This is a genomic window from Kitasatospora sp. NPDC050543 (assembly GCF_044457565.1).
In the GTDB taxonomy this organism is placed as follows: Bacteria; Actinomycetota; Actinomycetes; order Streptomycetales; family Streptomycetaceae; genus Kitasatospora.
Window position 1 is genome coordinate 1 of record NZ_JBITGZ010000032.1, and the last position, 55,397, is coordinate 55,397.

A 55,397-nucleotide genomic window follows, 5' to 3' on the forward strand; every position below is an offset into this window, starting at 1 on the left:
TCGAACCCCCTCTGACCTGCGAGTACGCCGTGGGGCGCCGGGATGCTCCGGTTACGGAGCTCCGGGTGCGGCTCCCACCCGGGGCCGGGCGCGGGGGGGGGGCCCCCGGGCCCCGCCCGGGGGGGGGCCCGGGGGGCGCCCCCCCGGCCCCCCCCCCGCCCGCGCCGCCCCGCGCGGCGCCGCCCCGCCCCCCCCGCCCCCGCGCCCCGCCGCCCCCCCCCGTGGGCGGGGGGGCCGGGGGGGGGGCCCCCGCTTCCGTTATCCGGTGGCTGGTGCAGGGTTCGAACCTGCGTAGCTTGCGCGACAGATTTACAGTCTGCTCCCTTTGGCCGCTCGGGCAACCAGCCAGGGATTGTGTCTCGCGGGGCTCGCCCCGTTCGACGTCGTAAACGATACCCGATGACAGGGGGTGGTCCGCCACTCGATTGGTCACGCGATGATCAAGGGCGGCGCGTGGCTGTCGGGGGCGGGCGCGGGGCGGCGCTGGATAGGCTTGGGCGGCGGCCGTCCCGTGGGGGCGGGTCGTGTCAGTGAAGCCAGAGCATCAAGGAGACCAACACCCATGGCCGACTCCAGTTTCGACATCGTCTCGAAGGTCGAGTGGCAGGAGGTCGACAACGCGATCAACCAGACCTCGCGCGAGATCGCCACCCGCTTCGACTTCAAGAACGTCGGCGCCGAGATCAAGCGCTCGGGCGAGAAGATCGAGATGAAGGCCAACGGCGAGGAGCGCGTGAAGGCGATCCTGGACGTGCTGAAGGACAAGTTCATCAAGCGCGGCCTGTCGCTGAAGGCGATGGACGCGGGCGACCCCCAGCTGTCCGGCAAGGAGTACAAGATCTTTGCGGACATCAAGGAGGGCATCTCCCAGGACGACGCCAAGAAGGTCGCGAAGATCATCCGCGACGAGGGCCCCAAGGGCGTGAAGGCCCAGGTCCAGGGCGACGAGCTGCGCGTCAGCTCGAAGAGCCGCGACGACCTGCAGACCGTGCAGGCACTGCTCAAGGGCAAGGACCTGGAGTTCGCGATCCAGTACGTGAACTACCGCTGAGCCACGCCGGAGCAGTCCGGCGCCGATGACCGGAGTCCCGGCCCTGAGTCAGTTCAGGGCCGGGACTCCGGTCATCGGTGCGAGTACCGAGCCGCGCCCGGCGGCACGGCGGACCGGCGGACCGGGAAGTCGTCACCGGCCGCCCTTGTGCCGGATGGCGGTCGCGCGGGACGGCGCCGGGCCTGCGCTCCGCCAGGAGCCGCGCGGCGGCCTGGGCGGCACTCTGGGCGGTGGCCCGGGGCCCGGCTTGGGCAGCGGTCCGAGCCGCCTTCTGGGTGGTGGTGCGATCGGCGGTCCGAGCCGTGGCGTCGGTGGGGCCGGCGGCGGTGGCGGACACCCCGGCGACCGTGGTCGGGCCTAGGGCCGCAGTCAGCGCGGCGACCGTCCAGATGGCACGCGAGTAGGAAGCGGTTCTTTCGGCGTGAGTCAGGCGAGGCACCAGCTCCACACGTTGAGCCACCCGGTTGACCCAGCCGCCCCTCGTGCGTCGAATGGTTCTGCGCACGGCGAGCCACGCCGCGGCGCACCGGAGCCGGCCCCGAGGCCGTGGCTCCTGCGGCCGCGAACGCAGCCCGCCGGGCGGAAGCGGGTGCGGCGGGGCCGGCCCCGCCGACGACCCGTCAGCCCGCCCAGTCCTCCGTACGCCGCTGCCTGAGCAGGCCGACGGAGTCGAACTCGTCGCAGTGGCCGTGCGCTTGGGCGCCGAGGCGGCGCAGGGCCTGGGAGATCGGGCTGCCCTGCGGCGGGAAGGGCTCGTGGAGCACCGTCTCCAGCGGGCCGAGGGTGAGCAGGCCGTCCGCCCAGACGGCGGCGTACTGCGAGCCGTGGCCGCCGAAGTAGTCGGCCTCGACGCAGGCGATCGGGCCGGCCTTGGACCAGGCGGCCAGTCGGCGTTCGAAGCCGCCGGGGAACCACCAGAAGCCGTGCCGCTCCTCGTCGTAGCCCAGGGACACCGCGTCCAGGAACTCGTTCGTCGCCGGTATCAGGGCCAGGCCCTGGCCCAGCGGGGCGGGCCGGGCGGCGGGGACCTCGGCGGCCACCACGGTGATCAGCTCCAGTTGACCGATCAGCGCCTGCAGTTGATAGGACATTGGACCATCCTCGCCTGCGCCTGTGACAGCTCAGTCACCGGCTGGGGTCTGGGGCACCGCGTAGAGCAGGCTGAGCAGGGTGACGTCGACCGCCTCCTCGCCCGCGTGGGCACCCTCGGCCGCCACCTCTTCGAGGAGCGCGCCCAGCTGCTCGCGCAGCCGGACCAGCCGGTGCGGGCTGAGCCGCAGGGCGAAGTCGGCGAACACGACGGGCGGGCCGGCCGAACCGTCGCCGGGCGCGCTGAAGTCGACCCGGCCCTTGAGCAGCTGACTGCGGAAGTCCGCGCGGACCCGGTCCATCGCGGCGAACACGGCCTCCAGCGCGCTGGAGCGGGTGGCGGAGTCCTGCGCGAAGAGCTCCCGCGAGAGTCGCAGCGAGTCCTGGGCGGCGGCGTAGCGGCTCTCGACGATGCCGGAGACGAGCCGGGTGCCCGCGACGACGATCAGGCCCGCGCTCTCCAGCTGCTTGACGTGCCGGTAGAGCTTGGTCTGCGGCTCCTCCAGCGCGGCCGCGATCTCCTTGACCGTCAGCTCCCTGCTCTCGCCGCCCATCAGCGCGCCGAGGATGGCCAGCCTGACCGGATCGGCCAGCGCCTTCATCGTCGCTACGTCGTCCACCTGGCGTTCTTTGACTCTCTCGACCACGGGCCCACCTTCGCAGATCATCCACCCTTGCGCAATCAATCACTGTCGGGCCATCATTTACGAATACGTGAACGGTTGCGCGAACGCAAGGGGTGGGCGGGGATGGCGATGACGGGGGCTCCGGTGGACAGGGCGCGGGAGAGGTCTCAGCAGGAGCAGGGCACGGGAGGCGGGCCGGAACTCGGCGGGGCGCAGCAGACCGGGGGCGCGGCGGTGGCACCCCCGGAACCGGTGGCACAGGTGGCGCGGGTGGCATCCCCGGAGCAGGTGGGGAAGGCGGAGCAGGTGGTCCCGCTGTGGCGCAACCTCCGCTTCCAGGCGCTCTGGGGCGGCGCGGCCACCTCGATGCTCGGCACCCAGATCGCCGACACCGCGTACCCACTGCTGCTGCTCGCGATGACGGGCTCCTCCACCCTCGCCGGGGCCTTCGGCGCGCTACAGATCGGCGCGAGCCTGGTCTTCGGCATCCACGGCGGCGCCGCGGCCGACCGGTACGACCGCCGCCGGGTCCTGATGATCGTCGACAGCGTCCGGCTGCTGGCCACCGTGAGCGTGCCGCTCGCGCTCTGGCTGGGCCGGCTCACCGTGGTGCACACCTTGCTGGTCGCCGTGGTGATCGGCGGGAGCATCGCGTACGGCGGCCCGTCCCGGATGCTGGCCCTCCGTTCGGTCGTACCGCCGCAGCAGCTGCGCCAGGCCCTCGCCCAGGAGGAGGCGCGGATGAGCGCGGCTGGGCTCATCGGGCCTCCGCTGGCCGGGCTGCTGTTCGGCCTCGGCCGGGCCGTTCCCTTCGTGGGCACCGCGCTGGCCTCGCTGCTCTCGCTCGCCGCCGCCTGCGCCGTCCGGCTCCCGGCCCGCTCCGACGCCGGGTCCGGCGACGGGCCGGCCCGGGGCGGCGCGCTGGCCGGTTTCCGTCACCTCGCGGGCGACCGGACGCTGCGCTCCACGCTCGCGGTGGTGTTCGGCATCAACCTGACCGGATCGGCGATGCTGCTGCCGATGATCGTGCTGCTGCGCGGGCACGGCACGTCCAGCGGCGGGATCGGCCTGGCGCTGGCGGGCGAGGCCGTGGGCGCCATCGCCGGGGCGTTCCTGGTGGGCCGGCTGCACCGGCTGGCCGGGCCGGGCCGGCTGCTGCTGGGCGTGGCCTGGCTCTGCGTCCCGCTCCTGCTCGCCCCGCTGCTGCCCGGCGGCGCGGTGACCGTCTTCGCCGCACTGGCGGCCGTCGGCCTCGGCGTGCCGGCGCTGCGGGTGATGATCGACCTCCTGGTCTTCCAGCAGGTCGCCGAGGACCTGCGCGGCCGGGTGGTCGCGGCGACGATGACCGTGCTGATGCTCGGGATGCCCGCCGGGCTGCTCGGCAGCGGCCTGCTGCTCGACCACCTGGCGCCCGCCGCCACACTGACGGTCCTCGCCGCTCTGCTGGTCGCCGGGCTGCTCCCCGCCACCCACAACCGGGCGCTGCGCAACGCCGCGTGGCCCGCCTGAAGGCCCAGGGCCGGGCGCGGGGCCCCGCCCGCCTCACCCGTGCGGGCGCGCGCCGCATGCGGCGATGGGTGCGAACGGGTGAACTGGCCAGGCGCGGTCGGTGTACGCCGGGCTCGGAGATGCCGCCGCGCCGGGATCGCCACCGGGCCCCGGTGGGCCCCGCCGACCGCACCGGTCGCACGGGCCACACGGGCCACACGGGCCACGGATGCACGCAGCCCCGCAGCCCCACCCGGCCGCCAGGCCACAGCCCGACAGCCCCGCAGGAGGAGCCATGACGACCGACGACCTGGCCCAGCGGATCGCCGCCCTGATGCCCCGGGCCGAGCGGGACCTGGCCGAACTGGTCGCCATCCCGTCCGTCGCCGACCCCCGGCTGTACCCGCCGCAGAAGTGCCGCGAGGCCGCCGAGTGGGTCGCCGGGGCCTTCGCCGAGGCCGGGCTGCGCGATGTCCACCTGGAGGAGACACCGGACGGCAGCCACGCCGTGCTCGGCCACCGTCCGCCCCCGCCGGGTGCCCCGACCGTCCTGCTCTACTGCCACTACGACGTACAGCCGCCGCTCTACGACGAGGCCTGGACGTCCCCGCCGTTCGTGCTCACCGAGCGCGAAGGCCGCTGGTACGGGCGCGGGGCCGCCGACTGCAAGGGCAATGTCGTCATGCATCTGACGGCCCTGCGGGCGCTCGGCGACGACGTCCCGGTGGGCCTGAAGTTCGTCGCCGAGGGCTCGGAGGAGCAGGGCACCGGCGGCCTGGAGCAGTTCGTGCTGCGCAACGCCGGCGAGCTGCACGCCGACGCGCTGGTGATCGCCGACACCGGCAACGCCGCGGTCGGCCTGCCCACCGCCACCGTCACGCTGCGGGGTCTGGCCAACGTGCTGGTCACCGTCGACACCCTGCGCGGGGACCTGCACTCCGGGATGTTCGGCGGGCCCGCCCCCGACGCGCTGGCCGCCCTGATCCGCGTGCTCGACTCGCTGCGCGACGCCGACGGCGGCACCCGCGTCGAGGGGCTGGACTGCACAGGCAGCTGGAGCGGCGTCGGGTACGACGAGCAGCGGTTCCGCGCCGATGCCGGGGTGCTCGACGGGGTGTCCCTCACCGGCTCGGGGACGGTCGGGGACCGGCTCTGGGCCCGGCCCGCCGTCACGGTGCTCGGCATCGACTGCCCGCCGGTGGTCGGCTCCGCGTCCGCCGTCCCGGCCACCGCGCGGGCCCGGGTCAGCCTGCGGGTGCCGCCGGGGACCGACCCGGACGCGGCCCTGGCGGCGCTCACCGAGCATCTGACGGCCGCCGCGCCGTGGGGCGCCCGGCTGACCGTCGAGCCGGAGGGCACGGGCGCGCCGTTCCGGGCCGCCACCGGCGGGCCCGCCTACACCGCGCTCGACGAGGCGATGCGGGAGGTCTACGGGAAGCCGATGTCCTTCCTCGGCCAGGGTGGCTCGATCCCGCTCTGCAGCGTCCTCGCGCGGACGTACCCGGAGGCCGAGATCATCCTCATGGGTGTCGAGGAGCCCGGCTGCCTCATCCACGCCCCCGACGAGAGCGTCGACCCGGGGGAGATCGAGCACATGGCCCACGTCGAGGCCCTGTTCCTGCGGAACTACGCCCGCACCGCCCGATCCTGACGGTGACCGGCCGTGCCGGACGGCTCCCCGGCGACACCCCGCCCGCGCTCGGTTCCGGCACCTGAGGGGTTCCTGGGCGAGGCGTGGTTCGTCCAGAGAATTCTTAAAGAATCTCTTGCTAACTTCATCCGGTATGACCGACTTGCGTGCCGCTCCCGCACGGCCCGGCCCGGGCGACGCCCCCACCGGCAGTCACGCGTCCGGCCTGGCCAGAGCCCGCAACGCGCCCACCGGCGCAGGTCGACTGCGGCTGCTGGCCTGGCCGGGCTACCTGCTGGCACTCGGCTGGTACCTGCTGACGTACGGGCTGCCGTACTCCAACGACATGGTGTTCGTCTGGCTGATCGGCGCGCTGATCGCGGGCGCGGCGCACGGTGGGGGCGGGTGGCGCGGCTGGCTGCTGGTGCTGCGGGACTGGGTGCCGGTGATGGCCGTGATCTGGACGTACTCGCTGCTGCGGGGGTACGGGGCGCACACCCCGTGGCCGGTGCGGTACCAGCCGCAGCTGGACATCGACACCTTCCTCGGCGGCGGTGAGACCTGGACGGTACGGCTCCAGCACTGGCTGTACACGCCCGGGCTGCCGCACTGGTACGACTACGCCGCCGTCGCGGTCTACATGTCGCACTTCTTCGTCGTCTTCATCGTGCTGGCGGTGCTGTGGCGCCGGCACCACACGCGCTTCCGGCAGCTGCTGGCGCTGTACCTCACGTTGACCTTCGTCGGCTTCGCCACGTACATCCTGTACCCCGCCGACCCGCCGTGGCTGACCGCCCAGGAGGGTCACATGCCCGTCCACACCCGGGTGGTGTGGGACGTGCTGAACGGCAGCGGCCTGCCCCGGGCCGCCTCGGTGTTCGAGAACGGCAGCGAGTTCGCCAACGACGTGGCGGCGATGCCCTCGCTGCACGCCGCGTACCCGATGATGCTGGCGCTGTACTTCTGGCCCCGTGCCTCACGGCCGGTCCGGGTGCTGCTGGCCGCCTACCCCGCCGCGATGGCCTTCACCCTGGTGTACGGCGGCGAGCACTTCATCGTGGACATCGTGGTCGGCTGGGCGTACGCGGCGCTGATCTGCTGGGGCGTGCCGCGGCTGTTCGGACGGCGGGCGGCCCGGACGGCGCCGACATCAGCAGCAGAGCCGGCGCCGACGCCGACGGACCCTCGGCGCTGAGGGCGGCCGCGCACCGAGCACCGCCGGGCAGGGCGGGCTGCAGCCGGCCGCCGTCGCCCGGGATGTCGGGCGCCGGGCGATCGGCGAAGATGGGAGGACCCGTCGCGGGAGGTGGCGATGCGTCCGATGCGGGCCAGGGGCGAGGCCCTCGGGGAGTACCTGCGGGGCGCGCTCTGGGTGCTCCCGGGCATCGCCGTGGTGCTCTCGCTCGCCGCGGGCAGCGCGCTGTCGCGCGTCCGGGTCCCCACGGACTCCTGGCTGCACCCGCTGGCCTTCGCCGGGACGGCGGACGACGCCCGCCAGGTACTGATCGCCATCGCGTCCACCATGGTCACGGTCATCGCGCTGGTGCTGGGCCTGACCATCGTCGCGCTGCAGGTCGCCTCCACCCAGTTCTCACCGAGGCTGCTGCGCAACTTCCTGCGGGACCGGCCGAACCAGGTCGTCCTCGCCGTCTTCGTCGCGACCTTCGCGTACAGCACCGCCGGGCTGTACACGGTCGGCGTGGCCGCGGACAAGAACGACCCCGAGTTCCCCCGGATCGCCGTCACCGGGGCGATCGTGCTGGTCTTCGTCAGCCTGGGGATGCTGGTGTACTTCATCCACCATGTCGCGCACTCGATCCAGATCGACACCGTGATGACCACCGTCGCACGCAACACGACGCGAGGGCTGCCCACGACGGCGTCGGCACCGGCACCGAACAAGGCACCGGACATGGCACCGGAGGAGGCCTTCGACCGGCGCGGGCCCGCCCCGCCGCCCGGCGCGGTCGAGCTCACCGCCTGGCGCTCGGGCTACGTCCAGACCGTCCACCCCGCCTGGCTGCTGGAGGCGGTGGCGGAGCAGGACGCGGTGATCGCCGTCGTGGCCCGGGTCGGCGACCACGTGGTCGCCGGTGTGGGGCCGCTGGCTCTGGCCTGGTCCAGGGGCGGAGGGGCGCCCCGGGATGGGCACGCGCTGGCCCGCGCGCTCCACCACGCCGTACAGATCGGCCCCGAGCGGACCCTCCAGCAGGACACCGCCTTCGGCATGCGCCAGCTGGTGGACATCGCACTGCGCACCCTGTCGCCCGCCATCAACGACCCGTACAGCGCCGTCCAGGTGCTGGACCGGCTGACCGGCCTGGTCTGCGCCCTGGGCGTGCTCCCGCTCGGCGACACCCGCTGCCCGGACCGGACCGGCGTGCTCCGGGTGAGCTCCGCCGGGCCCGGGTTCGCCGAGTACCTGGATCTCGCCTGCGGTCAGATCCGCCGCTACGGCTGCTCGGAGCCGGCCGTCTGCCTGGCGCTGCTGAAGCTGCTGGGCGCCGCCGCCTCGGTCGTCGCCGAGCCCGGCCGGCGGGCGGCGATCACGGGGCAGGTCCGGCTGGTGCTCCTGGACGCCGAGGCGCGCGTGCGCCAGCCGGCCGACCTGGTGCCCGTCCGCGAGCTGGCGACCCGGCTGGGTCTGGCCTGACGGCAGACTTCCCGGCGGTCCAGCCCCGGCCGCCTCCCGCCCGGGGCAGACTGGGCGGGTGCAGACCCCACCGCGGCCCACCACCGCAGCCCGGCCCACCGCCGAACAGCTGGCCGCCGCCCGCGACACGACCATCCCCGACGTCTCGGCACCCGGCCTGCGGGTGCTCTTCTGCGGCATCAACCCCGGCCTCTGGTCCGGCGCGACCGGGCACCACTTCGCCCGCCCCGGCAACCGTTTCTGGCCCGCACTGCACCGCTCCGGCTTCACCCCGCGCCAACTGCGCCCCGACGAGCAGCAGGAGCTGCTGACCCTGGGCCTGGGCATCACCAATGTCGCGCCACGCGCCACCGCCAAGGCCGACGATCTCACGGCGGAGGAGCTGCGCGCGGGCGGCGCCGCCCTGACCGAACGCGTCACCCGGCTGCGTCCCCGGGCGCTGGCCGTGCTCGGCATCGGCGCGTACCGGACGGCCTTCGGCAGGCCGCGCACCACGGTGGGACGCCAGCCGGACGGGCTCGGCGAGACCGAGGTGTGGGTGTTGCCCAACCCCAGCGGCCTGAACGCCCACTACACGCTGGACTCCCTCGCCGCCGAGTTCCGCAAGCTGCGCGAAGCCCTCGACCCAGCCCTGGACTAGTCCAGGCCGGACGGGGACAGGCCGGACGGGGACAGGCCGGACGGGGACAGGCGGCGCTCCCGTTCAAGCGCCCGCGCCGCAACCCCCATCGCGACCACCCTCCCCGCCACAACCGCCACAACCGTCGCCCCCGTCACCCACCCTCACTCGGCGCCGCCCGGCGCGCCACCGGTGTCAGGCCGGCCGGCAGCCGCACCGAGCGCAGCTCGCGGATCACCGCCCGCACCGCGGCGGTACGAGCGAGCTCAGGGGTGGTGACGTACCCCACCTGACGGGTCGGCGGCCGAGGACCGAGGTCCTGCACGGCCAGCCCCACCGGCGCACCGATCAGGGTGAGCCTGGGCATGATCGCCATGCCGATGCCCTTCTCGACCAGGGACAGCACCACCGTGTCGTCCGCGACGTTGATCGTGGCGGGCGGGATCCAGTCCTGCTCGGCCCACCACTGCCGGGTGTAGGAGCTGCAGTTCTCGTCCCAGTCGACCAGCGGCAGGGCGCGCGGCCCCGGATGCCCCTGCGGGTGGGCGAGCGCGTAGGACTCCTCGAACAGCGCGGCGGTGACCAGCCCGGGGACGGCCGCTCCGGCGTCGCCGAGGGTCGCGATACCGAGGTCCGCGTGGCCGTCGGCCACCTCCCCGGCCGTTCCCCGGCCCAGCTCCCGCACGATCCGTACCTGCGGGGAGAGCTCCGGGTGGCGGACGGCCAGCCGGGCCAGCACGGCCGGCAGCAGGTGGGCGGCGGCGCTGCGGAACGCGGCGATCCGCAACGTCCCGCCGACCGTGCCACTCTCGGCTCCGCGGACGTCGGCGGCCATCGCCTCCAGCAGTCGCAGGATCCGTCGGGCATGCCCGACGGCCCGCACACCGGCGGGCGTGGGGCGCGCGCCGTACCGGCCCCGCTCGAAGAGCACCGCGCCGAGCTTGCGCTCGCAGCTGCGCACCGCGTGCGAGACGGCGGACTGGGTCAGGTCCAGGTGCGCCGCCGCGGCCGTGAACCCCTGCTCACGCTCCACGGCGACCAGGATGCGCAGCTCGTGCGGCGCGAGATCGATCACGGGTGCGAATCTACCCCGCTCCATGAACCGGATTCATGGAACACCGGCATCCATCGACGGCGCCCCCTGCCCGGGCCCGCGCGGGCTTCCTACGGTGGTGGCATTCCCCCCGGCACCTCGTCAGGAGCTCACGATGACCGGTACGTCCATAGCCATCCACCAGGTGTCGCGCCCGCACGGCATGCCCGGCGCCGAGCACTTCGCCTTCGTCGAGGAGAGCCGCCCGGTGCCGGCCGAGGGCACCGCCCTGGTCGAGAACATCTACCTCTCGGTCGATCCCTACATGCGCGAGGAGATGGACGGCGGCTGGGAGTTGAACAGACCGCTGGAGGGGCGCTCGATCGGCCGGGTGATCGAGTCCCGGACCTCCGCGCTGGCGGTCGGGGACCTCGTCTGGCACGGCCACTCCTGGCGGACCCACGCCGTGGTGGACCCGTCGACGACCCGCCTGCTGCCGGTGCTGCCCGGCGTGCCGCTCAGCGCCCACCTGAGCGTGCTCGGCGGCACGGGCCTGAGCGCGTACGTCGGCCTGACCAGGATCGCCCGGCTGCAGCCTGGCGAGGACCTCTTCATCTCGGCCGCGGCGGGCGGCGTTGGCAGTGCGGCCGGGCAGATCGCACGGCTGCTGGGCGTGGGCCGGCTGGTCGGCAGCGCCGGTTCCCCGGCCAAGGTGAAGCACCTGACGGAGCGGCTGGGATTCGACGCCGCCTTCGACTACCACGACGGCCCGGTCGGCGAGTTGCTGCACCGCGCCGCACCGCAGGGCATCGACGTCTACCTCGACAACGTCGGCGGCGAACACCTGGAAGGCGCGATCAGCGCGCTGCGCGACCACGGCCGGATCGCCTGGTGCGGCGCCGTCGGCCAGTACAACAGCACCGAGCCGCCCGTCGCCCCGCGCAACCTGTACGACGTGGTGGGCAAGAGCCTGCGACTGGAGGGGTTCCTGGTGCGCAACCACATGAACGTGCGGGACGAACTGTACGAATTCCTGGTGCCGCACATCCGCTCGGGCCGGGTGGTGCCCGACGAGACCGTGGTCGAGGGCTTCGAGCACATGGTCGACGCGTTCCTCGGCATGCTGCGCGGAGCGAACACCGGAAAGATGATCGTCCAGGTTTCCGAGGCGACCTGAGCCCCGCCCCGATCGGGTACCCCGTGCCCCCGGAGGCGGAAAACAGCCGTGGGGCCCGCAGAAGACTGCGGGCCCCACGGCCAAGCGGTTCACACCGCGTACTTCGGCACAACCATCAGAGGATGGTGATGTTCTCCGCCTGCGGGCCCTTCTGGCCCTGCGTGACGTCGAACTGCACCTTCTGGCCCTCGATGAGCTCGCGGAAGCCCTGGGCGCTGATGTTGGAGTAGTGGGCGAAGACGTCGGCGCCGCCGCCGTCCTGCTCAATGAAGCCGAAGCCCTTCTCGGCGTTGAACCACTTCACGGTACCGGTAGCCATATTGATCTCCCTCGGGGGCAGAGCCAGTGACCCACACCTCGCGGGCCACCCTGTCGTCGCACTGATTTGCCCCATCCGGAAAACACCGGGCAAAAAACAAAAAGTGCGCCCCACCAGCAGGCGCACACATAAGTTCATGGGAACCAAAACTGCAACTGGTATCGACAGTAGCACGGTCCGGACCGAAAGCGATGGGACGTCGAGCAAAAATCCAGGTCTCGCGCCGCGAGGCCCCGATGTGCGACGCTCGACTACTAGAGGACCACTCCAACACCACCCCCGTGAGGCATCATGCGCTCCACCATCGCCGGCCGCTCGTTCTACCTCCAGGCGAACGAGGTGGAGGCGGCCATGAGCGGGATCAAGCCCGAGCCCGCCCTCGCGGAGGCCGTCCGGATCGGCCGCCGCTGGTACCCCGTCAAGCAGGTGGGCGCGATCATCACCCGCCAGGACCGCCGCGACTTCAGCGCCGCCGAGGTCTACCGGGCGATGCAGCGGCTCGGCTTCACCTGCCGCACCGCGCCCCCGGCCGCCGAGCCCGAGCTCCCAACCGACTTCCTGAACGCCCCCGAGGCCGATCAGTCCTGATCCGCCGCCCGGGCCACCCGGGACGGCCCGCCACCGGGCCGACTCGGGCATTCGGCGTGCGGCGGGACCGGCCCGCGGCGGGCGCACCGCCCGGCCGGCGGTGAGAGCAGCGCTCAGGCGAGCCGCCCGCCCCCGTCGACGTGCAGCACCGTGCCGGTGACGTACGGGTTGCCGAGAGCGAACAGCACGGCCTGGACGAGGTCGTCCGTGCTGCCCACACGCCGGGCCGGGTTGCGTTCGGCGACCGAGCGCAGGAACGCCTCCTTGTCGGCGCCCAGCCCGTCCCAGGACCCGGTGTCCACGATGCCGGGCGAGACGGCGTTCACCCGGACCGGTGCGATCTCCACCGCGAGCGCCTGGACCAGGAACGCCAGCGCGCCGTTGGCCGCGGCCATCACCGTCCGCCCGGGGGCGGGCCGCCAGGCCGCCACGCCGGAGAAGAACGTGAGCGAGCCGCCCTCCGCCACCTGCCCGGCGAGGTGCTTGGCGAGCAGCAACGGGCCGAACACCTTGGCCGCGAACGCCCGCTGTACGGCGGCGAGTTCGAGCTCGGCCAGCGGCCCGTTCGCGGGCATCGCGGCGGTCGACACCAGGTGGTCGAAGCGGCCCGAACGGGCGGCGAGCCCGGCGATCGAGGCCTCGTCCGCGAGGTCGAGCGACACCACCTGCGCGGGCGCCGCGAGCTCGCCCGCCGTCCACTCCAGCTTGCGGGGATCGGGCCCGGCCAGGACGAGGTCGGCGCCCGCCGCGGCCGCCGCCAGGGCGAGCCGCCGCCCGGTGTGCGAGCCGGCGCCGACGATGACGAGCCGTTGCCCCTCCAGGCTCCCGACGCCGGAGAAGGCGGGGGCAGCGAGGCGGACGGGCTCACCGGGGTCGACGGCGGGGGTGACGGAGGTGACGGGAACGGTCGCAGCGGTGGCGGACATGGCGGGGCTCCTCGGCCGATCGAGTGGGGACGCCGCGCCGGGGACTGCCCCCGGCGGGCCTACCCCCGACCCTCCACCGGCGGCAACCGATGAGTCCAAGTCTTCTTCTCTCTCGCTGCCATAAACTATGTGCATGGCTACGTTGCGGCAGATGGAGTACCTGGTGACCGTCGTCGACACGGGCTCCTTCACCCGCGCCGCCGAACTGCTGCACGTCACCCAGCCCGCGCTCTCGCACCAGATCCGGGCCCTGGAGAAGTCCGTCGGCGGCCGCCTGCTCGAACGCCTCCCCCGCTCCGTCCGGCTCACCCCCGCCGGCCGCGCCGTGCTCCCGCACGCCCGCGCGGCCCTCGCCGACGCCGGACGGCTGCACTCCGCGGCCCGCCTGACGGCCGGACTCGACGGCGGCGGGCTGGAGATCGCGACGGTCTTCTCGGTCAGCCTCGGCATCCTGCCGCCGGTGCTGCGCACCTGGCGCCGGCAGCACCCCGGCGTCCAGATCAGCCTGCGCGAGTACCCGCACACCGACCAGCTCCAGGCCGCGATGGCCGCCGGGCAGGCCGACCTCGCCATCGGCCCGCCGCCCACCGGCTGGGACGGGCCGATGCGGGAGCTCGGCGTCGAGGAGTTCGTCCTCGCGCTGCCCGCGGACGATCCCGCGGCGGCCACCGGCGGCGACACGGTGGCCCTGGCCTCCCTCGCCGACCGCGCCTGGGTGCACTACGCCGCCGGCCACGGCCTCGCCGACGTGCTCGACCAGGCCTGCGCCGGCGAGGGGTTCCAGCCGCGCGCCGCCGTCCGTGTCCAGCAGACCGCCGCCGCGCCGCTGCTCGCCGCCGCGGGCCTGGGCCCGGCCCTGCTCCCGGCCAACGTCCTCCCGCCCGGCTTCGACGGCCGGGTGCTGCGCCCCGACCCACCGGTACGCCGCCCGTTGATCGCCTACACTCGCACCCGCCCCGACCCGCTCACCACGGCGTTCGCGGACCTGCTCGGCCAGCAGGCCTGTCTGCTGCCGCCGCACGTCCGGGATCTGCTCACCGACCGGCAGTCACACGACAAGTGAGTACCCGTACTCATGTGCGACGCACCTCGGCGCAGCAGGCTTGAGCCGTACGACGCACCCGACCCCGCACGCACCGAAGGAGAAGCGCATGCCGACGAGGAGCCCGGACGCGGCCGCGCGACGTCGCGTGGCCGGCGCCCTGGCCACGGCGAGCGCCGCCCTGTGGGCAGTCGCGCCGTTCTACCTCCTGCTGGTGCGCACTCCGCCCGGCAGCAGGTTGCCGCCGCGCGAGCAGTGGGGCGCGGCGGAGGAGGAGACCGCCCAGCTCAACGACCTGGAGACGGGCATCACCGCGGTGCTGCTCATCGCGGTGGCGGCCCTCGCCGCCTGGCTCTGGTCGTTCGCGGCCCGCACGGTGCGCAGGGTGGACCAGGACGCGACGCTGATCGTCGGCGGCACGACCGTGCTCACCGGCCTGCTCGCGACCGTCGCCACCGGCAAGACCCTGAACAGCCTGACCGGCGCCGCCGCGCTGGGGGTGCTCACCCCGCTCGTGGCCGTCGGCCTGGGCGCCGCGCTGTTCGCGATCTCCGCGCCCGCGCCGCCGGGCTCGCCGGCCTCCTCGCCCGTACGACCCGAAGCCACCGCGCTGCCGGGCGGCGACTGACCGCCGCCGGCCCCACCGCCCGGCCGGCGCCGCCGCCCTGGCGGTACGTCACTTCAGCCGGACGTCGATCGGCCGCATCATCTCGTTGTCCTCGTGATCCAGGTTGTGGCAGTGCCAGGCGAACCGGCCGACGAGGTCGAAGCTGACCTTGATCCGGGTGATCTCGCGCGGGTAGGCGAGCACGGTGTCCTTGCGCCCGCTCTCCCAGGCCTCCGGCGGGCGCGGTGTACCGCCCCGGAAGGACTCCCGGTTGACGACCTGGAAGGCCGTCTGGTGGATGTGCACGGGGTGCGCGTCCCCGGTGAAGTTGTGCACCTCCCACAGCTCGACGGCGTGCTGGACGAGGTTCTCGGTCACCTCGGCCCCCCAGCCCAGCGGGTTGGGCTGGAGGCGCTGCTGCGCGTCACGCCGGATCGTCCCGAGCATCGCCATCACCGGCGCGCGGCGGTTGGACTGCGCCCGCATCTCACTCAGTGACAGCTCGCGGGTGACGGTGTGCTCGCCCAGCGGCGGCAGGGCGGGCAGGGTGAGGCTGCCCGGCGCGACGCTGGTGTCGGCCGAGACCGCCGGCGTGAGCCGGAACTTCATCACCTGGCCGGTGCCGTTCGGGTCCGCCGGCGTGTAGTCGGCGCCCGGCTCGCCCCCGGCGAAGGACTCGTCCGGGCCCTCGTTGATCAGGTACAGCTCCGTGCCGTCCGGGAGCGAGCCGAAGTCGACGATGACGTCGGCGCGTTCGCCCATGCCCAGCACCAGCCGCTCCAGCTGGACGGGCACGGGCAGGAAGCCCGCGTCGGCGCCGATCAGCCAGAACGGGAGGGCGGGGCGGACGGGGCGCTCGGCGAGCGGATCGGCGGCGATCTTGAGCACCAGCGTGCGGGCGTTGCTGCCGTTCAGCAGCCGGAGCCGGTAGCGGCGCGGCTCGACGTCCAGCACCGGCCAGGTGCGGCCGTTGACCACCATGGTGTCGCCGAAGGTCTCCGGGTTCCAGATCGGCGGGATGTCGCTGGCCGGCACGAACGGGCCGTCCTTCGGCACGTCACCGCAGTAGGCCCGACTGTCTGGGTAGAAGAGCGAGCCGTCACGGTTGAAGGAGCGGTCGTGGATCATGATCGGGATCTCGTAGTACCGCATCCCCGCGGGGTCCCCGGGGGCGGGCGCCGGGCCCGGCAGCACCCCCGGGGGGAGGTCCAGCTTCCCGCCGCGCAGCAGGTAGAACCCGCACAGCCCGGCGTAGACGTTGAGCCGGGTCAGCCCCAGGGCGTGGTCGTGGAACCAGAGTGTGGACGCCGCCTGGTCGTTCGCGTGTTCCAGCACCGCCGTGCCGGGCTGCCACCGCGCCCCGCGGGAGGCCGCGAGGTCGGCGAAGGCACCGTAGAAGGTGCCCGTCCGCGCGTACCCGTCGGGGATGTCCAGGGCGTCGGGCAGGTACCAGGCCTCGGGGTAGCCGTCCGCCTCGGCGCGACTGTGCCCGCCGTGCAGGTGCGCGACGATGGGCACCGGTCCCCGGTACGGGCCCGGCGTGGCCGTGAAGGTGGTACGCGAGTCCCGTCCGGACGCGCCGCCCGGCGGGTTGGCCCAGTGCAGGGTCGGATCGACGGGGAGCAGGTGCGGCAGGAAGTTCCGCTGCTCGTCGTAGAGCTGATTGGCCAACAGGATGCGCACCGGCCGGTCCGCCCGCGCCTCCAGCGTGAACGCCGGGCAGTGGAACGAGGCGGGCTGGTCGGTGGCGCCGTAGCCCCAGACGGTGGTGGCGGGCATCCCCGGCGGCAGGATCTGCTGGGTGAACTGCCGCACCGCGATCTCGTACTCGTCGCGGTCGCCCGCCGCGCTGCGGTACGGCATGGCGGGCAGCACGACCAGCGGGGTGAGGTACTTGGGGACTTGCGCGGGGTCCAGCGCGTCCTGCGCCCGCTGCGCGGACCGGGCGGAGTGGCCCGCGTGGCCCGGCAGGGGCAGCGCCGGATCGGCCGCGGGCGGCCGGGCACTCCCGGACAGTCGCACCCCCGCCGCGGCTGCCCCGACCCCGACGGCTGCGGTGGCGGCCCAGAGCAGCTGACGTCGGCTCATCGGGCCGTTCGAGCGTTGTGGTTCGGACGTCTCAGCCGACGTATCGTCATTGGTGGGCACAAGAAGATGCTATGCACCAAGAAGTGCATTCTGCCCCATTTGCACCCTTTTGAATGGCCCGCCGCGCCGCCGGACGCAAGCGGTGCGCCACCACCGGGGGACGGGCGTGCACACCCCGACCCAGCGGCACCTGAGCTTCATGGAGCGTGGAGAGGGCCTTCATCACCGAGCTGGAGGCGCAGCTCCCGCCGGACCGGCCGGACGCGCCGTACGAGATCACGGCCTCGGCCCTGCGCGCCCGGGTAGACGAGCCTGCCGCCCGTCAGAGCCGGCTCCGCACCGCCGGACCCGCTCACCAGCCGGCGAACCTCTGGTCCGTGGGGACGACCTCGCGGCCCAGCGGCATCAGCGAGATCGGGATCATCTTCAGGTTCGCCCAGCCGAACGGGATCCCGATGATCGAGACGAACAGCGGGATGCTGGTGGCGATGTGAGCCAGCGCGATCCACCAGCCGGCGAAGACCAGCCAGATCACATTGCCGACGCAGGACGCCGCCCCGGCGTCCGCCCGCTCCACCGTCGTCCGCCCGAACGGCCACAGGACATACCCGGCGATCCGGAAGCTGGCGATGCCGAACGGAATGGTGATGATCAAGATGAAGCAGATGATGCCGGCGACGGCGTAGGCGATCGCCATCCAGATGCCGCAGAAGATCAGCCAGAGCACGTTCAGAACGAGTTCCATCACCTTCATGGGACCAGCCTCCCACGCCTGGCGGCCGCTCGCCCGCGAGCGCCGGCCTGCCATCGCGCGGGGGCGAGGTCTCGTACTGCTTCCACCCCCGGCCGGGCCCGATGACCGCGCCGGCCGGGCCCGCCGGGCGTGGCGCCGCCCGCCGGCTCACGCCCGGTAGGGCTCGCGGGCGTTCTGCCGGCGGTCCAGCTCGGCGATGTCGGGGTGGTGCAGGTCGAACGCCGGGGATTCGGAGCGCACGCGCGGCAGGGTGACGAAGTTGTGCCGGGGCGGCGGGCAGCCGGTCGCCCACTCCAGCGAGCGGCCGTAACCCCAGGGGTCGTCCTCCGTGACCCGCGTGCCGTACTTGGCGGTCTTCCACACGTTGTAGAGGAACGGCAGCGTGGAAAGGCCGAGCAGGAAGGAGCCGATGGTCGAGAACGAGTTCAGGGCGGTGAAGCCGTCCGAGGCGAGGTAGTCGGCGTAGCGGCGGGGCATGCCCTCGGCGCCGAGCCAGTGCTGGACCAGGAAGGTGGTGTGGAAGCCGACGAAGAGCGTCCAGAAGTGGATCTTCCCGATACGCTCGTCGAGCATCTTGCCGGTCATCTTCGGCCACCAGAAGTGGAAGCCGGCGAACATCGCGAAGACGACGGTGCCGAACACGACGTAGTGGAAGTGGGCGACCACGAAGTACGAGTCCGAGACCTGGAAGTCGATCGGCGGGGAGGCGAGCAGAACACCCGTCAGACCGCCGAACAGGAAGGTGACCAGGAAGCCGATCGTCCAGAGCATCGGCGTCTCGAAGCTGAGGCTCCCCCGCCACATGGTGCCGATCCAGTTGAAGAACTTCACGCCCGTCGGCACCGCGATCAGCAGGGTCATGATCGAGAAGAACGGCAGCAGCACCTGCCCGGTGACGAACATGTGGTGCGCCCAGACGGTGATCGACAGCCCGGTGATGGCCACCGTGGCCGCCACCAGGCCGCTGTAGCCGAAGATCGGCTTTCGGCTGAAGACCGGGATGATCTCGGTGACGATACCGAAGAACGGCAGCGCGATGATGTACACCTCCGGATGGCCGAAGAACCAGAACAGGTGCTGCCACAGCAGCGCCCCGCCGTTGGCCGGGTCGAAGACGTGGGCGCCGAACTTGCGGTCCGCCTCCAGCGCGAGCAGCGCTGCGGCGAGGACGGGAAAGGCGAACAGCACCAGCACCGCGGTGAGCAGGATGTTCCAGACGAAGATCGGCATCCGGAACAGCGTCATGCCCGGCGCGCGCAGGCAGACGATCGTGGCGATGAAGTTGACCGAGCCGAGGATGGTGCCGAAGCCGGAGAAGGCCAGCCCCATGATCCACATGTCGGCGCCGATGCCCGGGGTGTGCACCGCGCTGTTCAGCGGCGCGTAGGCGAACCAGCCGAAGTCGGCCGCGCCGTCCGGGGTGAGGAACGCGCCGACCACGATCAGCGAGCCGAACAGATAGAGCCAGTACGCGAGCATGTTCAGCCGGGGGAAGGCCACGTCCGGGGCGCCGATCTGCAGCGGCATGATCCAGTTGGCGAAGCCGGCGAACAGCGGAGTGGCGAACATCAGCAGCATGATCGTGCCGTGCATCGTGAACAGCTGGTTGAACTGCTCGTTCGTCACCAACTGGTTGCCCGGCCTGGCCAGTTCGGCCCGCATCACCATCGCCATCACCCCGCCGACCAGGAAGAACCCGAACGCGGTGGTCATGTAGAGGGTGCCGATCCGCTTGTGGTCGGTGGTCGTCAGCCACCCCACCAGCGCCCGGCCGCGGCGCGCCCCGCGAGCCCGACGAGCCTTGCCCCGGTCCGGTCCGCGCCGGCGCTGCGGCGTTCGCCGCGCGAGCTCGGTTCTCGGCAGAAGAGTCAATGGACCGCGCCTTCCATGCCGGACGTCCCCCCGGGTGGACCTTCAACCAGTACCAGCCCCGGCCTGCGGGAGGACGCGGCGCGCCGGGCGGCGGGCGGGGGCGGCGGCCGTTCACCCGAACAGGGGCCCGCCGGTTGCGGGCGGCGCGGACCCGGCGGACGGTCGAGATCTCACGTCTCCTCAGGAGGATTCCGATGACCGACACACCGCCGCCCGCCTCGGGCCAGCCCTGGCGCGCCAGCTCCAGCTCATCGACCGGCGCCGGGGGCAACAGCGGCTGGGTGACCGGCCTGGTGCTGTTCGCAGGTGTCCTGATGCTGATCGGCGGCATCATGGACGTGTTCCGCGGGATCATGGCCATCGCCAAGGACGACATCTTCGTCACCACACCCAACTACGTCTTCCACTGGAGCCTGAACGGGTGGGGCTGGATCCACGTGATCATCGGCGCACTGGTCGCGCTCGTGGGTGTCTGCGTCATCCTGGGTATGGCCTGGGCGCGCTACGTGGGCATCTTCGTCGTCGCGCTGAGCGGGCTGGGGAACTTCCTGGCGCTGCCCTACTACCCGTTCTGGTCGCTGATCGTGATCGCCATTGACATCTTCGTGATCTGGGCGCTCTGCGCCTACCGACCGGACGACTCGCTCTGACCTGCTCGCCGGCGGGTGCCCGAGGGCCCTCGCCGGCGACGGTCCCACGACCGATCGGACAACGGGCCCGGACGGCTGGTCCTCCCGACGTTCTCGGACGGCCGGCTCCGGCCACCGGCGCCGGCCCGCTCCCCCGGGCGGGTCAGCCCCGGTGGCCGGCCATCCGCTCCAGCCGGGCGATGCGCTCGGCCATCGGCGGGTGGGTGGAGAACAGCCGGGCGCCGGCCTCGCCTGGCCGGAACGGGCTCGCGATCATCATGTGGCTCGCGGTCTGCAGCTGGGGCTCGGGTGGGAGCGGGAGCTGCCTGGTCCCGACGTCGAGCTTGCGCAGGGCGCTCGCCAGGGCGAGCGGGTCGCCGGTGATCCGGGCACCGTCCGCGTCCGCCTGGTACTCCCGGGAGCGGCTGACGGCCAGCTGGATCAGGCTCGCCGCGAGCGGACCGAGGATCATGATGGCGAGCATGCCGAACAGGCCCGGTCCTTCGTCGTCCTCGCTACGGCCGAAGGGGATCAGCCAGGCGAAGTTCACCAGGAACATGATCACCGAGGCGAGCGCGCCGGCCACCGAGGAGATCAGGATGTCCCGGTTGTAGACATGGCTGAGCTCGTGCCCGAGCACACCCCGCAGCTCGCGCTCGTTCAGCAGCTGGAGGATGCCGTCGGTGCAGCAGACGGCGGCGTTGCGGGGGTTGCGGCCGGTGGCGAAGGCGTTCGGGGCCGGGGTCGGGGAGATGTAGAGGCGGGGCATCGGCTGCCGGGCGGAGGTGGAGAGCTCGCGCACGATCCGGTACAGACCGGGTGCCTCGATCTCGCTCACCGGGCGGGCCCGCATGGCGCGCAGCGCGAGCTTGTCGCTGTTCCAGTACGCGTAGGCGTTGGTGGCGAGGGCGACCAGCAGGGCGATCACGAAGCCCGTGCGGCCGAAGAAGCTGCCGATCACCAGGATCAGCGCCGAGAGGCCGCCGAGCAGCGCGGCGGTCCTCAGTCCGTTGTGCCGGCGGTGCACGGCAGGCCCTCCAGGGTGGTGCGGTGGGAAGCCTTGTCGGTGTCTCCCTGTGCCCGGTCAACGGACGGACGGCGGGGCCTTGTTCCCTTGTGCGCACCCTGGCGCGCCGGCGCCGACGTGCAGGAGGGCACGCCGGCGTGCGCCCGGAGCGCCTGCCCCGAGGTCCGCGCCCCGGGGTGGAGCCACGACGCCCGGCTCAGAACAGGCTGCCGCCGACCACCTGGAGGACGAGCTGCGGCGCGAGCGAGAGGACCACCGCGGCGCTCGCGGTGAGGCCGAGGGTGGCGGCCAGCGGCGCGGGCATGCCGCGCCCGGCGGCCTGCGGCGCCCCCTCCGGCGCGGGCGCGAACAGCTTCGCCGTCCACACCAGGTAGTAGTACAGCGCGATGACCACGTTCACGGCCATCACCACGGCGAGCCAGCCCAGGCCCGCGTCCACGGCCGCGCGGAAGACCACCACCTTGCCGAAGAGGCCGACCACGCCCGGCGGCAGACCGGCCAGGCAGAGCAGGAAGAACGCCAGCGCGAGGGCCGTCCAGCGGCGGCGGGCGAACAGACCGCGGTAGTCCTCCAGCCGGGTGCCGTCCGTGCGGCTGACGGCCGCGACCACGCCGAACGCGCCGAGGTTGACCACCCCGTAGATCAGCGCGTACGCGGCGGTGGCGCCCAGCGGGTTCTGGCCCCGGCCGTAGCCGGCGGCGGCGATCGGCACCAGCAGGTAGCCCGCCTGGCCGATGGAGGACCAGGCCATCAGGCGGACCGCGCTGTGCGCGGTGTCCGCGCGCTGGCGCAGGGCGCCGACGTTGCCGACGGTCATGGTGACGGCGGCGAGCACCGCCAGCGTCAGGCCCCAGGTGTGGCCGTACGGGCGGAAGGCGATGGAGGTGACCAGGGCCAGGCCGGCCAGGCCGACCGCCTTGCCGACCACCGAGAGATAGCCCGCGACCGGGACCGGGGCGCCGATGTACGTGTCCGGCACCCAGAAGTGGAACGGGACTGCGGCGACCTTGAAGGCGAAGCCCACCAGCGTCAGAACGGCGCCGGCCTCGGCCAGCGGGCGCAGCTGGCCGGGCGCGTGGGCCAGGCCGTCGGCGATCGCGGCCAGGTGCAGGGTGCCGGTGGCCGCGTAGACGAAGCCGACACCGAGCAGCATCACGGCGGTCGCGGTGACGGAGGAGAGGAAGAACTTCAGCGCGGCCTCGGCGCCGCGGCCGTCGCGGCGCAGGGCCACCAGCGCGAAGGCGGGCAGCGAGGCCACCTCCAGTGCGATGACCAGGGTGGCCAGGTCGCGGGAGGCGGGCAGCAGGGCGGCGCCGGTGGCGCTGCTGAGCAGCAGGAACCAGTACTCGCCGCCGGGCAGCTTCTCCTCGTCCACGGTGTGCACGGACAGCAGTGCCGCGATCAGCGCGCCGCCGAGGGCGAGCAGCTGGAAGACCAGGGCGAAGTGGTCGGCGACGTACGAGCAGCCCGCGTTGTCAGCGCCGGCTGTTACGTTCTGCACGCAGAAGGTGACGCGGGGTGAGCCACCGGTGAGCGGGAGGAGTGCGATGAGTGCGAGGGCGAGTCCGGTGACGGAGAGCCAGCCGAGCAGCTTCTTGCCGCGCTGGGGCAGGAAGAGGTCGGTGACCAGGACGCCGAGGGCGGCCAGGGCGGCGATCAGCGGGGGCGCGATGGCCACCCAGTCGACGGACTGGATGAGGGCGCCCGGATCGGCGACGGCGAGGGAGGTCATGGCGGGCTGCCCCGTGGAGTGAGGTCCGAGTTCGGCGGCGAGCTGGGTGCCGACGCTCTGGCTGCTTGCGAGCTGGCTGCTGAGCATCGGTCAGCCACCCCCGAGGAGGTGCTTGACGGCCGGCTCGGAGAGGCCGAGCAGGAGGGCGGGCCAGAGGCCGGCGAGCAGGGTGAGCGCCGCGAGCGGGGTCCAGGAGACGGCCTCGTAGCGGCGCAGGTCCGGGATGTCCGGGGCGGTGGCGGGCTGCTTCGGGTCTCCCATGCAGACGCGCTTGACGACGATCAGGAGGTAGGCGGCGGTGAGCAGCGTGCCGAGACCGGCGAGCACCATGTAGGTCAGGAAGGCGGGGCGGGACAGGGCGGCGGCCGGGCCGAAGGCGCCGAACATCGCGAGCAGCTCGCCCCAGAAGCCGGCCAGGCCGGGCAGGCCGAGGCTGGCGACGGCGGCGAAGGCGAGCAGCGCGCCGATGCGCGGTGCCCGGCCGTAGAGGGCTGCCCCGGTGGCGCCGGACAGGGTGTCGAGGTCCGCCGTGCCGTAGCGGTCCTTGAGCGCTCCGACCAGGAAGAACAGCAGACCGGTGATCAGGCCGTGGGCGATGTTGGCGAACAGGGCGCCGTTGACGCCCGCCTGCGAGAGCGAGGCGATGCCCAGCAGGACGAAGCCCATGTGGCCGACGGAGGAGAAGGCGATCAGGCGCTTCAGGTCGCCCTTGGCACCCGGGCGGGCGAGCGCCAGGCAGGCGAGCGAGCCGTAGACGATGCCGACGGCGGCGAAGGCCCCGAGGTAGGGGGCGAGGGTGGCGGTGCCGTCCGGCACCACGGGGAGGAGGACGCGGACCATGCCGTAGGTGCCCATCTTCAGCAGCACACCGGCGAGCAGCACGGAGCCGACGGTGGGGGCCGCCGTGTGCGCGTCCGGGAGCCAGCTGTGCAGCGGCCAGGCGGGGGCCTTGACGGCCAGCCCGATCAGGATCGCGAGTGCGGCGGCCACCTGGGTGGTGTGACTGAGGCCGTTGCCGTGTGCATCGGCCAGAGCCTGCATGTCGAAGGTGCCGGCCTTGGTACCGACCAGCAGGAAGCCGAGCAGCATCACGGCGGAGCCGAGCAGCGTGTACAGGATGAAGCGGTTGGCGGCCGGGACCTTCTGGCCGCTGCCCCAGCGGGCGATCAGGAAGTACATCGGGATCAGCACGATCTCGAAGGCCAGGAAGAAGACGATCAGGTCCAGCACCGCGAAGGTGGCGAGCATGCCGACCTCCAGCAGGAGGAAGAGCCCGACGAAGGCCTTGGCCGAGGGCACTCCCGGGCCGCCGGGCAGCCGCCTGGTGGAGTACAGCGCGCAGAGGAAGGTGAGCAGGGCGGTGAGCACGATCAGCGGCAGCGAGATGCCGTCCACCCCGAGGTGCAGGCGTACCCCGATCGCCGGGATCCAGGACACGTCGGTGGTGGCCTGCATCCGGCCGGGCTCGTCCTGGTCGAAGCCGGCGGCGAGCACGACGGTGAGCGCCAGGACGGCGCCGGTGACGACGGTGTTGAGCCGCAGCGCGCGCCGGTCGGCGGTGCCCGGTTCGCTGCCGAAGACCGGGAGCAGGGTGGCGGCGGCGCCGAGCAGCGGCAGCAGCAGGAGGGCGATGAGGACTGCGTTCATCGGGGGCTCCAAGTGGCTGCTGCGGCGGTCGGCGGGGTGGGGGTGGGGGTGGGGGTGGTCCGGCGGTCGGTCATCGGCGCTACACCGCCACCAGGACGGCCAGCAGGACGACTCCGGCGAGCAGCGCGCTGAGGTACGTCTGCGAGTTGCCGTTCTGTGCCAGCCGGACGACCCGGCCGAGCAGGTTGGCGCCGAGCCCGCTGCCGCGCACGTACGTCTCCACCACCTCGCGGTCGAGGAAGCGGACCAGTTGGGCGGCGGCGGCGGTCGGCCGCACGAAGAGCACGCCGTAGAGGCGGTCGACGCCGAACCCGTGCCGGGCGGGGTTGAAGAGCGGGCCGAGCAGGGTGCGACCCGGGTCGGCCGGGAGGTACTCGGCGGCCGGGGCGCCGGCCTGTTCGGGCACCCGCTCGGGCTCGGCGGGCTGCGGGCCGGCGGCTGCGGCGACGGCCCGGGCGGTGGCCGCGCGCCAGGCGGCGTACGCGATCAGGATGCCGGCCAGCGCCAGGCCGGTGCCGATCACGGCGGTGGCCGGGGACGGGCGGAGCGAGCCGCCGTCCAGCAGGGTGGGCAGCCAGTCGGTGCGCAGGCTGGTGACACCGAACGCCATGGTCGGGACGGCGAGGACCCAGAGCGGCCAGCGCATCGCCGGCGGCTCGGCGGTGGCCGGGTCGGCCTCGTCGACCTCGGGCGAGTACGGCGCGTCGGGCTGGGGCTCGGCGGACACCGCGGCGGCGGACACCGGGCTGTGGAAGGCCACCAGCCAGAGCCTGGTCGCGTACGCGGCGGTGATCACCGCGGTGAGCGCGGCGGAGATCAGGACGATCCAGCCGGCCGCGGCCGGTACGTCGGAGGCCGGGCCGAGGCCGTTGGTGATCGCCTCGCCGGTCGCGGCGTGCTCGGCGGCGGTGAGCACCGCCTCCTTGCTGAAGAAGCCGGAGAACGGCGGCAGGCCGATCAGCGCGACGAGTGCGATGCCCGTCGTCCAGTAGGCGTCCGGGACGCGCCGCCGCAGGCCCGGCATCCGGGACATCGCGGAGATCGAGTTGGTGTGCGCGGCGTGGATGACCACGCCGGCGGCGAGGAAGAGCAGGGCCTTGAAGGCGCCGTGGCTGACCAGGTGGAAGACGGAGGCTTCGCGGTCCCCGCTGGCCAGGGCGCCGGCCATGTAGCCGAGCTGCCCGACCGTGGAGTACGCCAGGACGCGCTTGAGGTCGTCCTGGGCGAGCGCGCAGAGCGCCGAGCCGATCATCGTCACGGCGGCCATCACGGCGAGCACCACCAGCGCGGCGCCGGAGAGGAGGAACACCGGCAGCAGCCGGGCGACCAGGTAGATGCCGGCCGCGACCATGGTGGCGGCGTGGATCAGCGCGGAGACGGGCGTGGGGCCGGCCATCGCGTCCGGGAGCCAGGTGTGCAGCGGGAACTGGGCGCTCTTGCCGGCCACACCGGCCAGCAGCAGCAGTGCGATCAGCGTGGGGTGGCCGAGCCGTCCCTCGGTGGCGGCGGCCAGCACATCGGTGATCCGGAAGCTGCCTGCGTCGGCGGCGAGCAGGAAGATGCCGAACAGGAACGGGACGTCACCGAGCTTGGTGACCAGGAAGGCCTTGAGCGAGGCCGAGCGGGCGTCGGCGGTCTCCCAGTGGTGGCCGATCAGGAAGTACGAGCAGATGCCCATGATCTCCCAGCCCACCAGCAGCACGATCAGGTCGTTGGAGTACACGACCAGGAACATCGCGGCGGTGAACAGCGAGACGAGCGCGGCGTAGGAGGGGTAGCGGGGGTCGTCCTTGAGGTACGCGGTCGAGTAGACCTGCACACAGGTGGCGACCAGGCCGACCAGGACGGAGATCAGGGAGCTGTAGCCGTCCAGGTGGATGGCGAGCGAGATCTCGGGGCCGCCGGTCGGGGTGAGCCGGGTGGCGGCGTCCAGGCTCTGGCCGGTGCCGAGCTGGATCGCGACGACCAGGGCGAGCACGGCGGACGCGGCGACCGGGAGGATCGCCAGCGGCCGGGCGAAGCCGGGCGCCCGCTTACCGAGGGCCAGGGTGGCCGCGGCGCCGAGCGCGGGCAGCGCGGGGACGAGGACGGGGAGGGCGAGGTTCATGCGGTGGCCCGGCCCTTCAGCGGCGCGGCCCCGGCGGGCGACACGGCGTCCGGCGCCTGGTCGAGGCTGCCTTCCGACGGGTCGCCCAGGGCGGTGATGCGGTCGATGTCGGCCGTGCCGCGGGTGCGGAACACCAGCAGGACGATGGCGAGGCCGAGGCCGATCTCGGCCGCGGCGATGGTGATGGTGAACAGCGTCAGCGCCTGGCCGGCGTGCAGGGTGTCCCGCAGCCAGGCGTCGAAAGCGACCAGGTTGAGGTTGACGGCGTTGAGCATCAGCTCGACGGACATCAGTACCAGGACGACGTTGCGCCGGGCGAGCACGCCGTACACGCCGACGCTGAACAGCAGCGCGGCGAGGACGACTGGGTAGGCGAGGTGCATCGGCGTCAGCTCTCCTGCACAGGGGTCGTCGAGTGCGGCGCGGCCGGGTCCGCATCCGTCCCACCGGTGGCGGACCCGGGGTGCGGAGCGGTGGCGGACGCCGGGCGGCTGTTGCGGCCGACGGGCTGTCCGGCCCGCACCTTGCCGGGGCGAGGCCCGGGTGTGCGCGCCTTGTTCGTCCGGGACAGCACGATGGCGCCGATCAGGGCGGCCAGCAGCAGCACGGACAGCGCCTCGAACGGCAGCACCCAGTGGCGGAACAGGCTGACACCCGTCGCGTGGGCGGAGCCGCCGGCCGCGCCGAGGTCGATCCAGGACGTCCGGAAGGCGTCCGCGACCAGTGTCACCAGGGTGCCGGCCGAGGCCAGCGCCACCACCAGGGCGACCCAGCGGTTGCCCGAGTCGGCGTCCGGGGAGCGGCCGATCGGCGCCTTGGTGAGCATCAGCCCGAACAGCACCAGCACCACCACCGATCCCAGGTAGATCAGCACCTGCACCCAGGCGATGAACTCCGCCGTCAGCAGCAGGAACTCCACCGCCAGCCCGCCGAGCGCGACGACCAGCCAGAGCGCGGCGTGCACCAGCTGCTTGGTGGTCACGGCCACCACGGCGGAGCCGAGCACGGCGATGCCGACCAGCAGGAAGACGATCTCGACACCGGTCGGGGACAGGAAGGAGCGGGCGGCCGGTTCCAGTGAACCGGTGGCCGCGAGCAGCGAGGTCACTGCGACTCACCCTCCTCGGCCGCCGCGGCGGCGGCCAGCTTCTCCGCCGCCTTGCGGGCGGTGGCGATCTCCTTGGGCTCCTCGGCCGCCGGGTCCAGCGCCGGCGGCGCCGGTACGGTCCACATCCACTCGCGGAGCCTGTCCCGCTCGTGGGTGAGCTCCAGGATGTCCGTTTCCGCGTACTCGAACTCCGGCGACCAGAACAGCGCGTCGAAGGGGCACACCTCGATGCAGATCCCGCAGTACATGCAGAGCGAGAAGTCGATCGCGAAGCGGTCCAGCACGTTGCGGGTGCGGGCGCGGGCGTTCGGGTCGGCGGCGGGCAGCGTCTCCTTGTGGGAGTCGATGTAGATGCACCAGTCCGGGCACTCACGCGCGCAGAGCATGCAGACCGTGCAGTTCTCCTCCAGCAGCGCGATCACTCCGCGGGTGCGCGGCGCGAGGTCGGGCTGCACGTCGGGGTACTGCGCGGTGACGCTCTTCTTCGTCATCGTCCGCAGGGTGACGGCCAGGCCCTTGGCCAGGCCGGAGCCGGGGAAGCTCATGAGATCGCCACCTTGATGATGCCGGTGAGGGCGAGCTGGACCAGCGCCAGCGGGATCAGGACGGTCCACGCGAAGCGCATCAGCTGGTCCTCGCGCAGCCGGGGGTAGGTGACCCGGAGCCAGATCACCACGAAGGCCAGCGCGAAGGTCTTCAGGATCGTCCAGAGCCAGCCCAGGTCGTCCGGCAGCGGGCCGTGCCAGCCACCGAGGAAGAGCACCGCGGTGAGCGCGGAGACCACCAGGATGCCCGCGTACTCGGACAGCAGGAAGAACGCGAAGCGCAGGCCGGTGTACTCGGTGTACGCGCCGAAGATGATCTCCGAGTCGGCGACCGGCATGTCGAACGGCGGGCGCTGGAGCTCGGCCAGACCGGCCGTGAAGAACACGAACGCGCCGATCGCCTGCCACGGGATCCAGTACCACTCGAAGGCGTCGACGATCCCCGGCAGCGAGAGCGTGCCGGCCGCCATCGCCACCGACGCGGCGGCGAGCACCATCGGCAGCTCGTAGGACATCAGCTGCGCGGCGGTGCGCAGGCCGCCGAGCAGCGAGAACTTGTTGGCCGACGCCCAGCCCGCCATCAGCTTGCCGATCACGCCGACGCCCATCACGGCCAGCACGAACAACAGCCCGGCATCGATGGCCTGCCCGACGAAGCCGTCCGGGCCGACCGGCACGGCGAGCAGCACGAACAGGTACGGCAGCAGCGAGACGGCCGGAGCCAGCTGGAAGATCCGGCGGTCGGCGCCGGCGGGGACGATGTCCTCCTTCTGCACGAACTTGACGCCGTCGGCGACGAGCTGCGCCCAGCCGTGGAAGCCACCCGCGTACATCGGGCCGAGCCGGCCCTGCATGTGGGCCATCACCTTGTGCTCGGTCTGCCCGATGACCAGGGGGAAGACCAGGAAGACGACCAGCGCGGCGGCACAGCGCAGCAACGTGTCGAGCAGGTTCACGCGCTGTCTCCGTCCTGGGTTGGGGATTCGTCGGGCTTGGGGCGGGCCGCCGGCGGCGCCGAAGCGCCGGGCTCGGCCCGTTCCGTGGGCTCGGCCTGCTCAGCGGGCTCACCGGGCTCAGCCGACTCGGCAGGCCGGGCGCGCTCCGCCCGGGCCTCCGGGCCGGGCTCCGGTGTGGCCGGGGGCACCGGCTCCGCCGGGAGCTCGGCCGGAGCAGCCGCAGGCGGGGCCGCGGCCTCTGTCCCGGCCCCGGTGGGCTCCACCGGGGCGGCCTCGGAGTGGGAGGTCGGCTCCGCCGACGTCCCACTCCCGGCCGGGTCGTGTGCGGGCACCGGGGAGTGCCACGGAGCATCGGAGGACCGGGTCCGGCCCGGTGGAGCCGGCCGGGCCGGAGCGGCCCCCCCGCCCTCACCCGCCGCCTCCGTCGCCGCCTCGGCGGCCTGGCTGACCGACCCCTCGCTGATCGAGCGCGTACGCCGCGGACGGTCCGCCCGGATCGGGGCCGCGCCCTCGGCGGCCTCCACGGCCGGCTGCGCGGCACCCGGCTCCGCAGCAACAGCCCGGGCCGCCCGCGCCGGACGGACCGGGGCGGTGCCGTCGCCGGCGGCCGCCCGCGGGGTGCGGGCCGCGCCGCCCGCGGCCCGGGCACCCCGGGCCGGGCGCTCGGCGACGGGCGGCAGGGTGCCCTTGAGCGGACCCCACTCGTTCGGGTCGGGTACCCCGGCCGGCTGCATCTTGCGCCGCGCCGGGCCGTCCCCGTGGTCGGACTCGCCGGGCTCCTTGGCGCCCGGCCAGGCCTTGGCGACCCGCGCCGCGAGCACGAACTCCTTGCGCAGCGGGTGCCCCTCGAAGCCGTCCGGCAGCAGCAGGGTGACCAGGTGCGGGTGCCCGGTGAAGTCGATGCCGAACATCTCGTTGGTCTCGCGCTCGTGCCAACCGGCGCCCGCGTACACGGCCACGGCGCTCGCCAGCGCCGCACGCTCGCGCGGCACCCGGGTACGCACCAGCAGGTGCCGCACGCCGGGGGCGTCCACGGCGGCCAGGTGCGCGGAGACGGAGAAGCCGTCGGCCAGCTCGTCGACGGCGCTGAGCCAGTCGAAGTAGCTCAGGCCCAGGGTGTCCCGGGCGGCGGTGAGCGCCTCGATCCAGTGCTCGGCGGGCACGTCGAGGGTGATCAGCCCGTACGCCTCGGCGCCGGTGGCCCACTCGCCGACCGCTGCCGCGAGCTCCTCCGGGGTGCGGTCGAAGCTCACTTGCCCTCACCTTCGGGTCCGGCGACCAGCGGGCGGCGCAGCGCGGCGTCGGGCGCGGCGTAGCGTGCCGGAAGCGACTCGGCCGCGATCTTCTCCTGGAGCTTGAGAATGCCCTGGAGCAGTGCCTCGGGCCGCGGCGGGCAGCCGGGGACGTAGACGTCGACGGGGATGATCTGGTCGACGCCCTTGGTGACGGAGTAGGAGTCCCAGTAGGGTCCGCCTGAGTTGGAGCAGGCGCCGAAGGAGATGACGTACTTCGGCTCGGGCATCTGCTCGTAGAGGCGCTTGACGGCCGGGGCCATCTTGTCCGTGACGGTGCCCGAGACGATCATCAGGTCGGCCTGGCGGGGGCCGGGCGCGAACGGGATGACGCCCATCCTGATGAAGTCGTGCTTGGCCATCGACGCCGCGATGAACTCGATCGCGCAGCAGGCCAGGCCGAAGTTGAAGCACCACAGGCTGTAGCGGCGCCCCCAGTTGAGCACCACCTTGACCGGGTCCGGGGCGAGCCGGGCGAGCGGTCCGATGCTGCGCCGCTCGACCACGCCGCCGGGGCGGGAGGGGTCGGGCAGGCCGAGCGGGACCGGTCCCGAGGCACCGGTGCCGTGCGAGTGGCTGTGTGTCACGTCCATTCCAGAACGCCCTTCTTCCAGGCGTAGAGCAGCCCGACCGCGAGGAAGCCGATGAAGATGAACATCTCGACCAGCGTTCCGGCCCCGTATCCGGCGGCGGCGAAGACCGTCGCCCAGGGGAACAGGTAGATCGCGTCGACCGCGAAGATCACGTACAGGAAGGCGTACACGTAGTAGCGCACCTGGGTGTGCGCCCAGTCCTCCCCCACCGGGTCCACGCCGCACTCGTAGGTGAGCAGCTTCTCCGGGGAGTACACCGCCGGCCGCAGCAGCCGGTTGGCGGTGAACGCCACGGCGACGAAGAGCACGCCGACGACGGCCAGCAGGCCCACCGCCGCATACGCGTCGAAGTAGCCGTCGCCCACCGCAGGGTCGGCCGCGGCGGCAGCTACCGGCTGCCACTCCATGCGTTCGCCTCCACATCGGCCGTGCTCCCGGCCCCTCACGGGGAAGGGTTCACCGCACTTCTTTACACGCTCATAACCATCGCTAAGGCGTGAGTCTAAGTGCACCGCTCCCGGACTCCATCACCCCGCCCGCCCCTCAAGACGCCCGCTGGACGGCCACCGGACGCCGGGACGAGCGGCGCGGCGAGTACCGCGCCGGTTGACGCGCCCGAGGGCGCCCGCCGCGACGCGGGGCGCGGGGCTGCGCAGCCGCCGGGGGCGGCACCGGGCGGCACGATCCCTACTCGCGGGTAGGCCGTTGCCCGGAGGTGGGGATAACCCCCGGCCGGCAAGACGGATCAGCCCCATGGCGGTCGACGGCCCGGACCCGGGAAGCTGGGAGCCGGCAGCTCGACCGAGAGGGACGGAAGATCCAGATGAAGCCTCTGCACCGCCGTGCGGCGGACGCCGTCCGACCGCGCGACGCCCACGGTGAGCGCGCCCCGCTCTACGGCGCGCAGATGTGGCGCCAGGTGCTGCACCTGCTGCTCAACCTGCCGATCGGGATCGCCGGCTTCGTCCTCACCATCGTGCCGCTGACCGTCGGCCTGGCGCTGTCGGTCACCGTGATCGGGCTGCCGCTGCTGGCGCTGGGCCTGGCCGGCTGCCGCTGGCTGGGCCTGCTGGCCCGGGCCCGTACGCGGGCGGCGGGCGGCAGCGAGGTGGCGGAGCCCGGGCCGCTCCAGGCGCGCCGCCCGGGCATCGCGGCCTGGGCGATCGCCTCGCTCACGGACGCGCTGGCCTGGCGCTCGGCGCTCTACAACGTGCTGATGCTGCCCTGGGGCATCATCAGCTTCACCCTGACCCTGATCTTCGTCGTGGTCGGCTGGCCGGTGCTGCCGTGGGTGGTGGGCCTGCAGGCGGCCGTCGACCGGGTGCTGGTGGAGAGCCTGCTCTGCCCCGGCGCACTCTCCGAGCGGGTGCGCGAGCTGGAGGACGACCGCGGCACGGTGGTCGACACGGCCGCCGCCGACCTGCGCCGGATCGAGCGCGATCTGCACGATGGCGCGCAGGCCCGGCTGGTGGCGCTGGCGATGGACCTCGGCCTGGCGAAGGAGAAGCTGACCGAGTCCTCGGCGCCGGAGAGCGTGGAGGCCGCCGCGAGGATGGTGGGCGAGGCGCACGGCGAGGTGAAACTGGCCCTGCAGGAACTACGGGACCTGGCCCGGGGCATCCACCCCGCCGTCCTGACGGACCGGGGGCTGGACGCGGCGCTCTCCGCGGTGGCGGCGCGCTGCACCGTCCCGGGCGGGGTCAAGGTGAACGTGGACCTCAAGCGCGAGGACGGCTCGGCCGAGCGCCCGGACTCGGCGGTCGAGGGCATCGCGTACTTCACGGTCAGCGAGCTGCTGACGAACGTCTCCAAGCACGCCGGGGCGCGGACCGCGACGGTGGACGTCTGGCGCTCCGGCGAGCAGCTGATGGTGCTCGTCCAGGACGACGGCAAGGGCGGCGCGGCGCAGTACCCGGGCAGCGGGCTGGCCGGACTGGCGGAGCGGATCCGCGCGGTGGACGGGGTGTTCCTGGTCGAGAGCCCGCAGGGCGGCCCGACCTCGGTGACGATCGAGCTCCCCTGGCGCACCCGGGCCACCCGCCCGGCCTGACCGCCGGGGCACCGCCCGCCCGGCCCGAACGGCTTGACGCGAACGGCCGGGACTTCGCCGAGGCCTCGGCGAAGTCCCGGCCGGCGCCCTGTCCCGCGCACCGGCGTGCGATGGGCAGGGACGGCTCCGGCGGCGTCCGCAGACCCTTGCGCGGTGTGCGGGGGCGGCCCGCCGGGCCGGGTCATGAGGGACGTGCGCGGTGGGACGTGCACAGCGGGAGGGAGCAACGAGAGGGGCGGCGAGAAGGGGCGGCGAGTGGTTGGAGCGGCGCCGGCCTAGGGGGTCGCGCCACTCGCCTCCAGCGTGCCCAGCGTGACGTCGACCGTCTTGGCCTGCCCGTCCCTGGTGTAGCCGACGGTGACCTTGCTGCCCGGGGTGAGCGCGGCCAGCGCCGTGGTGAGCGAACTCAGGGTGGTGATCTGGGTGTCGCCGAGCCTCGTGATCACGTCACCCGGCTGGAGCCCGCCCGCGGCCGCCGCTCCGTTCGGGCCGACGCTGACGATGACCGCGCCGGCCGGCTGGAAGTCCGCGTTCAGGTACGTCCTGGCGGTGATGCCGAGGGCGGCGCGTCCGGAGTTGGTGACCTTGCGGTCCTTGATCAGCTGGTCGGCGATGTTGGTGATGGTGGAGGCGGGGATGGCGAAGCCGATGCCGGGCGCGGCGGCACCGTTGCTCTGCGGCTCGGTGGCCGCGAGCGAGTTGATGCCGATCACCTGGCTGAAGAGGTTGACCAGCGGGCCGCCGCTGTTACCGGGGTTGATCGCGGCCGAGGTCTGCACCATGTTGGCGATGGTGGCGCCCGGGGAGTCGGCGCCCTGCGGCTCGGAGACCGTCCGCCCGGTCGCCGAGACGATGCCCTGGGTGACACTGCCGGCCAGGCCCAGCGGGCTGCCCATGGCGAGCGTGATCTGCCCCACCTCGACCTTGGTGCTGTCCCCGAAGGTGGCGGGCTTGAGGCCGCCCGGCGGGCTGGTCAGCTTGATCACCGCGAGGTCGGAGTCGGGGTAGCTGGCGACCAGCGTGGCGTCCAGCGGCTTGGTGCTGTTGGCCAGCGTGACGGTGAAGTCCTGCGCGGTGCCGACCACGTGCGCGTTGGTGACGATGTCGCCCTTGCCGTCGTAGACGATGCCGGAGCCCAGGCCGACGTCGGTGGTGATCTGTACCACCGACGGCAGCACGTCGCCGATCACCCGCTCGTAGTCGTTCTGCAGCTGGTTGGTCGCCGACGGCGCGGGCGCCGAACCGGGGGTGGCCGCGGCGCCGGAGGACGCGGTGGTGGTGGCGGTGGACGAGGAGGGGCCGCTGCTGCACCCGGCTATCGCGAAGGCGACGAGCGAGGCGGCGGCGACCGGCGCCGCCAGGCGGGCAGCGGCCGCCCTGGGGCCGGTGGGGCGGGGGCCGGCCGGGACCGGGCGGGTGGGTTCCTTCTTGGGATGCACCTTGGCTGCCTCCGGATCCGTGCTCGCGTGGAGCGGCCCCGCCGGGGAGAGACCGGGCAGAGCGCAGCCTCGTAGCGGGAGGCGGGGCCGAGTTTTGTCAGCATTCCACCGTTGTGTCGCGATGGCCGCCGCGACTCGCCACCGGCCCGCCGCGCAATGCGGACCACCTAGGATGCCGCTATGACTTGGTTGATCACCGGCGGTGCCGGCTACATCGGCGGGCACGTCGTACAGCAGCTGATCGAGGCCGGCGAGCGCGTCGCCGTCCTGGACGACTTCAGCACGGGCGACCGCACCCGGCTCCCGGAGGGCGTCGCCCTGGTCGAGGGATCGACCCTGGACCGGGCCGCCCTCGACGGCGCGATCCGCGAGCACGACGTCACCGGCATCCTGCACTTCGCGGCCAAGAAGCAGGTCGGCGAGTCGGTGGAGCAGCCGTTCTTCTACTACCGGGAGAACGTCACCGGCCTGCAGACGGTGCTGGAGGCGGCCGCCGAGGGCGGCGTCAAGCGCTTCCTGTTCTCCTCCTCCGCCGCGGTCTACGGCATGCCGGACGTCGACCTCGTCACCGAGGACACCCCGTGCGCGCCGATGAGCCCGTACGGCGAGACCAAGCTCGCCGGCGAGTGGCTGGTCTCCGCGGTCGGCAAGGCGTACGGCATCTCCACGGTGTCGCTGCGCTACTTCAACGTGGCCGGCGCGGCCACCCCCGAGCTCTCGGACGCGGGCGTCTTCAACCTGATCCCGATGGTCTTCGAGCGGCTCACCGCCGGTCAGGCCCCGCGGATCTTCGGCGCCGACTACCCGACGCCCGACGGCACCTGCGTGCGTGACTTCATCCACGTCTCGGACATCGCCTCGGCGCACGTCGCGGCGGCCCGCCGGATGGCCGAGGACCCGGCCGGCGAGACCTCGCTGATCCTGAACATCGGCCGCGGTGAGGGCGTCTCGGTCAAGGAGATGCTGGACGTCATCGGCCGGGTGACCGGCTACGACGCCACCGGCGAGGTCACCCCGCGCCGCGCCGGCGACCCGGCCCGGGTGGTCGCCTCCGCCGACCTGATCCGCAAGGAACTCGGCTGGAGCGCCCGCCACGGCGTCGAGGAGATGGTGGCCTCGGCGTGGGAGGGCTGGTGCAGCCGGCACCCGGAGGCCCGCCGGAAGTAGGACCCGCGACACGCGGCGGAGGGGGCGGGGCCGTGACGGCCCCGCCCCCTCCGCCGTCCGCGCGCTTGCGTCGTGCTCCGCGCGCCTTCCGTGCTCCGTGCTCCGCGCGCCTTCCGTGCTCCGTGCTCCGCGCGCCGCCCCGCCTACGACGGCACGGCGGTGCCGTAGAAGGCGTCCAGCGCGTACACGCAGCGGTCCTTGCTGCCGACGAACACCCGGCCGCCGACCGCGACGGGCGAGCCCGTCAGCTCGCCCTTGGTGCCGAGCTCCCAGCGCAGCTGACCGGTGGACAGGTCCAGGGTGTGCAGCGAGTGGTCCCGGCTGCCGAGGTGGACCAGGCCGTCGGCGACCGCCGGGGAGCCGACGATCTCGCCGCGCGCGGTGTAGCGCCAGCGCTCCTGCCCGGAGGCCGAGTCGAACGCGTGCAGGCGGTCCCCGCTGCCGACCAGCACCGTGCCGTCGGCGACGAGCACCGGCTCGGCGCCCTGGCGGCTGCCCGTGCGCGCACGCCAGCGGTCCCGGCCGGTGGCCGCGTCCAGCGCGTAGACGGTGCCCAGGTAGTCCGCGACGTACACGGCGGCGGCGTCCAGCGCCGGCGGGGTGAAGAGCACCACGGGGGCCTCGAAGCGCCAGCGCTCGGCGCCGCTGGCGGCGTCCAGGGCGTAGACCCGGGTGCCGGCCGTCACGTAGAGCACCCCGGCCCGCTCGACCGGGCGCGAGGGCACGTCCTCGCCGACCGGGAAGGACCAGCGCAGGCCCGCCCCGCGCGGGTCGACGCAGCGCAGCCGCCCGCCGCCGTAGTAGTACGCGGAGCCGGCCACCATGGCCGGGCCGGACTGCGGGTTCTCGTAGTCCTGCTGGGCGTCGTCGGCGCGCCACAGCTCGGCGCCGTTGGCCGCCGAGCGCAGCTGGACGCCGCCGCCCCGGATGCCGCAGCAGAGCACCCCGTCCGCCGCGTCCAGCGAGAACACCCAGCCGTCGAGGGAGTTGCGCCAGCGCTCGGTGCCGTCGGCCACGTCGACGGTGTAGAGGTGCGGGCCGTCGGCGGCGTGCACCCGGCCGGCGTCCACCGCCAGGGCCCACGCCACGTCACGGGTCTTGTAGCGGCGCTGGCCGGAGGCGATGTCGAGGGCGTGCACCTCGAAGCTGGAGACGAACAGGGTGCCGTCGGCGACCACCGGGGTGCCCCAGACGTCGTTGGACATCCGGAACCGCCAGGGCCGCCAGCGGGCGGCCGGGGCGGCCGGCGGCGGGGTGACCCGGCGGACCCAGTCCGTCTCGGCGGGGGCGGTGGCGGGCCCGGCCTGGTCGGCGCGGGGCCCCGGCCCTATCCGCACCGAGGCGCCGGACAGGCGCACCTCGGCGCCGCTCTCCCCGGCCACGGGCGCGCGGTGGCGGCGGGCGGCGATCTTCTCGGTCGCGGCCTCGGTGTCCGGGCCCGGCGCGGCCGGCGCGGCGTGCACCGGGCCGGTGCGCGAGGCGGCGTGCTGGGCGTGCGGGGCCGGCCGCAGGTGCTGGGCGGTCCGCGGGTCGGCCGCGGCGGGCCGCTGCGGGGGCACCGGCGGCTGCGCGGGCTGCGGCGCCGGAGCGGGCGGTACGGCCGGCAGCGGGGCGGGCGGGGTGTTCTGGCGGCGGCTGCGCCTTCGCTCGATCAGCTCCAGCGCGTTGGCGGGCAGCCAGTCCCCCGCCTCGCCGGAGGCGTCGTCGCGGGAGAACAGGTGCGGGGCCAGCTCGGCCTGGATCTGGGCGGGCGTGGGCCGGTGCTCGGGCGAGGGGCGCATGCAGGCGCGCACCAGGTCCACCAGCTCGACGGGCAGCCCGGAGAGGTCCGGCTGCTCGCGCAGCAGCTGGAAGACCGTCTCGACCGGGTTGGCGCCCCGGTAGGGCGGGTGCCCGGTGGCGCAGAAGACCAGCAGCGAGCCGAGCGAGAAGATGTCGCTGGCGCCGGTGACGCTGCGGCTGTCCCTGGCCTGCTCGGGCGACATGTAGGCCGGGGTGCCGACCGCGACGTTGGTCATGGTGAGCCGGGTGTGCGAGACCCCGGCGGCGATCCCGAAGTCGATCACCCGCGGGCCGTCCTCGACCACCAGGACGTTCGAGGGCTTGAGGTCACGGTGCACCAGGCCCACCGCGTGGATGGACTGCAGCGCCTCGGCGATGCCCGCGATCAGCCAGCGCACGGCGTCCACGGGCAGTGGCCCGCACTCGCCGACCAGGTCCTCCAGGGACGGCGCGGGCACGTACGCGGTGGCGAGCCACGGCACCCGGGCATCGGCGTCGGCGTCCACCACCGCGGCCGTGTAGAAGCCGCCCACGGTCTTGGCCGCCGCGATCTCCCGGGCGAAGCGGACCCGGAACAGCTCGTCCTCGGCCAGTTCCCCCCGTACGGTCTTGATGGCCACCCGCCGGCCGGATGCGGAGCGAGCCAGGTAGACCAGGCCCATCCCGCCCGCGCCGAGCCGCCCCAGCACCTCGAAGGGCCCGATCCGCCTCGGATCGTGCGCCGTCAGCTGGTCCACTCCGCTGCCACCTCCCCGTCTTCCGCACCCGCCACGGGGTGCCGGTCCCGATTGTCCAACGCCGCCAGGGCCAGGTCCAACCTCCCCCGCCAGGAAGGGCCCCCTCCGGTGCGCCCCGGCGGCCAGATGATCAGTGCGAGCGGAGTGACCGGATTCTGACGCCCCCTTCGGCCGCGCCCCCGCCGCCAAGGTTACGGAGTGCCACCCGATCTTCCTTCAGCGGACCCGTCGTCACGCTGTGAGGTCATAAGCACACGGGGGGGCTTCAACGGAGCCGTCGGAGCGTGCTGAATTCCCGTCCGAAGCGGCTTGCGGCCCCTATACCCACCCCCGCACGGAGTAATAGTCGCATCACCGAATCGCGCCAAGATCGTGCCACGGTAAGCTGACGGCATGACAGGACAAGTTCGCACCGTCGACGGTCGCGTCGCCGGGCGACGTGGACAGGAGACGCGGCAGAAGCTGCTCGACTGCCTCCGCGAGATGCTCAGCACGTCGCCCTATCGGGACGTCAAGGTCATCGACGTCGCCCGTATGGCGGGTACCTCCCCCGCGACCTTCTACCAGTACTTCCCGGATGTCGAGGGCGCTGTCCTCGAGATCGCCGAGGAAATGGCCAAGGACAGTGACGCGCTCAAAGAGCTCGTTGCCGGAAAGTCCTGGGCAGGGAAATCCGGAGTCACCACTTCTGAAGAACTGGTGGACGGATTCCTTGCCTTCTGGCGCAAGAACGACGCCATTCTCCGAGTGGTCACGCTCGGTGCCGCCGAAGGGGACAAGCGGTTCTTCAAGATCCGCATGACCGTCCTCAACGCGGTCGCCAAGCCGCTCACGGATGCCGTCAAGGAGCTCCAGGCCAAGGGCCAGGCCGACAAGTCGCTCGACCCGGCGGCCGTCTCCGGGGCGCTGGTCTCGCTGCTCGCCTCCGCGGCCGAGCACGGAAAGGCCTTCACGTCCTGGGGCGTCAAGGTCAAGGACCTCAAGCCCAACCTCGCTCCCCTGGTGTACCTGGGCGTCACCGGCAAGAAGCCGCCCAAGTAGCACCATCCCTTCTATCCACCATCCGATCCGCGCGCATCCCCGGCCTCCTGTCCGGGGAACGACGGACGGCGGCCGTGTCCTCGGGGGAGGTTCGCCGACGTACCGCAGCGCGCCAGACATGCCGGTGGGCGGGACCTCGGAAGGTCCCGCCCACCGGCATGTCCGCAGGTGCTACGGGCAGCGCACGACCTGGCCCGCGTACGCCAGACCGCCGCCGAAGCCGAACAGCAGCACCGGGTCACCGGAGGCCAGCTCGCCGCGCTCGACCAGCTTGGACAGCGCCAGCGGGATGGAGGCCGCCGAGGTGTTCCCGGAGTCGACGACGTCGCGGGCGATCACCGCGTTCGGCGCGCCCAGCTTGTTGGCGATCGCGTCGATGATCCGCAGATTGGCCTGGTGCGGCACGAAGCCCTTGAGCTCGGACGGGTCGATGCCGGCCTTCTCGCAGGTCTGCCGGGCCAGCGGGGCGATCTTCGTGGTGGCCCAGCGGAACACCGCCTGGCCCTGCTGACTGATCACCGGGTCCCAGCCCGTGATCACCACCGCGTCGCCCTTCTCGGGCTCCGAACCCCACACCACCGGGCCGATGCCGGGCTCCGCGCCCTCCTCCTGCACCTCGACCACGGCCGCGCCCGCGCCGTCACCGAAGATCACGCAGGTGGACCGGTCGGTCCAGTCGATGGTGTCCGACATCCGCTCGGCGCCGATCACCAGCGCGAGCCGCGCGGCCCCGGCCCTGATCGCGTGGTCCGCGGTCGCCAGCGCGTAGGAGAAGCCGGAGCAGACGGTGTTGATGTCGTACGCGGCCGGGGAGCGGACACCGAGGCGCGCCGCGACGGCCGCGGCGGTGTTGGGGCTGCGCTCCACCGCGGTGCAGGTGGCCACCACCACGAGGTCGACGTCCTCGACCGAGCGGCCGCTGTTGGCGAGCGCCTTCTGCGCGGCCTCGGTGGCGAGGTCCACCAGGGTCTCGCTCTCCGCGATGTGCCGGGTCCTGATGCCCACGCGGCTGCGAATCCACTCGTCGTCGGTGTCGACCAGCTTCGACAGGTCGTCGTTGGTGAGGACCTTCGGGGGCTGGTAGTGGCCCATGGACACAATGCGGGATCCGCTCATACAGCCACTCAACCGGGTTACCGGCTGGTCCGCAGGGCATGCCCGGCTACAGGATCCGGCCCCGGAACCTGTAGGGGGCGGACAACAGCCCTTGGCGCGTCAGGGCCGGTCAGAGCCCCGGGGCCGTCGTCCGACCTCCGCTCAGGCCGCCAGCGAGTCCGCATCACCCATCACGATCATCGGATGCGCCGCCGGATCGAGGGTGCGTATGAGCTGCGCCATCTTGTCCTCGGGGACGGAGATGCAGCCGTGGGTGGGGCCGCCGTGGTCGACGTGGATCCAGATCCCGCCGCCCTTGCTGTTGCCGTCCGGGCGCCGGGTGTCCAGCGGGGAGTTGCCCGAGACCCGGTTGTAGTTGATCGCCACCACGTAGTCGAAGGAGCCGGCGAGCGGCTCGCCCGCGAAGCCGGTGCCGCCGACCACGAAGCTCGGGTCCTTGTCGTACGGGAGCTTGCTGCCCGGGTCGGCCTTGCGCCCGCCGGCGTCGGTCAGCGCGAAGACGCCGATCGGGCTGCGCAGGTCACTGTCGTGGTGGTCGGTGGTCCAGCCGCGGTAGGCGTTGTGGCCGGCCCAGCTCTCGCCGGCCTGCCAGCGGCCCTCGGCGGTGCGGGTCCAGACCGTCACGGTGGTCTCGTTGCTGTCCTTGCCCTTGCCGGAGGCCAGCACCACCTGGTTGGTCTCGGCGGGTATCCGCGCGGCGAAGGCGGCGCCGATGCCGGGTATCGCGTCCACCGAGGCGTCCGTCCGGCTCTCGCTGCGGCTCGCCGCGGCGGGGTCGGTGCGCTGGGGGTCCGCCGCCGCCCCGCCCGCCGCCGCGCCGCCCGCCGCCTCGGCCGCCGGCGGTGCGCCGAGGGCCTGGTCGGGGGTGCTGTGCGGCTCGGGGGTGCCGCCGGCGTCGGCCCGGGTGGCGGACGCGTCCGTGCGGCCGGGGCCGACGGTGTACCAGCCGGCGCTCACCGCGAGCAGCAGCGCGGTACCGGCCGTCAGGGCCCGTCCGTGGCTCTTCTTCTCCTTCGCCTTGCGCCGGCGGCCGCGCGCGGGCGGCGCGGTGGTGGCGGCTGACGGCCCGGGGGCCGCGGCGGGCGGCGGGGCGGTGTGGACGGGCGCGGGCTGTTCGTACAGCCCGTGCGCGTCCTCGTACGGCGGCTCGGACGGCTGCTCGTAGGACGGCCGGTAGGACGGCTCGGACGGCTGCGGCTCGTACGGGGCCTGCTCGAACCGCTGCCCGTACCCCTCGGCCGGCTGCCGGTGGAGCTCCTGGGGGTACGGCCGGTACGGCTGCCGGGGCTGCTCGTACACCCCGCCGTACGTGTCGTAGGTCTCGTGCGCGCCGTGCGCCTCGTGCGCCTCGTGCGTCCCGTCTGGGCCGCGCTGCCCGCGGGTCTCACGTGGCTCGTACACCGCCTCGAACGGCCGGTCGTACGCCTGCCCGTACGCCTGGTCGAATGACTGCTCGTACGGCTGGTCGGCCTCGTGCGGCGCGACCCTCCGGGCACCTGCCTGGGGCTGCGCGTGGCCACGATGAGATCCGGACATACGGCCGATCCTGCCAAACAGAGGCCCGGTTGGGAAACCCGTCCCACGAAGTGACGCCCGGCCAGCAGTCGGCTCCCGGCCCTCGCGGGGGCCGGGAGCCGACTGCGGCGCTGGTCAGAGACGCATGGCCTGCGGGGTCTCGCGACGGGCGAGATCCGGGCCGTCGTACTCGCGGATGACCTCGTAGCGGGTGTTGCGCTCCACCGGACGGAAGCCCGCGTCGCGGATCAGGCCGAGCAGGTCGTCCCGGCCGAGCTTGTTCGGCGTGCCGAAGTTGTCCGCGTCGTGGGTGATCTTGTACTCCACGACCGAGCCGTCCATGTCGTCCGCGCCGTGGCTGAGCGCCAGCTGCGCGGTGGTCACCCCGTGCATCACCCAGAAGACCTTGACGTGCTGAACGTTGTCGAAGAGCAGCCGGGAGACCGCGAAGGTCTTCAGCGCCTCGGCGCCGGTCGCCATCTCGGTACGGGCCATCAGCCTGTTGCGCACGACGCCGTCCTTGGAGTCGTGGAAGTCGTGCTGGTAGCGCAGCGGGATGAAGACCTGGAACCCTCCGGTCTCGTCCTGGAGCTCACGCAGGCGCAGCACGTGGTCGACCCGGTGCCGGGGCTCCTCGATGTGGCCGTAGAGCATCGTCGACGGCGTCTTGAGGCCCTTGCTGTGGGCGAGGCGGTGGATCCGCGACCAGTCCTCCCAGTGGGTGTCGTGGTCGACGATGTGCTGGCGGACCTCCCAGTCGAAGATCTCCGCGCCGCCGCCGGTCAGCGACTCCAGGCCGGCGTCGATCAGCTCGTCCAGGATCTCGTCCGCGGACAGGCCGCTGATCTTCTCGAACCAGTGGATCTCGGTCGCGGTGAACGCCTTGAGCGAGACGTTCGGCAGCGCCGCCTTGAGCTCCCGCAGCGAGCGCGGGTAGTAGCGCCAGGGCAGGGTCGGGTGCAGGCCGTTGACGATGTGCAGCTCGGTGAGGGAGTCCACCTCCATGGCCTTGGCCAGGCGCACGGCCTCCTCGATGCGCATCGTGTACGCGTCCTTCTCGCCCGGCTTGCGCTGGAACGAGCAGTACGCGCAGGAGGCGGAGCAGACGTTGGTCATGTTGAGGTGACGGTTCACGTTGAAGTGGACCAGGTCGCCGTTCTTCCGCGTCCGCACGTGGTGGGCGAGACCGCCCAGCCACGCCAGGTCGTCGCTCGCGTAGAGCGCGATCCCGTCCTCACGGGTCAGCCGCTCACCCGCGTAGACCTTCGCCTCCAGCTCGCGCTTGAGCCCTGCGTCCATGCGGTGACCCGCCTCCTCGCTACCTTGCGTTCAATGGCCGGAACCGAGCCTACGCCTACACCCCGGGACGCTCCGACTACACCCCGAGCAGCTCCGCCAGCAGCCGCGGTTCGATGTTGCCCCCGCTGACCACGGCGGCGAAGACCCGCCCGTCCAGCTCGCCGGCCCGGTGGAAGTACGCCGCCGGGGCGACCGCACCGGAGGGCTCGGCGACCAGCCGGCCACGGCGGGCCAGCAGGGCCACGGTGGCCCGGATCTCGTCCTCGGTGACGGTGACGATGTCGTCGACGTAGGCCTGGAGGTGCTCGAAGGGCAGCAGGCCGACCGACGGGGTGCGCAGCCCGTCCGCGATAGTCCGGTAGGTGTCCGCGACCGGCCACTGCGCCCGGCGGCCGGTGCGCAGGCTCTCCTGGGCGTCGGCGGCGAGTTCGGGCTCCACGCCGATCACCCGCACGCCCGGGCAGGTCAGCTTGAGGGCCGCCGCCGTGCCGGAGATCAGCCCGGCGCCGCTGACCGGCACCAGGACGGTGTCCAGCTCGTCGGGCGCGTCCTCGCCGATCTCCAGGCCCACCGTGCCCTGGCCCGCGATGATGAACGGATCGTCGTACGGCGGCACCCAGACATACCCGTGCTGCTCGGCCAGCTCGGCCGGCAGGGTGTCCCGCTCACCGGGGCCGACCAGGATCACCTCGCTGCCGAACGCGCGGGTGTTCTCGACCTTGACGGCCGGTGAGGTGTCCGGCATCACGATCACGGCCTTGACGCCGAGCAGCTGGGCCGCGTACGCCACCGCCTGGGCGTGGTTGCCGCTGGACTGGGCGACCACACCCCGGGCGCGCTCGGTGGCCGTCATCGCGGCCAGCCGGTTGTACGCGCCCCGGATCTTGAACGCGCCGGTCGGCTGGAGGCCCTCCGGCTTCAGCCAGAGCCGGCGGCTGCCGTCGTTCGCCCACGGGCTGGGCAGCAGCGGCGTACGCACCGCCACCCCCGCGATCCGCTGCTGCGCCGCGCGCAGCTCCTCCAGGCCGACCAGTGCCATCCGACTACTCCCCCGTCTCCATTGGCAGCTCGCTCACCCGGTTCTCCCACTTGGTGGAGAGCACGACGGTGGTCCTGGTACGGGCCACGCCCTTCGTGCCGGAGAGCCGCTTGACCACCGATTCCAGGCCCTCCACGTTGGAGACCCGGACCTTCAGCATGTACGAGTCGTCACCCGCGATGAACCAGCAGTCCTCGACCTCGCCGAGCTCCTTCAACCGGTGCGCGACGTCCTCGTGGTCGGCCGCGTCGGTGAGCTGAAGCCCGATCAGGGCCGTGACGCCGAAGCCGAGCGAGGCCGGATTGACCGTCGCGCGGTAGCCGGTGATGACGCCGGCCTGCTCCAGGCGGTTGATCCGGTCCGTCACGCTCGGGCCCGACAGGCCGACCAGCCGGCCCAGCTCGGCGTAGGACGCGCGGCCGTTCTCCCGCAGTGCCTGGATGAGCTGTCTGTCCACCGTGTCCATATACCGTCCGCGTCCTTCCGAACCTCACCAGACCCACAGATCATTATCCGGAATCAAAGGCGCCATGCGCGGAACAACCCGGATATCGCAAAGAACATACTCTCCCGTAGCGGGGCCGCTCACTCCCCCTTGCCCACCGCCCCCAACTCCCCCTCCCAGCGCCGGTACAGCTCGTGTCGCACGCCGACCGCGTCCAGTACCCGCCCGGCCACGAAGTCCACCAGCTCCCGCACGGTGGAGCCGCCGGCGTAGAAGCCCGGCGAGGCGGGGAGCACGACGGCGCCCTGCGCGTCCAGTTCCACCAGATGCTTCAGCGTCACCCCGTTGAGCGGGGTCTCGCGGACGCAGACCACCAGCGGCCGGCGCTCCTTGAGGGTGACGCTGGCGACCCGCTGGAGCAGGTCCTTGCTCAGCCCGAGCGCGATCCCGGCCACCGACCCGGTGCTGGCCGGGACGACGAGCATGCCCTTGGCTGGGTACGAGCCGCTGGAGGGGCCGGCCGCGAAGTCCCCGGCCGACCAGTAGCGGACGGCGTCGAGCTCCGCCGTCCCCAGCCACCGCGCCAGGTCCTCGCGCCAGTGCGCGTCCCGGAAGGAGATCCCGGTCTCGTCCAGGATCGTCAGCCGCGCCGCCCGGCTGACCACCAGGTCCACCGCCTCACCCGCGGCCAGCAGCCCCCGGATCACCGACCTGGCGTACGGCGTCCCCGACGCCCCCGAGACCCCGACCACCCATGGCTCGCGCACACCCTGCTCCACAGTTCCCATAGGGCTTAGTTCTATACGCAGAGCCCTGCGAGGATGGCCCCATGGCGCCGACGCTGATCGATCTGACCCACGCCGTCACCACCGGGATGCCCGTCTACCCCGGCGACCCGGAGGTCGCCCTGGTGCCCGCGCTCACCACCGCGACCGCCGGGGTGAACGTGCTCGGCCTGCACCTCGGCTCGCAGTCGGGCACCCATGTGGACGCTCCGTACCACGTGGACGTCACCTGGCCGACCCTGGACGGGCTGCCGCTGGAGCGGTTCACCGGCCCGGCGGTGGTCGCCGACCTGCGGGGGCTGGAGCCCCGGACGGCCGTCACCCCGCAGCTGCTGGCCGCCGCCCTCGCGCTGGTGACCCCGGGCACGGTCCTGCTGCTGGCGACCGGGTGGCCCCGGTACTGGGGCACCGACCACTACCTCGCCCACCCCTACCTGACGCCCGCCGCGGCGGAGGCGATCGTCGCCGCCGGGGTGCGCACGCTCGGGGTGGACGCCCTCAGCATCGACGCCACGCCCGACCCCGGCCCGGGCGACCCGGCGGTGGCCGCGCTGCTCGCCGACCTCACCGACGAGCACGACGAACACGGCGGCGCGCAGCAGGCCGAGCAGTCCGGCCTCGCCGCACACCGGGTACTGCTCGGAGCGCCCGGCGGCGGTGTGATCGCGGAGAACCTGACCGACCTGACGGCGCTGCTGGAGGCCCAGGCGGCCGGGCGGCCGGTGGAGGTCTCACTCTTCCCGCTGCGACTGGTCGCCGCGGACGGCGCCCCGGTGCGGGCCGTGGCGAAGATCGCATAGTCACTTCCCGCTGCGGGTCCGGAATATGTACTGTCCCGTCGTGGACAACTTGATCTTCACCATCGCGCGTTCCTCGCTCAACCGCTACGTCCTGTGGGCCGGCATCGTCCCCTGCATGCTCCTGGCCGCCAGCAGGACCACCCACCAAGGCATCCTGCCGGTCCTCGTCGGCGGGCTCACCGTGATCACGGCACTGTCCCTGTTCATGGCCGTCGGGAACGCCACCGAGTTGTCCCGCACGGGCATCCGCCGCCGACGCTTCTTCATCTGGAGCGCCCCACTGCCCTGGAGCGAGATCGCCGTGATCCGGGAGGAGGCGAAGTCGAAGAACGCCACCGTGCTCAGGGTCGTCATGCGGGACGGGAGCACGCACGTCCTGGCGCAGCCGATCAACCTCACCTCGGCCCCCGACCCCGACTACGCCGGGCGCCGGGACCAGTTGCTCGCGTACTGGGAGCGCCACCGCACCGAGCAGCCGCTCCAGAACGCCTGAGGGGACCCGCAGCCATGGCAGAGATCATCGGAGTGATCGAGCGGCTCTGGCGCTACCCGGTGAAGTCCACCGGCGGTGAACGGCTCGAATCCGTCGAGGTGGACGCGCGCGGGCTCGCCGGCGACCGGCTCTACGCCGTACGCGACAGCGCGGGCAGGTTCGGCTCCGGCAAGAACACCCGGCGCTTTCGCCGGATGGACGGCCTGCTCCAGCTCGGCTCCCGGCTCGGCGGGCGGCTCGACCGCCCCGAGCTGCTGGACCCGCTCGGCCGGCCGGTCGCCGACCCCGACGCCTACCTGCGCGCCCACCTCCGGCGCGAGGACGTGGAACTGGCCCGCGAGGGGAGCGTCTCGCACTTCGACCAGCTCCCGGTCAGCCTGCTGACCACCGCCACCCTGGACTGGGTCCGCCGGTCCGCACCCACCGCGGTCGTCGACGAACGGCGCTTCCGGCCGAACATCCTGCTCCGCACCCCGCCCGGCACGCCGCCGTTCGTCGAGGACGACTGGTTCGGCCGCGAGGCCCGGGCGTCCAACGACGCGGGGGCCCGACTGGTGTTCGTCAGGTCCAGCGAACGCTGCGTCATGACCGGTGCGCCGCAGACCGGACTGCCGCACTCCCCGGAGATCCACCGGGCCATCGCCCAGGCCCACGCCAACCGGCTGGACGTCCTCGCCGAGGTCGGCGCCCCAGGTCTGCTGAGCGTCGGCGACACCCTCGCCCTTCACTGAGCCAGGCCCGGGACGGGCCGGCGGGGCAGGCTATCGCGACAGCCCGCCCGCCGCGGCACCTTCCCTGGCGAGCACCGCAGTTGTGGCCAAGCCGCCGACGGGCGCCGGGCCTGGGGCATACCCTCGCTGTCAGGGCCGTACCGCAGGGGCATCCGCCCGGTGGCGGCCGACCACGGGTGACGGCACGACAGAAGGGGGCGCTGTGGACGCTCGCACGAACAGCCGTACCGCCGCCCGGTGCGGCGGCCCGCCGCGACAGCCGCCGCGCCCCGGACGGGCGAGGTGAAGCCGCCACCCGCCCGGGTCACCTCACTGGCGCAGGACCTGCTCCGGCTCACGGGCCAGCAGAGCCGGATCCGGCGGACGGAGGGCGGCGGCTACCGGTTGACCATCGTCAAGCCGACCGGGCTGGACTCCCACCGGACCCTGGCCGTGCTGCGCGCCCTGCTGACGGCCGACCGCTTCGGGGACAGCAACCGCTCGGTGTGGGCGGAGCTGGACCTGGTGCCCGGCGCACCCGACCAGAAGAGCGGCCCGGTCGGCGGGGGCGGCGGGCAACCCGGTCGGCAGCCCCGCTAGGAGGCCCTGATCAGGCAGAACGGATGGCCCGCGGGATCCGCGTAGACCCGCCAGCCGTCGTACTCGCGCAGCGGGGTCGCGCCGTGGGCCACCACCTCGCGCTCGGCCGCGTCGAGGTCCGGGACGTCGATGTCGAGGTGCACCTGCTGCGGGTGGGCCGGGTCCGGCCACTGCGGCGGGTGGAAGTCCTCGGCCCGCTGGAACGCCAGCACCGCGCCGCCCTCGGTGTGCAGCGTGGACCAGCTCTCGTCCAGCGACCAGCGCGGGTCGGGCCGGTCCACCTCCCCGCCGAGCAGCGCCGCGTAGAAGCGGGCCAGCGCGGCCGGGTAGTGGCAGTCCAGGACGATGCACTGCAGCGTGCCGATCATGCTGACGCACTCCTCTGTGAACCGGTGGGCCGGTGGGCCGTGGGCCGGGGTGATCCTCCGACGGGTGGAAGGATCCCGGTCCGACCCTAGGCGGGGGAGCCCCGGACGGCCAGGACTCCCCGCCACGGCCGGGCGGCTCAGACGCCCAGGCCCCGGATCACCAGGTCCAGCAGGGTGAAGAGGAAGAGCGAGATGCCGACGAACCCGTTGGTGGTGAAGAACGCCCGGTTGAGCCGGGAGAGATCACCGGGCTTGACGATCGTGTGCTCGTACCCGAAGGCGACGATCACGACCGCCAGCCCCAGCCAGAAGGCCGTCCCGGCGTCCGTGAGCGCGCCGTACCAGCCGAGCAGCAGGGTGGTGACGACATGGCAGGCGCGGGCGCCGTACAGCGCGGCGGGCACGCCGAAGCGCGCCGGGACGGAGCGCACGCCCTCGGCCCGGTCCGCGGCGACGTCCTGGCTGCCGAAGATCAGGTCGAAGCCGCCGATCCAGATGCCGACGGCCAGGCCCAGCACCACCGCGTCCCAGGACCAGCTGCCGGTGACGGCCAGCCAGGCGCCGATCGGCCCCATCGCCTGGGCGAGGCCCAGGATGGCGTGCGGGAAGTCGGTGAAGCGCTTGCCGTACGGGTAGACCACCATCGGCACGACGGCGATCGGCGCCAGGGCCAGGCAGAGCGGGTTGAGCAGGGCGGCGGCGCCGAGGAAGAGCACCAGGGCGATCGCCGAGCCGGTGTACGCGGTGCGCAGCGAGACGGCGCCGGTGACCAGCTCACGGCCGGCCGTGCGGGGATTGCGGGCGTCGATCTCGCGGTCGATGATCCGGTTGGCGGCCATCGCGAAGGTGCGCAGGCCCACCATGCAGATGGTGACGAGCAGCAGCTTCGTCCAGTGCACCCGCCCGTCCAGCTGGTACATCGCGGTCAGGGCCGCGATGTAGGCGAAGGGGAGGGCGAAGACGGAGTGCTCGATCAGGACCAGGCGCAGGAAGGCCTTGGCGCGGCTCGGCGGGGCCTCGAAGGCGGCGGTGGTCACAGCCCGTACTCCCGCCAGCGCTTGGTCACCAGGGCGGCCGTCTCCGGGTCGGAGCTGACCATCTCGGGCCAGCCGCCGTCGCGGGTGTAGCCCTCCTCGGGGAGCTTGCGGGTGGCGTCGATGCCCGCCTTGCCGCCCCAGAACTGCTGGTAGGAGGCGTGGTCGAGGTGGTCGACCGGGCCCTCCACGACGGAGAGGTCGCGGCTGTAGTCGGTGTTGCCGAGCGCCCGCCAGGCGACCTCCTGGTAGTCGTGCACGTCGCAGTCGGCGTCCACCACGATGATCAGCTTGGTCAGCGACATCATGTGGGCGCCCCAGATCGCGTGCATGACCTTCTGGGCGTGCTTGGGGTACTTCTTGTCGATCGAGACGATCACGCAGTTGTGGAAGCCGCCGGCCTCGGGGAGGTCGTAGTCCACGATGTCCGGGATGATGATCTTCAGCAGCGGGAGGAAGAAGCGCTCGGTGAACTTCCCGAGCGGCCCGTCCTCGGTCGGCGGGCGGCCGACCACGATGGACTGCAGGATCGGCCGGCGCCGCATCGTCACGCAGTCGATGGTCAGCGCCGGGAACGGCTCCTGCGGGGTGTAGAAGCCGGTGTGGTCGCCGAACGGGCCCTCCGGGAGCATCTCGCCGGGCTCCAGCCAGCCCTCCAGCACCACCTCGGCGTCGGCGGGCACCTGGAGCGGGACGGTCTTGCAGTCGACCATCTTCACCCGCTCGCCGGCCACGAAGCCCGCGAACAGGTACTCGTCGATGTCGCCGGGCAGCGGCGCGGTGGCCGCGTACGTCACGGCGGGCGGGCAGCCGAAGGCGATCGCGACCGGCAGGCGCTCACCGCGCTTGGCGGCGACCGCGTAGTGGTTGCGGCTGTCCTTGTGGATCTGCCAGTGCATGCCGATGGTGCGCCGGTCGTGCCGCTGGAGGCGGTAGAGGCCGAGGTTGCGGACGCCGGAGTCCGGGTCCTTGGTGTGGGTCAGCCCGAGGTTGAAGAAGGAGCCGCCGTCCAGCGGCCAGGTGAACAGCGCGGGCAGCTCGTCCAGGTTGACGTCGTCCCCGGTGAGGACGACCTCCTGGACGGGCGCGTCCTTGACGTTCTTCGGCGGCACGTGCGCCATCGAGGCCAGCTTGCCGAAGGCGTCCCTGAACCCGGTGAAGCCGTGCGGCAGCTCGGGCTTCAGCAGGCCGGCGATCTTCTCGGAGATCTCCTCGGGGCCCTTGAGCCCGAGCGACTTGGCGAGCCTGCGCTCGGTGCCGAAGACGTTCATCGCCAGCGGCATCGGGGAGCCCTTGACGTTCTCGAACAGCAGCGCGGGGCCCTTGGCCTTCTGCACCCGGTCGACGATCTCGCCGATCTCCAGGTAGGGGTCCACCTCGGCCTTGATGCGCTTGAGGTCGCCTTCGCGTTCCAACGCCCGGAGAAACGAGCGGAGATCGTCGTATGCCATGCCAGCCAGTATCCGCCACCCGGTAGCCTGGCCCGGTCAAGGGGCCCACCTGTCTCCGGGGGAGATCGCCGCCGTGCTGAGGATGCTTCCGTTCCTGATCGTGCTGGCTCTGTGGATCTGGGCCTTCATCGACTGCCTGACCACCCCCGAGGAGGAGGTCCGGCATCTGCCGAAGGTGGTGTGGGTGATCATCATCCTGCTCTTCGGCGAGGTGCTGCTCGGCCCGATCGCCTGGCTGGTGGCCGGCAAGCAGCGCGCGGTCCGCGGGCCGCGCCAGACGCCGTGGGCGGCCGGCGACACCGGGAACGGCGGGTACGAGCGCCCGCGCGGGCGCCAGCTCGCCCCGGACGACGACCCCGAGTTCCTGGCGTCCCTGAAGAAGGACAACAAGCAGCACGAGGACATGCTCAAGCAGTGGGAGGCGGACCTGCGCCGCCGCGAGGAGGAGCTGCGCGGCAAGGACGACCCCGACGCCGGCCGCCGGGGCTGAGCCCGCGCTCCTCCCCGCCCGCGCCCCCGGCCCTACGCGGCCCCCCCGGCCCCTCCCCGGCCCGCCCGGCCCTCTCCTCCACCCTCGCCACTCCCCCGAACAGCCCACCGGGCGGCAACCCGGGCGGGCTGTCCCGTTTTGGCGCATCCCTACGAGCCGGACACCCGCTGAACAGCGCTCTGCGGCCACCCGCCCTTCGGCCGACCATGGGAACGATCCTGCACGCTCCGTAGTCATTCCGTCCGATACGCGGCCCTGACCTGCGGGTTCTCCCGCACTGGGCGCGCTGCGGACGGTGACGCCGCGGCTTCCTAGCAGATCCGGCTGGTGTCCCGCTAAACCCGGATTTCTGTCCAGGGCCGACATCTAAACGCGCGCGACCTTGTACGGAATCGACGCCGAAACCAGCGCGTCGCCCCTCGTACAGTCATAAGTGAAGAAGTGATTCGCAGCCGGGGGCACAGCAGACGTTGGCTGTCGGACAGTTCCCTCACACTTGGAGTGGTTCGAGATGACGGTTGTGCATGAGGCGCCGGTCGGTGACGAGATCCCCGAGATCCCGAACGACGCCCACGGGCGGGTTGCCGAGCTGCACGAGCTTCGCGCACAGGTCCGCCGCGGCCCGAGCGAGAAGGCGACCGAGGCCCAGCACGCCAAGGGCAAGCTGACGGCGCGTGAGCGCATCGACCTGCTCCTGGACGAGGGATCGTTCCGAGAGGTGGAGCCACTGCGCCGGCACCGCGCGACCGGCTTCGGCCTGGAGGCCAAGAAGCCGCACACCGACGGTGTGATCGTCGGCTGGGGCACCGTGCACGGGCGGACGGTCTTCACCTACGCGCACGACTTCCGGATCTTCGGCGGCGCGCTGGGCGAGGCCCACGCGCAGAAGATCCACAAGATCATGGACATGGCCATCGCGGCCGGCGCCCCGCTGGTCTCGCTGAACGACGGCGCCGGCGCCCGCATCCAGGAGGGCGTCACCGCCCTGGCCGGGTACGGCGGCATCTTCCAGCGCAACACCAAGGCCTCGGGCGTCATCCCGCAGATCTCCGTGATGCTCGGCCCGTGCGCCGGCGGCGCGGCGTACTCGCCCGCGCTGACCGACTTCATCTTCATGGTCCGCGAGACCTCGCAGATGTTCATCACCGGCCCGGACGTCGTCCAGGCGGTGACCGGCGAGAAGATCACCCAGAACGGCCTCGGCGGCGCCGACGTGCACTCCGGCATCTCCGGCGTCTCGCACTTCGCGTACGACGACGAGCAGAGCTGCATCGAGGAGGTCCGCTACCTCCTGTCGCTGCTGCCGCAGAACAACCGCGAGATGCCGCCGGCCGTCGTCAGCGACGACCCGGTGGAGCGGCGCAACGAGTCGCTGCTCGACCTGGTGCCCGCCGACGGCAACCGCCCGTACGACATGCGCAAGGTGATCGAGGAGATCGTCGACCACGGCGAGTACCTGGAGATCCACGAGCGCTGGGCCACCAACGTGCTCTGCGTACTGGCCCGGATCGACGGCCATGTCACCGGCATCATCGCCAACCAGCCGCAGTCGCTGGCCGGCGTGCTCGACATCAACGCCTCGGAGAAGGCCGCGCGCTTCGTCCAGATGTGCGACGCCTTCAACATCCCCCTGGTCACCATGCTGGACGTGCCGGGCTTCCTGCCCGGCGTCGACCAGGAGCACGACGGCATCATCCGGCACGGCGCCAAGCTGCTCTACGCGTACTGCAACGCCACCGTGCCGCGGATCCAGCTGATCCTGCGCAAGGCCTACGGCGGCGCGTACATCGTGATGGACTCGCGCTCGATCGGCGCCGACCTCTCCTTCGCCTGGCCCACCAACGAGATCGCGGTGATGGGCGCCGAGGGCGCGGCCAATGTGATCTTCCGCCGGGACATCGCCGGCGCCGAGGACCCCGAGGCCATGCGCGCGCAGAAGATCAAGGAGTACAAGAGCGAGCTGATGCACCCGTACTACGCGGCCGAGCGCGGCCTCGTGGACGACGTCATCGACCCGGCCGAGACCCGCGCCGTGCTCGCCTCCTCGCTCGCCATGCTCCGCACCAAGCACGCCGACCTGCCCAGCCGCAAGCACGGCAACCCGCCGATGTAGCGGTTCGCCCGTCCAGGCCACTCACCGACTTCACTCTCGGGGGAGAAACCCACACCATGAGCGCTTGTGCCGAACCACTCGTCCGCATCGTCCGCGGTTCGCTGAACGACGAGGAACTCGCCGCCCTGACCGCTGTGCTGATGGCCCGTGCGGCCGCCGCCCAGCAGGCCGCGGCCGCCCTCGCCCCGGTCGAGCCGATCGCCAGCTGGCAGCGCCTGGAGCGCCGCCCGGCGTACTACTCGCCGGTCAGCTGGCAGCAGGCCGCCTGACACCGCGTGCACCTGGTCCTGTCACCCCGTCCGCCGGGGCGGCAGGACCAGCGGCGTACGGCGGGCGGTACGTCCGCTCAGACCAGGTGGTCGAAGATCATGGACCACCAGGTGTCCGGCTGCGCGAAGGCGAGCGGGTCCCGGTCCCGGAGGTGGGCCCGCAGCCTGCGGTCGTACGCGGCCCGCTGCTCGTCCGAGGCGTGCTCCGTCTCGGTCAGGCGCAGGGCGACGCGGTAGAGGAACTCGACGAAGTCGGCGAGGGTGGTGTTCACCACCTCCGCCGCGGGCTCCTCACCCAGCGAGAGCAGGATGACGCAGCCGTTGCGCAGGTCGAGGGCGTAACGCATGCCCTGGTCGTCGGTGGGCCGGCCGAGCACCAGGACGGCGACCCGCTCGTCCCCCGCATCCACGGGGACGATGGAGAACTCGGCCGGCTCCGCGCCGATGTCGTTGGTGAACAGCACATCGAGGTACGCGGGCAGCCCCACCTCCGCCAGGACCTCGGCCGCGTCCGCGGGCACGCCGTTCGCTAGGGAGTCGGCCTCGTCGAGGACGACGATCCCGCCCGGGCCGAAGAGCTCGGCCAGTTCCTGTCCGGTGGCCATGCGATGTGCTCCGATGGTGAGTTGGTTCAGTCGGTGGAAGACCCGCCACGCGTGGTCGGCCGGCGCGCGTTCGGTGGCAGGTTACCCGGTGCGCGGCGCGGGCCCGCCGAGCCGCCCTCGGCTCAGCGGGCGAGCCGTTCCCCCCGGCTGCAACCGCCGGGCGGGCCTGCCCGTCTCCTCCGGGGCGGGGAGGAACGCGCGATCCCCGCCGGTTATGCGGCGAACGCACACTGGCTAGAGTTCATATGACAATCCGTGCGCTGGCTTTCAACGGGGGAGAGCATGGGCGTAGTACTGCCCGACGAGGTCGCCTGGGTCCTCGACCTCATCGGTGTCCACTGGCCGAACGTGGACGAGGACGAGTACCGGCAGATGGCCGACGACCTCCGCAGTTTCGCGGGGGAGATCGACGACGGCCGGGCCGAGACCGCCACCGCGGTGCAGCAGCTGATCGCCGTCAACACCGGGGCGGCCACCGAGGCCTTCAACCTGCACTGGGAGAAGCTCTCCGGCAAGCACCTGCACAACATGGCCGAGGCCGGCCGGCTGCTGGCCACGGCGCTGGACGGAGCGGCGGCCCTCATCGAGGGTGCGAAGCTCGCCGCCATCGCCCAACTCGTCTTCCTGGCCGGCGAAGTGGCGGCAGCCCAGGCGGCGGCTCCGCTGACCCTGGGCCTGTCGGAGGTCGGTGCGCTCGGCGCCACCCAGGTCACCCGGATCGCCGTGAAGCGGATCCTGAAGGAGGTCGAGCAGGCGATCGTCGCGGAGCTCATGGCCGTCGCCCAGGAACCGGTGATGAACGCGCTGAGCACCATGGCCACCGACCTCGTCCTGCAACTCGGGGCCAACGC

Annotated in this window: 53 protein-coding genes and 1 tRNA gene (1 of these 54 running past the window's edge); 22 read left to right on the forward strand and 32 right to left on the reverse strand. The window is 72.8% G+C overall.

Annotated features, from left to right (window positions below; all coding sequences use genetic code 11):
• Positions 1–266: 266 nt before the first annotated feature.
• Positions 267–347: transfer RNA gene (locus tag ACIBH3_RS28985), tRNA-Tyr, on the reverse strand.
• A gap of 215 nt (positions 348–562) precedes the next feature.
• Between ACIBH3_RS28985 and ACIBH3_RS28990 the strand changes: the two genes are divergently transcribed.
• Positions 563–1,051 (forward strand): YajQ family cyclic di-GMP-binding protein, encoded by a 489-nt coding sequence (locus ACIBH3_RS28990; RefSeq protein ID WP_396315058.1) that lies wholly within the window; start codon positions 563–565, stop codon positions 1,049–1,051.
• Positions 1,052–1,671: 620 nt separating this feature from the next.
• On the opposite strand, the gene ACIBH3_RS28995 is transcribed toward ACIBH3_RS28990, so the two are convergent.
• Both ACIBH3_RS28995 and ACIBH3_RS29000 read right to left on the reverse strand, forming a co-directional pair.
• Positions 1,672–2,142, reverse strand: a complete 471-nt coding sequence (locus ACIBH3_RS28995) for a hypothetical protein (protein WP_396315059.1) — start codon at positions 2,140–2,142, stop codon at positions 1,672–1,674.
• A 30-nt stretch (positions 2,143–2,172) separates the two neighbouring features.
• Positions 2,173–2,787 carry an ArsR/SmtB family transcription factor gene (locus ACIBH3_RS29000; protein ID WP_396315060.1) on the reverse strand — a complete coding sequence of 205 codons (615 nt, stop codon included), beginning with the start codon at positions 2,785–2,787 and terminating at the stop codon, positions 2,173–2,175.
• A gap of 249 nt (positions 2,788–3,036) precedes the next feature.
• On the opposite strand from ACIBH3_RS29000, the gene ACIBH3_RS29005 reads away from it, so the two are divergent.
• The 5 genes from ACIBH3_RS29005 to mug all read left to right on the forward strand — a co-directional run bounded on the left by ACIBH3_RS29005 (position 3,037) and on the right by mug (position 9,177).
• Positions 3,037–4,275, forward strand: a complete 1,239-nt coding sequence (locus ACIBH3_RS29005) for an MFS transporter (protein WP_396315061.1) — start codon at positions 3,037–3,039, stop codon at positions 4,273–4,275.
• Positions 4,276–4,549: 274 nt separating this feature from the next.
• Positions 4,550–5,905 carry a dipeptidase gene (locus ACIBH3_RS29010; RefSeq protein WP_396315062.1) on the forward strand — a complete coding sequence of 452 codons (1,356 nt, stop codon included), beginning with the start codon at positions 4,550–4,552 and terminating at the stop codon, positions 5,903–5,905.
• 133 nt (positions 5,906–6,038) lie between these two features.
• On the forward strand, positions 6,039–7,079 hold the full coding sequence (locus tag ACIBH3_RS29015; RefSeq protein ID WP_396315063.1) for a phosphatase PAP2 family protein: 1,041 nt from the start codon (positions 6,039–6,041) through the stop codon (positions 7,077–7,079).
• Positions 7,080–7,196: 117 nt separating this feature from the next.
• A complete protein-coding gene (locus ACIBH3_RS29020; RefSeq protein WP_396315064.1) occupies positions 7,197–8,537 on the forward strand; it encodes a DUF2254 domain-containing protein in 1,341 nt (446 codons plus the stop codon).
• 58 nt (positions 8,538–8,595) lie between these two features.
• Complete coding sequence (gene mug, locus ACIBH3_RS29025; RefSeq protein WP_396315065.1) at positions 8,596–9,177, forward strand: G/U mismatch-specific DNA glycosylase; 582 nt, start codon at positions 8,596–8,598, stop codon at positions 9,175–9,177.
• A gap of 133 nt (positions 9,178–9,310) precedes the next feature.
• On the opposite strand, the gene ACIBH3_RS29030 is transcribed toward mug, so the two are convergent.
• Positions 9,311–10,255, reverse strand: a complete 945-nt coding sequence (locus tag ACIBH3_RS29030; RefSeq protein WP_396315066.1) for a LysR family transcriptional regulator — start codon at positions 10,253–10,255, stop codon at positions 9,311–9,313.
• A gap of 109 nt (positions 10,256–10,364) precedes the next feature.
• Between ACIBH3_RS29030 and ACIBH3_RS29035 the strand changes: the two genes are divergently transcribed.
• Positions 10,365–11,366, forward strand: a complete 1,002-nt coding sequence (locus ACIBH3_RS29035) for an NADP-dependent oxidoreductase (RefSeq protein ID WP_396315067.1) — start codon at positions 10,365–10,367, stop codon at positions 11,364–11,366.
• A gap of 115 nt (positions 11,367–11,481) precedes the next feature.
• On the opposite strand, the gene ACIBH3_RS29040 is transcribed toward ACIBH3_RS29035, so the two are convergent.
• Positions 11,482–11,685 carry a cold-shock protein gene (locus ACIBH3_RS29040; RefSeq protein ID WP_396315068.1) on the reverse strand — a complete coding sequence of 68 codons (204 nt, stop codon included), beginning with the start codon at positions 11,683–11,685 and terminating at the stop codon, positions 11,482–11,484.
• A 291-nt stretch (positions 11,686–11,976) separates the two neighbouring features.
• Between ACIBH3_RS29040 and ACIBH3_RS29045 the strand changes: the two genes are divergently transcribed.
• The gene (locus ACIBH3_RS29045; protein ID WP_396315069.1) at positions 11,977–12,273 is read left to right on the forward strand and encodes an SCO5918 family protein; all 297 of its coding nucleotides are present in this window, start codon (positions 11,977–11,979) and stop codon (positions 12,271–12,273) included.
• A gap of 113 nt (positions 12,274–12,386) precedes the next feature.
• Here ACIBH3_RS29045 and ACIBH3_RS29050 read toward each other — a convergent pair whose 3' ends face one another.
• Entirely contained in the window at positions 12,387–13,199 is an 813-nt protein-coding gene (locus ACIBH3_RS29050; protein ID WP_396315070.1) for an SDR family oxidoreductase, read from the reverse strand.
• A gap of 133 nt (positions 13,200–13,332) precedes the next feature.
• On the opposite strand from ACIBH3_RS29050, the gene ACIBH3_RS29055 reads away from it, so the two are divergent.
• Together ACIBH3_RS29055 and ACIBH3_RS29060 are read left to right on the forward strand one after the other, a co-directional pair.
• The gene (locus ACIBH3_RS29055; protein WP_396315071.1) at positions 13,333–14,262 is read left to right on the forward strand and encodes a LysR substrate-binding domain-containing protein; all 930 of its coding nucleotides are present in this window, start codon (positions 13,333–13,335) and stop codon (positions 14,260–14,262) included.
• A gap of 88 nt (positions 14,263–14,350) precedes the next feature.
• Positions 14,351–14,869, forward strand: a complete 519-nt coding sequence (locus ACIBH3_RS29060; protein ID WP_396315072.1) for a hypothetical protein — start codon at positions 14,351–14,353, stop codon at positions 14,867–14,869.
• A 48-nt stretch (positions 14,870–14,917) separates the two neighbouring features.
• Here the strand turns inward: ACIBH3_RS29060 and ACIBH3_RS29065 are convergent, their stop codons facing one another.
• The 3 genes from ACIBH3_RS29065 to ctaD form a co-directional block, all read right to left on the reverse strand.
• Positions 14,918–16,936 (reverse strand): multicopper oxidase family protein, encoded by a 2,019-nt coding sequence (locus ACIBH3_RS29065; protein ID WP_396315073.1) that lies wholly within the window; start codon positions 16,934–16,936, stop codon positions 14,918–14,920.
• 352 nt (positions 16,937–17,288) lie between these two features.
• Entirely contained in the window at positions 17,289–17,690 is a 402-nt protein-coding gene (locus tag ACIBH3_RS29070; RefSeq protein ID WP_396315074.1) for a YccF domain-containing protein, read from the reverse strand.
• Between the two features lie 147 nt (positions 17,691–17,837).
• Positions 17,838–19,562, reverse strand: a complete 1,725-nt coding sequence (gene ctaD / locus ACIBH3_RS29075; protein ID WP_396315075.1) for a cytochrome c oxidase subunit I — start codon at positions 19,560–19,562, stop codon at positions 17,838–17,840.
• A 194-nt stretch (positions 19,563–19,756) separates the two neighbouring features.
• Here ctaD and ACIBH3_RS29080 point away from each other — a divergent pair, with 194 nt between their 5' ends.
• The gene (locus ACIBH3_RS29080) at positions 19,757–20,212 is read left to right on the forward strand and encodes a hypothetical protein (protein ID WP_396315076.1); all 456 of its coding nucleotides are present in this window, start codon (positions 19,757–19,759) and stop codon (positions 20,210–20,212) included.
• A 142-nt stretch (positions 20,213–20,354) separates the two neighbouring features.
• On the opposite strand, the gene htpX is transcribed toward ACIBH3_RS29080, so the two are convergent.
• The 11 genes from htpX to ACIBH3_RS29135 all read right to left on the reverse strand — a co-directional run bounded on the left by htpX (position 20,355) and on the right by ACIBH3_RS29135 (position 31,605).
• Positions 20,355–21,218, reverse strand: a complete 864-nt coding sequence (gene htpX / locus ACIBH3_RS29085) for a zinc metalloprotease HtpX (protein ID WP_396315077.1) — start codon at positions 21,216–21,218, stop codon at positions 20,355–20,357.
• Positions 21,219–21,414: 196 nt separating this feature from the next.
• Positions 21,415–22,950, reverse strand: a complete 1,536-nt coding sequence (locus ACIBH3_RS29090) for an NADH-quinone oxidoreductase subunit N (protein WP_396315126.1) — start codon at positions 22,948–22,950, stop codon at positions 21,415–21,417.
• 90 nt (positions 22,951–23,040) lie between these two features.
• Complete coding sequence (locus tag ACIBH3_RS29095) at positions 23,041–24,597, reverse strand: NuoM family protein (RefSeq protein WP_396315078.1); 1,557 nt, start codon at positions 24,595–24,597, stop codon at positions 23,041–23,043.
• 79 nt (positions 24,598–24,676) lie between these two features.
• Positions 24,677–26,704 (reverse strand): NADH-quinone oxidoreductase subunit L, encoded by a 2,028-nt coding sequence (locus ACIBH3_RS29100; RefSeq protein ID WP_396315079.1) that lies wholly within the window; start codon positions 26,702–26,704, stop codon positions 24,677–24,679.
• Entirely contained in the window at positions 26,701–27,087 is a 387-nt protein-coding gene (gene nuoK / locus ACIBH3_RS29105; protein ID WP_396315080.1) for an NADH-quinone oxidoreductase subunit NuoK, read from the reverse strand. Before nuoK ends, ACIBH3_RS29100 begins: the two co-directional genes overlap by 4 nt.
• Before the next feature lie 5 nt (positions 27,088–27,092).
• Positions 27,093–27,812: an NADH-quinone oxidoreductase subunit J gene (locus ACIBH3_RS29110; RefSeq protein ID WP_396315081.1), complete on the reverse strand. Its 720-nt coding sequence runs from the start codon at positions 27,810–27,812 to the stop codon at positions 27,093–27,095.
• Positions 27,809–28,357: a NuoI/complex I 23 kDa subunit family protein gene (locus tag ACIBH3_RS29115; protein WP_396315082.1), complete on the reverse strand. Its 549-nt coding sequence runs from the start codon at positions 28,355–28,357 to the stop codon at positions 27,809–27,811. The genes ACIBH3_RS29110 and ACIBH3_RS29115 overlap by 4 nt, the downstream gene beginning before the upstream one ends.
• Positions 28,354–29,307, reverse strand: coding sequence for an NADH-quinone oxidoreductase subunit NuoH (nuoH, locus tag ACIBH3_RS29120; protein WP_396315127.1), 954 nt, complete (start codon positions 29,305–29,307; stop codon positions 28,354–28,356). The genes ACIBH3_RS29115 and nuoH overlap by 4 nt, the downstream gene beginning before the upstream one ends.
• Positions 29,308–29,309: 2 nt before the next feature.
• On the reverse strand, positions 29,310–30,566 hold the full coding sequence (locus ACIBH3_RS29125; protein WP_396315083.1) for an NADH-quinone oxidoreductase subunit C: 1,257 nt from the start codon (positions 30,564–30,566) through the stop codon (positions 29,310–29,312).
• On the reverse strand, positions 30,563–31,198 hold the full coding sequence (locus ACIBH3_RS29130; protein ID WP_396315084.1) for an NADH-quinone oxidoreductase subunit B: 636 nt from the start codon (positions 31,196–31,198) through the stop codon (positions 30,563–30,565). Before ACIBH3_RS29130 ends, ACIBH3_RS29125 begins: the two co-directional genes overlap by 4 nt.
• Entirely contained in the window at positions 31,189–31,605 is a 417-nt protein-coding gene (locus tag ACIBH3_RS29135; RefSeq protein ID WP_396315085.1) for an NADH-quinone oxidoreductase subunit A, read from the reverse strand. The genes ACIBH3_RS29130 and ACIBH3_RS29135 overlap by 10 nt, the downstream gene beginning before the upstream one ends.
• Before the next feature lie 416 nt (positions 31,606–32,021).
• Between ACIBH3_RS29135 and ACIBH3_RS29140 the strand changes: the two genes are divergently transcribed.
• Positions 32,022–33,248 carry a sensor histidine kinase gene (locus tag ACIBH3_RS29140; RefSeq protein WP_396315086.1) on the forward strand — a complete coding sequence of 409 codons (1,227 nt, stop codon included), beginning with the start codon at positions 32,022–32,024 and terminating at the stop codon, positions 33,246–33,248.
• A gap of 275 nt (positions 33,249–33,523) precedes the next feature.
• On the opposite strand, the gene ACIBH3_RS29145 is transcribed toward ACIBH3_RS29140, so the two are convergent.
• Positions 33,524–34,687 (reverse strand): S1C family serine protease, encoded by a 1,164-nt coding sequence (locus ACIBH3_RS29145; RefSeq protein ID WP_396315087.1) that lies wholly within the window; start codon positions 34,685–34,687, stop codon positions 33,524–33,526.
• 180 nt (positions 34,688–34,867) lie between these two features.
• On the opposite strand from ACIBH3_RS29145, the gene galE reads away from it, so the two are divergent.
• Positions 34,868–35,854, forward strand: coding sequence for a UDP-glucose 4-epimerase GalE (galE, locus tag ACIBH3_RS29150; protein ID WP_396315088.1), 987 nt, complete (start codon positions 34,868–34,870; stop codon positions 35,852–35,854).
• 143 nt (positions 35,855–35,997) lie between these two features.
• Here galE and ACIBH3_RS29155 read toward each other — a convergent pair whose 3' ends face one another.
• The gene (locus tag ACIBH3_RS29155; protein ID WP_396315089.1) at positions 35,998–38,373 is read right to left on the reverse strand and encodes a PQQ-binding-like beta-propeller repeat protein; all 2,376 of its coding nucleotides are present in this window, start codon (positions 38,371–38,373) and stop codon (positions 35,998–36,000) included.
• Between the two features lie 393 nt (positions 38,374–38,766).
• On the opposite strand from ACIBH3_RS29155, the gene ACIBH3_RS29160 reads away from it, so the two are divergent.
• Positions 38,767–39,414 carry a TetR family transcriptional regulator gene (locus ACIBH3_RS29160; RefSeq protein WP_396315090.1) on the forward strand — a complete coding sequence of 216 codons (648 nt, stop codon included), beginning with the start codon at positions 38,767–38,769 and terminating at the stop codon, positions 39,412–39,414.
• A gap of 171 nt (positions 39,415–39,585) precedes the next feature.
• Here the strand turns inward: ACIBH3_RS29160 and ACIBH3_RS29165 are convergent, their stop codons facing one another.
• From ACIBH3_RS29165 to ACIBH3_RS29190, 6 genes are all read right to left on the reverse strand, one after another.
• A complete protein-coding gene (locus tag ACIBH3_RS29165) occupies positions 39,586–40,530 on the reverse strand; it encodes a beta-ketoacyl-ACP synthase III (protein ID WP_396315091.1) in 945 nt (314 codons plus the stop codon).
• 141 nt (positions 40,531–40,671) lie between these two features.
• The gene (locus ACIBH3_RS29170) at positions 40,672–42,066 is read right to left on the reverse strand and encodes a L,D-transpeptidase family protein (RefSeq protein WP_396315092.1); all 1,395 of its coding nucleotides are present in this window, start codon (positions 42,064–42,066) and stop codon (positions 40,672–40,674) included.
• Between the two features lie 114 nt (positions 42,067–42,180).
• Positions 42,181–43,344, reverse strand: a complete 1,164-nt coding sequence (gene mqnE / locus ACIBH3_RS29175; protein ID WP_396315093.1) for an aminofutalosine synthase MqnE — start codon at positions 43,342–43,344, stop codon at positions 42,181–42,183.
• A gap of 76 nt (positions 43,345–43,420) precedes the next feature.
• On the reverse strand, positions 43,421–44,383 hold the full coding sequence (locus ACIBH3_RS29180) for a threonine/serine dehydratase (RefSeq protein ID WP_396315094.1): 963 nt from the start codon (positions 44,381–44,383) through the stop codon (positions 43,421–43,423).
• 4 nt (positions 44,384–44,387) lie between these two features.
• Positions 44,388–44,849 carry an Lrp/AsnC family transcriptional regulator gene (locus tag ACIBH3_RS29185; RefSeq protein WP_396315095.1) on the reverse strand — a complete coding sequence of 154 codons (462 nt, stop codon included), beginning with the start codon at positions 44,847–44,849 and terminating at the stop codon, positions 44,388–44,390.
• 119 nt (positions 44,850–44,968) lie between these two features.
• On the reverse strand, positions 44,969–45,616 hold the full coding sequence (locus ACIBH3_RS29190; protein ID WP_396315096.1) for a UbiX family flavin prenyltransferase: 648 nt from the start codon (positions 45,614–45,616) through the stop codon (positions 44,969–44,971).
• Positions 45,617–45,657: 41 nt separating this feature from the next.
• Between ACIBH3_RS29190 and ACIBH3_RS29195 the strand changes: the two genes are divergently transcribed.
• The 4 genes from ACIBH3_RS29195 (at position 45,658) to ACIBH3_RS29210 (ending at position 48,216) form a co-directional block, all read left to right on the forward strand.
• Positions 45,658–46,413, forward strand: coding sequence for a cyclase family protein (locus tag ACIBH3_RS29195; RefSeq protein WP_396315097.1), 756 nt, complete (start codon positions 45,658–45,660; stop codon positions 46,411–46,413).
• Between the two features lie 40 nt (positions 46,414–46,453).
• A complete protein-coding gene (locus ACIBH3_RS29200; RefSeq protein ID WP_396315098.1) occupies positions 46,454–46,906 on the forward strand; it encodes a hypothetical protein in 453 nt (150 codons plus the stop codon).
• Between the two features lie 14 nt (positions 46,907–46,920).
• Positions 46,921–47,637, forward strand: coding sequence for an MOSC domain-containing protein (locus tag ACIBH3_RS29205; RefSeq protein WP_396315099.1), 717 nt, complete (start codon positions 46,921–46,923; stop codon positions 47,635–47,637).
• Positions 47,638–47,919: 282 nt separating this feature from the next.
• Positions 47,920–48,216 (forward strand): hypothetical protein, encoded by a 297-nt coding sequence (locus tag ACIBH3_RS29210; protein ID WP_396315100.1) that lies wholly within the window; start codon positions 47,920–47,922, stop codon positions 48,214–48,216.
• Here the strand turns inward: ACIBH3_RS29210 and ACIBH3_RS29215 are convergent.
• The 3 genes from ACIBH3_RS29215 to ACIBH3_RS29225 all read right to left on the reverse strand — a co-directional run bounded on the left by ACIBH3_RS29215 (position 48,213) and on the right by ACIBH3_RS29225 (position 51,069).
• A complete protein-coding gene (locus tag ACIBH3_RS29215) occupies positions 48,213–48,584 on the reverse strand; it encodes a VOC family protein (RefSeq protein WP_396315101.1) in 372 nt (123 codons plus the stop codon). The genes ACIBH3_RS29210 and ACIBH3_RS29215 overlap by 4 nt on opposite strands.
• Positions 48,585–48,721: 137 nt before the next feature.
• Positions 48,722–49,621 (reverse strand): menaquinone biosynthesis prenyltransferase MqnP, encoded by a 900-nt coding sequence (gene mqnP, locus ACIBH3_RS29220; protein ID WP_396315102.1) that lies wholly within the window; start codon positions 49,619–49,621, stop codon positions 48,722–48,724.
• A complete protein-coding gene (locus ACIBH3_RS29225; RefSeq protein WP_396315103.1) occupies positions 49,618–51,069 on the reverse strand; it encodes a menaquinone biosynthesis decarboxylase in 1,452 nt (483 codons plus the stop codon). Before ACIBH3_RS29225 ends, mqnP begins: the two co-directional genes overlap by 4 nt.
• A gap of 73 nt (positions 51,070–51,142) precedes the next feature.
• On the opposite strand from ACIBH3_RS29225, the gene ACIBH3_RS29230 reads away from it, so the two are divergent.
• The 3 genes from ACIBH3_RS29230 to ACIBH3_RS29240 all read left to right on the forward strand — a co-directional run bounded on the left by ACIBH3_RS29230 (position 51,143) and on the right by ACIBH3_RS29240 (position 53,941).
• Positions 51,143–51,559: a PLD nuclease N-terminal domain-containing protein gene (locus ACIBH3_RS29230; RefSeq protein WP_396315104.1), complete on the forward strand. Its 417-nt coding sequence runs from the start codon at positions 51,143–51,145 to the stop codon at positions 51,557–51,559.
• Between the two features lie 511 nt (positions 51,560–52,070).
• Entirely contained in the window at positions 52,071–53,672 is a 1,602-nt protein-coding gene (locus tag ACIBH3_RS29235) for an acyl-CoA carboxylase subunit beta (RefSeq protein ID WP_396315105.1), read from the forward strand.
• A gap of 56 nt (positions 53,673–53,728) precedes the next feature.
• Positions 53,729–53,941 (forward strand): acyl-CoA carboxylase subunit epsilon, encoded by a 213-nt coding sequence (locus ACIBH3_RS29240; RefSeq protein WP_396315106.1) that lies wholly within the window; start codon positions 53,729–53,731, stop codon positions 53,939–53,941.
• 77 nt (positions 53,942–54,018) lie between these two features.
• On the opposite strand, the gene ACIBH3_RS29245 is transcribed toward ACIBH3_RS29240, so the two are convergent.
• Entirely contained in the window at positions 54,019–54,546 is a 528-nt protein-coding gene (locus tag ACIBH3_RS29245) for an SUKH-4 family immunity protein (RefSeq protein ID WP_396315107.1), read from the reverse strand.
• A 282-nt stretch (positions 54,547–54,828) separates the two neighbouring features.
• On the opposite strand from ACIBH3_RS29245, the gene ACIBH3_RS29250 reads away from it, so the two are divergent.
• Positions 54,829–55,397, forward strand: the 5' portion of a protein-coding gene (locus ACIBH3_RS29250; protein WP_396315108.1) for a hypothetical protein. 106 nt of this gene lie beyond the right edge of the window; only the first 569 of its 675 coding nucleotides appear in the window; it begins with the start codon at positions 54,829–54,831; the stop codon falls past the right edge of the window.

Coding starts and splice junctions, on each gene's coding strand:
- ACIBH3_RS29180 (WP_396315094.1), bottom strand. CDS start 44,383: ATGGCACTGGTCGGCCTGGAGGAGCTGCGCGCGGCGCAGCAGCGGATC.
- ACIBH3_RS29225 (WP_396315103.1), bottom strand. CDS start 51,069: ATGGCATACGACGATCTCCGCTCGTTTCTCCGGGCGTTGGAACGCGAA.
- ACIBH3_RS29090 (WP_396315126.1), bottom strand. CDS start 22,950: ATGACCTCCCTCGCCGTCGCCGATCCGGGCGCCCTCATCCAGTCCGTC.
- ACIBH3_RS29215 (WP_396315101.1), bottom strand. CDS start 48,584: ATGATCGGCACGCTGCAGTGCATCGTCCTGGACTGCCACTACCCGGCC.
- ACIBH3_RS29035 (WP_396315067.1), top strand. CDS start 10,365: ATGACCGGTACGTCCATAGCCATCCACCAGGTGTCGCGCCCGCACGGC.
- ACIBH3_RS29050 (WP_396315070.1), bottom strand. CDS start 13,199: ATGTCCGCCACCGCTGCGACCGTTCCCGTCACCTCCGTCACCCCCGCC.
- galE (WP_396315088.1), top strand. CDS start 34,868: ATGACTTGGTTGATCACCGGCGGTGCCGGCTACATCGGCGGGCACGTC.
- ACIBH3_RS29195 (WP_396315097.1), top strand. CDS start 45,658: ATGGCGCCGACGCTGATCGATCTGACCCACGCCGTCACCACCGGGATG.
- ACIBH3_RS29070 (WP_396315074.1), bottom strand. CDS start 17,690: ATGAAGGTGATGGAACTCGTTCTGAACGTGCTCTGGCTGATCTTCTGC.
- ACIBH3_RS29135 (WP_396315085.1), bottom strand. CDS start 31,605: ATGGAGTGGCAGCCGGTAGCTGCCGCCGCGGCCGACCCTGCGGTGGGC.
- ACIBH3_RS29020 (WP_396315064.1), top strand. CDS start 7,197: ATGCGTCCGATGCGGGCCAGGGGCGAGGCCCTCGGGGAGTACCTGCGG.
- ACIBH3_RS29170 (WP_396315092.1), bottom strand. CDS start 42,066: ATGTCCGGATCTCATCGTGGCCACGCGCAGCCCCAGGCAGGTGCCCGG.
- ACIBH3_RS29185 (WP_396315095.1), bottom strand. CDS start 44,849: ATGGACACGGTGGACAGACAGCTCATCCAGGCACTGCGGGAGAACGGC.
- ACIBH3_RS29060 (WP_396315072.1), top strand. CDS start 14,351: ATGCCGACGAGGAGCCCGGACGCGGCCGCGCGACGTCGCGTGGCCGGC.
- ACIBH3_RS29115 (WP_396315082.1), bottom strand. CDS start 28,357: ATGAGCTTCCCCGGCTCCGGCCTGGCCAAGGGCCTGGCCGTCACCCTG.
- ACIBH3_RS29130 (WP_396315084.1), bottom strand. CDS start 31,198: ATGGACGTGACACACAGCCACTCGCACGGCACCGGTGCCTCGGGACCG.
- ACIBH3_RS29190 (WP_396315096.1), bottom strand. CDS start 45,616: ATGGGAACTGTGGAGCAGGGTGTGCGCGAGCCATGGGTGGTCGGGGTC.
- ACIBH3_RS28995 (WP_396315059.1), bottom strand. CDS start 2,142: ATGTCCTATCAACTGCAGGCGCTGATCGGTCAACTGGAGCTGATCACC.
- mqnE (WP_396315093.1), bottom strand. CDS start 43,344: ATGGACGCAGGGCTCAAGCGCGAGCTGGAGGCGAAGGTCTACGCGGGT.
- ACIBH3_RS29245 (WP_396315107.1), bottom strand. CDS start 54,546: ATGGCCACCGGACAGGAACTGGCCGAGCTCTTCGGCCCGGGCGGGATC.
- ACIBH3_RS29045 (WP_396315069.1), top strand. CDS start 11,977: ATGCGCTCCACCATCGCCGGCCGCTCGTTCTACCTCCAGGCGAACGAG.
- ACIBH3_RS29030 (WP_396315066.1), bottom strand. CDS start 10,255: ATGGAGCGGGGTAGATTCGCACCCGTGATCGATCTCGCGCCGCACGAG.
- ACIBH3_RS28990 (WP_396315058.1), top strand. CDS start 563: ATGGCCGACTCCAGTTTCGACATCGTCTCGAAGGTCGAGTGGCAGGAG.
- ACIBH3_RS29100 (WP_396315079.1), bottom strand. CDS start 26,704: ATGAACCTCGCCCTCCCCGTCCTCGTCCCCGCGCTGCCCGCGCTCGGC.
- ACIBH3_RS29065 (WP_396315073.1), bottom strand. CDS start 16,936: ATGAGCCGACGTCAGCTGCTCTGGGCCGCCACCGCAGCCGTCGGGGTC.
- ACIBH3_RS29010 (WP_396315062.1), top strand. CDS start 4,550: ATGACGACCGACGACCTGGCCCAGCGGATCGCCGCCCTGATGCCCCGG.
- ACIBH3_RS29055 (WP_396315071.1), top strand. CDS start 13,333: ATGGCTACGTTGCGGCAGATGGAGTACCTGGTGACCGTCGTCGACACG.
- ACIBH3_RS29235 (WP_396315105.1), top strand. CDS start 52,071: ATGACGGTTGTGCATGAGGCGCCGGTCGGTGACGAGATCCCCGAGATC.
- ACIBH3_RS29140 (WP_396315086.1), top strand. CDS start 32,022: ATGAAGCCTCTGCACCGCCGTGCGGCGGACGCCGTCCGACCGCGCGAC.
- ACIBH3_RS29015 (WP_396315063.1), top strand. CDS start 6,039: ATGACCGACTTGCGTGCCGCTCCCGCACGGCCCGGCCCGGGCGACGCC.
- ACIBH3_RS29080 (WP_396315076.1), top strand. CDS start 19,757: ATGACCGACACACCGCCGCCCGCCTCGGGCCAGCCCTGGCGCGCCAGC.
- ACIBH3_RS29240 (WP_396315106.1), top strand. CDS start 53,729: ATGAGCGCTTGTGCCGAACCACTCGTCCGCATCGTCCGCGGTTCGCTG.
- ACIBH3_RS29160 (WP_396315090.1), top strand. CDS start 38,767: ATGACAGGACAAGTTCGCACCGTCGACGGTCGCGTCGCCGGGCGACGT.
- ACIBH3_RS29040 (WP_396315068.1), bottom strand. CDS start 11,685: ATGGCTACCGGTACCGTGAAGTGGTTCAACGCCGAGAAGGGCTTCGGC.
- ACIBH3_RS29205 (WP_396315099.1), top strand. CDS start 46,921: ATGGCAGAGATCATCGGAGTGATCGAGCGGCTCTGGCGCTACCCGGTG.
- ACIBH3_RS29095 (WP_396315078.1), bottom strand. CDS start 24,597: ATGAACGCAGTCCTCATCGCCCTCCTGCTGCTGCCGCTGCTCGGCGCC.
- nuoK (WP_396315080.1), bottom strand. CDS start 27,087: ATGCACCTCGCCTACCCAGTCGTCCTCGCCGCGCTGCTGTTCAGCGTC.
- ACIBH3_RS29165 (WP_396315091.1), bottom strand. CDS start 40,530: ATGAGCGGATCCCGCATTGTGTCCATGGGCCACTACCAGCCCCCGAAG.